We start from the raw sequence: 56,338 nt of genomic DNA, 5'->3' as shown, positions 1-56,338 counted from the left end.
ACGCGCCGCAGGCCCATCGGCGAGTGATAGCTTGCGCCACATTCCCGTTCTGCAGCAGGCGAAGCAAGACTCTATCCAGTATTAGCATAGATCTCCCATTGTTATCCCAGTCTTGCAGGCAGGTTGCCTACGTGTTACTCACCCGTCCGCCGCTAGGGTCCGAAAACCCTCGCTCGACTTGCATGTATTAGGCACGCCGCCAGCGTTCGTCCTGAGCCAGGATCAAACTCTCCATTAAAGTAGTTCTTGATCAAAGCTTCAAAACTTGCTTGGCTAGTGTTTCTATCAAACATTTTACTGTTCAGTTTTCAAAGAACACTTTTTCACCCTCAAGCGAGTTCGTTGTGTCTCTCGCTTACCTTTATAACTCTATCAGATCATCATCTTAAAGTCAATAGTTTTTCAAAACTTTTTTAAGAGATTTTTTATAGAGTTGATAACATCGCTTAAAGCGACGTTTTTTATAATACCAAACTTAAGACGTGTTATGCAAGCTTTTTTATTTTTTCCTAAATATTTTTCAACCCTAATTAAACGAACCTATAAAAACAGCATCGACTTTTCCTCTAGTATAAGCAATAACGTCATCCTGATTATCTATACCAAGAAAGCTCTTCTACTAATACGAGGTTCTCTAGCATAAGCTCTCGTGCAATACTAGCAACGATCCTCTAAACGTTTTCAATCACAATAAAGAAAAAAGAGGTGACAAAATCGTCACCTCTTCGCAGTTTAGGTATAACTGCTTACATCATACCCATTCCGCCCATGCCACCCATAGCGCCCATGTCTGGCATTGCTGGTTTATTTTCTTCTGGTTTATCTGCAACAACCGCTTCTGTAGTTAAGAACATAGCAGCAACTGAAGCAGCATTAGATAGAGCAGAGCGAGTTACTTTAGCCGCGTCTACAATACCCTCTTCAATCATATTTACCCATTGTTCAGTAGCAGCATTGAAGCCAATACCTATTTCTTCTTTTTTCAAACGCTCTACGATTACGGAACCTTCCAATCCAGCATTTGCTGCGATTTGGCGTACAGGCTCTTCCAAAGCACGAAGAACGATTTGTGCACCTAGACCTTCTTCTCCTTGAAGGTTTAGCTTCTCGATAGCATGCATAACAGAAATTAGTGTTGTACCACCACCTGCTACGATACCTTCTTCTACAGCCGCACGAGTAGAGTTCAGAGCATCTTCAATACGAAGTTTTTTCTCTTTCAACTCAGTTTCTGTAGCAGCACCAACTTTAACAACTGCAACACCACCAGCTAATTTAGCTAGACGCTCTTGCAATTTTTCACGATCAAATTCAGATGTAGTGTCTTCGATTTGTTGACGGATTTGAGCTACACGACCTTCGATAGCTGCTTTATCCCCAGAACCTTCAACGATTGTTGTGTGTTCTTTAGTAACAACAACTTTCGCAGCACGGCCCAATTGTTCGACTTTTGTTGCTTTAAGATCAAGGCCCAATTCTTCAGTGATTACTTCACCGCCAGTAAGAATAGCGATATCTTGCAGCATCGCTTTGCGACGATCACCAAATCCAGGAGCTTTAACCGCTACTGCTGTGAAAGTACCACGCAATTTATTAACTACCAAAGTAGCCAAAGCTTCGCCTTCAACATCTTCAGCAATGATAACTAAAGGTTTACCGCTTTGTACTACCTGCTCAAGTACCGGCAATACTTCTTGGATGTTTCCGATTTTTTTATCAGTGATTAAGATAAACGGATTGTTAAGAACAGCTTCCATTTTATCAGTATCAGTGATCATGTAAGGAGAAGCGTATCCACGGTCGAATTGCATACCTTCAACCACTTCAAGCTCTGTTGCGAAACCTTTGGATTCTTCAACAGTAATAACGCCGTCTTTTCCTACTTTTTCCATAGCTTCAGCAATCAAGCTACCTACTTCAGGATCATCAGCAGAAATAGAAGCAACTTGTGCAATTGCAGCTTTGCTTTCTACTGGTTTGGAAATAGAATGGATTTCTTCTACAGCAGCACGAACCGCTTTATCCATACCGCGACGAATTACCATTGGGTTAGCACCAGCAGTTACATTTTTTAGACCTTCACGAATCATGGAAGCAGCAAGTACAGTTGCAGTAGTTGTACCGTCACCAGCGATATCGTTGGTTTTAGTAGCAACTTCTTTAACCAATTGCGCACCCATGTTTTCGTATGCATCTTCTAGTTCGATTTCTTTTGCAATCGTTACACCATCATTTGTAATCAATGGAGAACCGAATTTTTTTTCCAGAACAACGTTACGACCTTTAGGTCCAAGTGTTACTTTAACTGCATTTGCAAGAGTTTCTACACCGCGCAACATAGAGCGACGTGCATCTTCGGAGAACTTGATTTGCTTTGCCATCTAATACTCAACCTCCAAATAGAAATATGTGTTTAGGGTAAATCAGTATGTGACGGTACCTTAGCCGATAACTGCCAAAATATCGGACTCACGAAGTACCAAATATTCTTTGTTGTCCAGCTTAACTTCTGTACCAGCATATTTAGAGAAGATTACTTTATCGCCTTCTTTTACTTCAAGGGCGATACGCTCACCGTTTTCAATGCGACCAGAACCCACTGCAACAATACGACCTTCTTGTGGTTTTTCCTTTGCAGTATCAGGCAAAACAATACCACTAGCAGTTGTTTCTTCTTTAGAAATTGGTTCAAGTACGACACGATCACCTAATGGCTTCAACACAAAAAACACCCTCCTCAAAGATAGTACATAATTTTTCTTAAACGGTTAGCACTCACCTTTAAGGAGTGCTAACACCCAATTCCTATAATAATAAATCACTGAATGCTTTGCAAGTATTTTCAAGTACATTTACAGACAAAAACTTCTCTCCCTGTAAGGTCTGGGACTAAGCATCCAGTCTCTTCATACATATATCTTCTGGAACTCTCTTATTCCACCTTCTTTTTCTTTTATACAAAACTCTATTTATTAGTTCTATACTTGACGATATGTACTTATAGATACAATAGAGACAGATTGCTAGACTGCGAGGAGGAATAGTACATGCCTAAAAAAAGCTGGTTTCTTGTTACAACTCTTGGACTTTCACTTTTTGTTTTGTTGCAAACAAGCACGCAAGCCTCATCTGAGATGAAAAGTCATATGAGGATGATCTTCTCTCCTCTTTTTACGAAAACAAGCACGTTACATCCATCAGACTCTGACAAAACCAAGGGTACTTCTGCTGATGTGATTGAAACAGTAAAAGAAACAACTAAAGCCGTTTTCCTGACAACGCTGACACCTGGGCACACCGCATCTGCTAAATCGCCCCTTCAGCAAAATCAACAAATAGTCACCCCTTCTATGAAGCAAGTTTTATCTACCGCGGAAAAAAGAGAGGCCTCAACGAAGCCCCTTTTTTCTGATCCTATTCTTTTTGGAGTCTCCTTGCATATGAGTTCTCAGCAGGTGGAAGCCACATTAGGTATCCCTGATCGTCGGGAACCTAGCTTATTTGGATATGAATGGTGGATTTATAACAAGCATCCTGATCGTTACGTACAGGTGGGCATTTTAAAAGGGAAGGTAGTAGATGTCTTTTCTAATAGTCCGAAAGCCGCATTAACCAATCAAATACGTATTGGCACTTCATACGATACGCTCAAAAAGAGCTATTCTTTACAGGAGCGCGTTACCTTTTCTTATGAGGATACATTTGTGGAAATAAAAAATGATGAAGCACAGCGACCATTACAGCTAGTAGGTGATATTCCTGTCTTATTTTACTTGGACAAGCATAATCAACAGAAGGTTACTGGCATCCGACTCATCGACAAGCTAGTTCTGCTTCAGGGTGGGTTCTACGAAACGAAGTGGACTTATACAGGGGAAGCACCCAATTTCACTCCTCCTACCCCTGATGCTAAAAGTCAGGAGGAGATTAATCGAGCGATGGAACGGCAGATATTAGATTTAACCAATGTCATTCGCTATCGCTATCAAATTCCACCATTACGTTGGAACGAAAAAGCAGCCATCACAGCCCGTAATCATAGCATCGATATGCAGCGCAATCAGTATTTTGATCATATTTCCGCAACAACAGGCTTATCTCCATTTGATCGACTGAAGAAAAATGGTCTGTCCTATCGAATGGCAGGAGAAAATATCGCCGCAGGATTTCCAGATGCTATAGAGGCCTCTCAAAGCTGGTTAAATAGCTTGGGGCATCGTAAAAACGTGCTTGAAAAGCAATTTGAAGAGCTAGGTGTAGGCGTCTTTTCTGACTATTTTACCGAAAACTTCGTTACGCTCTCTGCAACCAGATAAATTATTTCTTGATGAGTTCGCGTATCGTACTTACATCTCTGGTAAACTCCGCCAATATGGTTTCCTCACGCTGATTATGCAGGATAAGCCATGGTTTGCGTTTCCCATTCTTTGGCATCACCACAAAAACCCGCGAGATATGATCTTTCATCTTTTCTTTCGGGACAGATACTTTTATTGGAGGGTCCACAGGGATTTTTAAAATATAACAATGCTCCAACTGCGGGCTAATATCCTGGACTCTCCCGCTCACTGAGTGTAAAATCGTTTGAGCTTCCTGTTGAAAGAGAGTGCTATTTGAATAATGGGATACAACCTTTTGTTGGTCACTATCAAATAGCTCGACATTCTCTCCAGCTATCTGCGCTCCATCTGAATCGTTTCCTGTTGGGGTACCGCTAGTGGCCGTTGCTTGCTCACCCTTATGTAAGAATGGGAGAATTCCTGAGATTGCACCTGCCTTTATCATAGTGAAACCAGCCACCACCGCTGATACGGATAAAAAAATAGCAGATACTACAATCCACTTTCTTTTTTTCATCTATTTCACTCCTTTTCAAGCCCATTTCGTCCATATAGTATTTGCTCAACAAAAAGCCGCTATACCAAACAGAGCGAGTATTTCTGTAAAACAATAAGCTTCCATCCATACGCAAAAGCCCCCCTCCTGAAAAAGCTCAGAGGGGGGCACCTGCATTTTTAAGTACTAATCATCACTATTTAAAATTCCTAAAAGACGGAGCAACGACAAGAACAAATTGATAAAATCGAGGTAAAGCGAAATAACAGCCATTGGGACATCATCTTCTTCTACCCCATGTTTGAACTGAGATACATCGTATAGGATATAGCCGCTAAAAATCAAAATCCCTCCAGATGCTATCAATAGCTGCATTCCCGTTCCTAATGGAATAAACAGATTTAGCACCTGTAACAGGATCAAGCCAATAAGAGCCGCAAACAAAAAGCCGCCGATTGAACTGAAGTCGCGTTTGGACACATAAGCATAACCGGCCAATGAAATAAAGATAACGGTAGTGATGAGGAAAGCTGCGTTAACCAGCAAGGCCCCATTTTTCATTGCGTAGTATTGTAGAGTTGGCCCAAGCGTGATTCCACTGATGAACACAAAGGCAAATAAGAATCCATACCCGATTCGAACACCCTTTCTACGCATAAAAAAGGCGCCAAACAGCATTAGCAATTCAACAACAACCAGTGGCAGGATAAAGGCAGGGGGAACAAATGCTGTTCCTACCGCACTACCAATCGTAGACACCAGCAGTGAAATCGCAAACAATCTCAAAATTTTAGGAAAGTTACTCTCTTCCCGATACACTTGCTCCGAATAATTCTCGTTCAAGCTTCAAACACCTCCAATTTTTGGTTCCTACTTAAGAATCCTACCGATTCATGACAAGTTCTGCAACTATATTTACACAAAAAGAGCATAAATATAACCTTATGCTCTTTGAAATACTGCTATTTAATTTCAGAATCAGCCTGAACTTCCCCGATGCCGTATTCATGTTCCCACGCCTCATCCTCTTTCAACTGTCGACGATAAATGACTTTGGACAGAAACACACTAATCTCATACAAAACAAATAACGGAATCATTACGATAAAGTCACTCATGAAGTCAGGAGGTGTAATCACAATCGCAATAAAAGCCAAAATAAAATATGCATATCTTCTTATTTTAGACAGCCTTACCGGATTGATGATCCGCAGCCTTGTTAGTAAAATGACCAAGATCGGGAGTTCAAACAAAAATCCAAAAGGTACAATCATATTAAACATAAAAGAGAAATACTCCCCTAATCCCCACATGACTGGAGTACCCAACTGAACGTTAATGTTCGTCATAAACAGAACCACTAACGGGAACACAACATAATAGCCAAAAGCTAATCCAACCAGAAACAACAGACAAATAACGGGAATGAATGATAAGGTTAGCTTCGTTTCATGTGGCTTTAAACCTGGTTTAACAAACGCCCATAACTGTAACAAAAATACGGGTGTAGTTAATATCATCGAAACCAAGAAAGCAAACTGCATGTACACCTGCAGAGCATCGGAAGGCTTCAAGGAAACTAACGTATTCATAGAAAGATTAGCCATAGGCGTTTGCTGTAGATACATAACAACTGGCCCGGCGTAGTATAATCCCACTGCTAATCCGATAACAAAAACGAGTAGAACAATTAAAAGACGATTACGCAATTCGCCAATATGTTCCCATATAGTCATATCTCTTTGTTTACCCATCCAACCTGCCTACCTTCTTCTTACGCTTTTGGTTCGCTGGAAGAGGACGCTTCTTTACGCTCCTGTTCGATTTTTGCGCGAATTTCCTTTTCTAGACGCTCGCGTTCCAAACGCTCACGAATTTCACGCTCTAACTTTTCACGGTCAATTTTCTCGGAGGTCTCCACTGTATCCGCTGGTTTAGCAGTCGCTGCTACCAATTGCTGTTCGGCTGGTTTCTCTTTTTTATTCTCGTCAAAATCATCATTGGCAAGTCCACTTGTAGCTTTTTTGAACTCTCGCAAAGTACTGCCCATAGCTCTCCCTAACTCTGGTAGCTTTTTAGGTCCAAAAAAGATGATAGCTAAAATGATCAATATAACAAAACCTGAAGCTCCAATTCCACTACCCATAGTTAACATCTCCACTCATTAAATTATTAGCACTTACGTAAACCACCATAACCAAGTCGTGTCATATCACTTTCTTGGATGCGTTCTCCGTAAAGGATTCTAGGCAAAAAAACATCAAACGATGTAACAGGCTCATGCATCACCGCTCCAGGTAACCCTAGAATAGGGGTGTCTCCTTTATAGGCGATCATCAGCATAGAACCAGGCAACATCGGCGTACCATAACGTATAACATCAGAGCCTACACCAGCAATTGCCCCGGGTGTTTTATCATCTGGATCAACAGACATACCGCCTGTTACACAGATGAGATCAACTCCTTGTGACAGGAAATACTCTATCTCATGTTGTATCATCTCTTTATCATCTGGGGCAAAACGTTGCTCAACTACCTGAGAGCCTAACGCTTCTACCTTAGCTCTAATAGCAGGACCAAACTTATCTTGGATTCGTCCCTGATAAACCTCACTTCCTGTCGTGACCACTCCTACCCTGCGAGCAGGAATGGGCAACACATCCACGATCGGCCCTTCAAACTGTTTAGCCAAACGTTCTAACCCGAGAATGTTTTCTTCTTTCATAATCAAAGGGATAATGCGAGTGGCAGCCACAGACTGCCCCTCTGTTACCATTTGATTCGTTAGGATAGTGGAAAGGGCTATACCTTCTAATTCATTTAAAGCATGAACGGCCTGCTCATTGATTTTACAAAGCCCGTTTGTTTTTGCCTTCATTGAAACCTTACCTTCGTATGGCTCTGTTAAAATAAGATTTGTACCTGCAACAGCTTGGGCAATTCTTTGACCTGCTTCTTCTTCATGGATAAAGCCAGGAGGCATATCCATGATATAAACATGCTCTTTTCCTATAGAAAGCAGTGGCTCTATGTCTTCTGCTTTAATAACATGCCCTTTTTTAAACAGCCTACCCTTGAACTCCCCGGGTAAAATCTGCGTCATATCATGAGGCAAAATCATGCCCACCGCTTCGCGGACAGGCACGACTTTAAAGTTCGGCTTTTCTACCATCCGATTCCACCCCAGTCTTCACCGGCTTCTTCTGAGCCCTGCAAAATATGCAAAGCGTCCGGCAGCATGTCTGCAATAGCTATAAAGCAGACCTCGACTCCTTTAGGGTTTCCTGGTAAATTGAAAATCAAACTGTTGCCCCTTGTCCCTGCAACAGCACGTGTTAACATAGCGCGGCGAGATTGCTTTAAACCTGCACGACGCATCTCCTCCGCTAAGCCAGGTACTGGACGATCAATTACCCATGACGTCACTTCCGGTGTAACATCCCGCGGACTCAATCCTGTTCCACCTGTGGTAATGAGAATATCGCATTTTTCTCGATCCACCAATTCGATCATATGCTCCTTCAGTTCTTCCATATCATCCGGTAAACAACGATAAATAATGTTTTCCGTATGCAAGTGCTGTTTGACTAACCCGCGCACCAACTGAATTCGATCATCCTCTCTTTCCCCACCAGCGATTGAATCACTAGCCGTAATGATGCCTATTTTCCATCCTGACATGTTAAACCCTCCTCCAATACCATCACAATTATACAATACCATCTTTTTGGGAATGGTGTAATGTATGTCCAAATTGTTTCAAATTCAGATAATTCCCTCTTCGGTGACGATTTGATCCAAATGGATATCAAAAGGCTCTATTGGCACCTTTTCAATCACCTGCATAGCTAAGCAAAATCCAATTCGCCTAGGTTCATGCGGCAGACTTTGGAAAAATCGGTCATAATAACCGGCTCCATAGCCTAAGCGTCCTTTTTGCCGATCAAAGGCTACTCCTGGAACAATCACTACTTCAATCTCTGACAGCTTCAGCTCTGTTGAACGCGTGGGGTCTGGCTCCCAGATACCGTAAGCCCCCTTCTTCAAGCTACTTCTGCTCTCATATGTATAAGGTATTATTTTTTTATGCTCTCGATTTGTCAGGGGAAGAGCAATCTTTATGTCACGCTCTCTTGCCTCTTCTATAAAAGACCACGTATTGATTTCGCTTCCAAACGAACTAAAACACATAATCGTTTGAGCTTCTTTTACAGCTTTGATACTCCATAAATGCTGTGTAGCCCTATCGGATTTTTGCTCGCGATCCTCTTCACTCAACAAATCCCGCGCGCTAATCATCACCTGTCTCAAGCGTTTCTTCTCTAGCATGTGCATACTTTGCCCCCCTTATTTGCCCACCTATTGATCGGCTCCCCTTGTTCCCGACCTCTGCTTTAGGTACACTGTTAGGATAGAGATCTGAATATCATCTCGGGGTGAAAGCTATGATTTTATTACAAGCAGAGCACATAACGAAGTCATATGGTGTTGAAACCATTTTACAGGATATATCTTTACAAGTACAAACGTTAGAACGGATCGGTTTGGTTGGAGTAAATGGAGCCGGGAAATCTACGCTGATGAAAATTATAGCAGGCGAACTTAGCTATGATAGCGGAATGCTTCGTAAACCAAAGGATGTAACAATCGGTTACCTAGCCCAAAACAGCGGTCTGGAATCCAATAACTCCATCTGGGCAGAGATGCTTCTTGTTTTTGAGCATCTTCAATCAGAGGAAAAAGAGCTACGCAAGATGGAAGCTATGATGGGCGATCCCGCAGTCTTTGAGGACGAAAAAAAATATCAGCAGATTATGGAGACCTATTCACATCGCGTGGAAGCCTTTAAAGAAAAAGGCGGTTATAGCTATGAAGCTAGTATTCGCGGTGTACTTCACGGTCTTCGTTTTTCAGACATGGATTATGAAACACCTATTTATACGTTAAGCGGCGGTCAAAAAACACGTCTGGCATTAGCGAAGTTACTTCTTCAGTCACCTGATTTATTGCTGTTAGACGAGCCTACGAACTATTTGGATATCGAAACGTTATCCTGGCTAGAGGTCTATTTGCAAAATTACAAGGGTGCTATCCTAGTCGTTTCCCATGACCGTTACTTTTTAGATAAGCTAGTAAATATCGTCTATGAAATAGAACGTCATCAGGCGCAACGCTATGTAGGTAACTACAGCCGCTATTTGGATCAAAAGGCGATGCGTTTAGAGCAGGAGCTGCGCCGTTTTGAAAAGCAAGAGGAAGAAATCGCAAAATTAGAGGATTTTATTCAGCGCAATATCGCTAGAGCGTCTACTACCAAACGTGCGCAAAGCAGACGGAAAACACTTGAAAAAATCGATCGAATGGATAAACCGATTGCGAGTAACAAATCTGCCCATTTCTCCTTTGAAATTGCCAAAATGAGCGGAAATAACGTGCTTAAGGTTCGAAATCTTGCCATTGGCTACGAGGAGGTCACGCTTTCCTCTCAGTTGACCTTTGATTTAGAACGCGAAGAGCGTGTTGCACTAGTAGGACCAAACGGGATCGGAAAATCTACTTTACTTAAAACGATTGTGGGTCAGCTTACAGCTAAACAAGGACATATAGATCTGGGAAGTAATGTAACCATTGGCTACTATGATCAGGAACAACGCGAGTTAAATATGAGCAAAACTATTTTGGCAGAGCTATGGGATGATTATCCTCAGATGCAGGAGAAAGAGGTCCGCACCATTCTTGGAAACTTCTTGTTTAGTGGCGATGACGTGTTAAAGAGAATTGGCGACTTGTCCGGCGGCGAGCGCGCACGTGTCTCTTTGGCTAAATTAATGTTAAAGGAAGCCAATTTCTTGATTTTCGACGAGCCGACTAACCATCTGGATATCATCAGTAAAGAGGTATTAGAGAATGCCCTATATGACTATCCCGGCACGATTTTATTTGTATCCCACGACAGATATTTTCTAAACAAAATGGCTACTCGCGTTCTAGAGATGTCTCCAACTGGAGTAACAAGCTACCTTGGTAATTACGACTACTATCTGGATAAAAAACAAGAGCTTGTAGAACAAGCTCAGGAAAAGGTTGAACAGACAAATCCAAAAACCTCAGCAGCCAGACCAAGCACTCCAGAGAAAAGCAACTATGAGCTTGATAAAGAAGCGAAGCGTAAGGAGCGGCAACGCCAACGACGTTTAGAAGAAATTGAAAAAAGTATTCAGGATAACGAGGAAAAAATCGCTGCCTGGGAAGAAGAATTATGTCATCCTGATGTTTATTCTGATCATGTTGAGGCCCAGAAGCGTAATGATCTGATTAGCCAGGCTCGAACAACGATTGATCAATTGTATGCAGAATGGGAAGAGCTGTCGATGGACTAATACTTTCTAGCTATCTTATCTTCCTGTAGAGTTAAGAGTAGTGCAGGACTTACAAAAAAAATGATCGACGTGGCCGCTGACACAATACCTGAATCATTTAAAAAAAGGCCAGCCAACGACCCTGCCATGATCCCGCTAAAACCCATAACCAAGGCGGGATAGCTGGCATACAATCTACGCATATACTGCTGCGGATAAAAGCTGATGACACTGACAATAAACAGGGATAGAAAAAATACCTTACTCCATAAAGAAACACGGATCAGGCGAAGGTTCATTTCCAGCTTCCGCTGAATAATCTGACCCACTTCTATCCAGTTACCCGTTATAATGTCATGAGCAACTTTACCTACATGAGTCATTGGTTGCATCGAAAACAGATGAATAATAAGTAAACTCGCTATACCAACTAATAAGCTTCCTCCTATCAAGAGGGGGCTTATTTTGCGTAGACGGATTTGATAAAATCGAAGCAACGTAACCACATACGCGAGTCCAGTTGCCAAAAATCCCCCTGCATTCGTGCCATACTGAGGAGAAGCCAGATACCATAGAATGATACCCATACATACGATAAGCAGAATCAGTCCCACTAGAGACAGGTTCGTCTGTTCATCTTTTATTTGCTTTCTTTCCCGTTCTTGTTCCCATTGATAAAATGCAGCAAAAAAAAGCAGGCTTGCTCCAATTAATACCCCCTCATATTCGTTACCCATTCCATAAAAACGCGCCCCAATGACCGGGTCATACCCGAGGAAAGAACGCTTCATTAAGTGGGCGCCCGTAAATCCATCTACTAATAAGCCGATCGTCGTGCATACTCCTATCAGAAAAAAACCAGTTGATAGCGAGAGACGACATAACCAGTAAGCCATTACCCCAGCTACTATGCCTAACAGCGAAAGTGTAGCAAGAACAGGTAAAGAGATATCCACAAGAGGCTCAAGCAAAAGCAAAAACGGGACTAATAGCAATCCGGTAAGCAATAGCCTGACAAATTTACGAACACGCACTGAAACCGCCCTAGATTGATACTGATAGCGATACCATAATAAAAGCCCCGACAATAAGCCAGCCAACTGAAGGATGACGAAGCTATAAATAATACTTGGTCTGTTCGCATATATACGATGAATGCGGTCTATTTTTTGGAAAAAAGAGGAAATTATCCAGTCCGACTGATTGTCTTTCACCTGACTTACTTCAGTCGTGGAAATGAATGGGATTGGTTGATTCGTTGCAGGATGAATCACATGCCCAATTACATGTTCGGGTAAAGGCAGATGAATCCAATGGTAAACGGTTGGTAATAGATCCAATCCACTCACTAGTCCTGGCTGACGTGTGGTTATGGACGTTAACTCGCCTGTTTTTACTCCTGAATATGTCCACATGAGAAATGGCGTCAATATGCTCTTTTCTTTGATAGCAATTGGATTAGCATCTGCAGAGAGCAGCAGAAACATTTGTCCAGGTTGTAGTTTAGCTATAATCTGACCTGCTATCTTTGCTAAATCACCAATAATTTGATGGTACATCTGTTTAAAATGCGAGGGTGACATTTCAGGCATTTGTCTGTATAATCTTGCCAAATCTCCATATTGCCAAATGATTAGGCTTGAGCTTTTATCCTCTGCGATCTGTTGTAACACAACATCTTTCTTTGTACGCAGACCATAAGGATAACGTAAGTCCTTTTCTAGTAGCATATCGGGCGATACCATTCCCTTTCTGATCTCTCCAGTTGAAGTAACCCCCAATAACGAGGCATGTCGTTGCTTCTTTTCTCCGTAATCAGCATTTCCATAAAAAGCTACCGTACCATCCACACGTTCAATGCCGTCTCCCATTAATCCAATTCTGGCTGTATACGGCTTGTTTTCATTATCTCTTTGCAAACGAAAAATACCGGGATATAAGAGTGCACTTTTTTTGTTAATCATATGCGGATTCGTCAGGCGACTCATTCGTTGTTCTGCTGTTTCGTTATTGCTTGTAGATTCATTATGCTGGTATAACGTTTCGCTGGCTTCTGTATATTGAGCCTGTCCTCCGCTACCCATCAATAGATATCCATTCGCGGCCGTTCTTGGTCCCGCAGTTCGCATCGTTAATGCTGCATAGCCCGCCTTATGCATATGACCAGCAAAAGGCTGACGGTACCGTAGCTCTTGAAGATCATTGAAAGAAAACATATCCACAGCGAGTATAATTACCTGTCGATTCTTTATAGAAATAAATGGTGTGGTTAGTAGCGGAGATGTTTTATGCGAAGAGGTGGCAAATGCCGCTTTTGGAAAGCTGATCTCAAGAATTACAACCAATATAAGCATCCACCGAAGCAACTTTATTTTCATAAAGGTATTCCTCCTGTTAATAACAAGAAGCTGAATGATTATGTCGAATATTGTTAAATACATTTTTTCAACAGATTTATCCACAGTTAAAATAGCCTTTTCAACAGAAAAAAAACCATAAATAAGAGATTTATAGACTAACCATCATCGTTATCCACATTATCCACAAAGATATTAACAGATTTATTACATTTGTTAAGAAATGATTGTTGATATTGTTCATAAGTTCATTTGAAACCCATCGACAATCCTTAGTAGCTTTCCCATCTCTCCTAGACAAATTCCTTTTATGGGGATAATTAGAACAAAAAAACCCTTTTTAGCTTTTTACTAAAAAGGGTTGGTCAATTCTAATCCAGGAACACCATTTAAATCAAGATCGGCAAATTTTCCCTGTTGGTATGAGACAAATCCAGCCGCCGCGATCATAGCAGCATTATCTGTGCAAAGAATAAGTGGCGGGATAGTTAGAGCCAGTCCTTCCTTTGCGCAACGCTCACTTAATGCTGAACGTAGTCCTTTATTTGCTGCTACACCGCCAGCTAATAATATTTGTTTAGCCTGATACTCTCTTGCGGCTCGAATCGTCTTTTCTACTAAAACCTCAACTACTGAAGTCTGGAAGCTTGCTGCCAGATTGGCCGCAGGAATTTCTTCTCCTCGCTGTTTTGCATTGTGAAGCGTGTTTAATACAGCCGATTTCAAGCCGCTGAAGCTAAAATCATACGAATCCTTCTCTAGCCAAGCTCGTGGCAGGCTAATGCTTGCTTCCCCTTCATGAGCTAGCCGATCAATATGCGGTCCGCCTGGGTAAGGCAATTCCAATGAACGGGCAACCTTGTCATAAGCCTCTCCGGCCGCATCATCACGGGTTTCGCCTAAAATCTCAAAATGCCCATGCTCTTTCATATAGATTAACTCTGTATGTCCGCCAGAAACAACTAAACTGATCAGCGGGAATTGCATTTCCTCCACCAAGCGGTTTGCATAAATATGCCCCGCAATATGATGAACCCCTATGAGAGGAATTCCTTTTGCAAAGGAAATAGCTTTCGCAGCTGCTACGCCGACTAGAAGCGCCCCAACTAATCCCGGGCCATACGTCACTGCGATAGCAGAAATATCGTCCCAGCTTTTATTAGCTAGCTCTAGTGCCTCTTCTATCGTCACCGTAATATTTTCCACGTGTCTGCGAGAAGCAACTTCAGGTACTACCCCCCCGAAGCGTTTGTGTATATCAGCTTGAGAAGCAATCACGTTGGATAAAATGGTGGTGCCATTCTCAATAACGGCTGCCGATGTCTCATCACAGCTCGTTTCAATGCCTAAAATACAGACTGGTCGATTCGATTGTAATTGTTGTTCATAACGTTGTTGTACCCGCTTCATATAGCGAGATTGTCGATTACTCTTCACGTAAATTCACCCACATAATAATGGCATCTTCGTTATTATCGGAATAATATCGTTTTCGTCTTCCATGTTCTTCAAAGCCTAATTTTGTGTATAAGTTCCGAGCTATTTCATTAGACGGGCGCACTTCCAAGGTCATTCTTTCGCCGCCCAATACCATCGCAAGGGCCATCATCTGTTTCATGAGCTGCAATCCTACCCTTTGACCACGTACATCGGGATGAATACAAATATTGGTGATATGAGCCTCATCAATAATGAGCCACATTCCACAATACCCTACAACCTGTCCGTCTAGTACAGCTACTATATATTTTGCATTCGGATTAATGGTTAATTCATTAATAAAGGCTTCTAATGGCCAAGGAGTCGGAAAACAAATACGCTCTAGCTCAGCAATTCTTTCCACATCATCTAATGTCATGTAACGAAATTCTAACTGCTTTGATAGTGTCTCACTCATGTAATATCCCTACTTTTCCTGTTTCGCTATCCATTTGGCTTCCGCTTCTGCCAATTGTAGATACTCAGGTACTAAGTCATGCGCAGGAATGCCTTTTCCTTCCTTCAACTGTTGAAGCCCCGTCCATGCCAAGTGTGCTGCTCTTGGATGATTGAAGGCAGGGGTTGCAAACATCGCCTTTTCTCCCAGCACATCGCTAATGACGTCACGATGTTTATCCAAATCTTCTCCTAAAAATAGCAAGGGCTCACCAGATGTTTCTTGTTGGAGCAGATCCAACCAATCTGTAAGCAATATAATTCGTTCAGGAAGCAAAGCGTCTAGCGTCTGACAATCCTTGCTTCGATACAGGCCTGTGTATACTTGACCTCGCCTTGCATCAAAGAGCGGGACAATTCCTCCTGTAAAAGAAAGAGCGTTCATTCCTACCGCTTCTAGACTAGAGATCCCAATCACAGGAATCCCAAGAGACCAAGCCATGCTTTTCGCCGTAGCTACCCCAATCCGAACTCCTGTGTAAGAACCAGGTCCCTTTGCTACAGCAATTCCTGTCAATTCTGCCGGGTCAATATTTAGTTCATCTAGCAGCGTGGATATCCCGTCCATTACTGTGACGGAATGATTTTTATTTAAATTACTTGTCCATTCTCCCCGTACTCGTGAATCATCGACCACAGCGACGCTAAGCACGAGATTGGAGGTATCAATTGCCAGCACGCACATGTTGATCAATCTCCTTACCTACCTGTTCACTTCGTTTTCCTACTACCTCAAGTCGGCATAGGCGAACATTCTCTCCTTGTTGAAGCAAATGAATCGTCATTCGATCCTCCGGTACATGATCCGGGATTAAAGAGGCCCATTCTACAACACAAACACCTTCACCATAAAAATACTCATCAAGCCCTAAATCATCCACCTGATCAGCGACCCGGTATACATCCATATGATAAAGCGGCAAACGTCCAGCATACTCTTTAATAATCGTAAAGGTTGGACTATTGACCACACGTTTCACCCCGAGTCCCCGTGCCAATCCTTGTGTAAACGTGGTTTTACCAGCCCCCAAATCCCCTTCCAACGCCAAGAAATCCCCTGGCATCAAAAGCTGAGCTAGTTTTTCTGCGAATTCCTGGGTCGCTTGCTGACTAGTAAATTCAAATTCATATGTCATTGCCTTGCCATTCCTCCATTCTTTTTATTATAGCCCTGTCGAAAATGGCATGTAAAGGCGGGTTCCTACCCCTGTGACAAGGGCTCGATACGTAATTTACCTCGACACCTGCCACACACATAGCGAGCTAGGTTAATCTTTTTCTTTCTTTTATACGAAAATCCACAGTCCGTGCAGATTAGTTGATAGCGATATGGCAGCACGATTTTTTGTCTGCTAAGTCTGGAGCAGTATCTTGCTCCACCTACCTGCTGTAATAATTGAATAAAATCCTGATCACGATGTCGATAGCCCTTTCCCTCCAGATGAAGGTGATAATGGCATAGTTCATGCTTAATGATACCAATCAGTTCTTCCTTACCATGTTCTTGAAGATGAAGGGGATTAAACTCAAGATCATGCGAACGCAATAAATATCTACCGCCAGTCGTGCGCAAACGTGAGTTAAAACGAGCATTATGACGAAACGGTTTGGCAAAATCACGCACCGATATCTCTTCCACTAGTTTTTGCAATTCCTTATCGTTCACACACGTCTCCCCCTAAGTCTTTTCCGACTGTACTTACTATAACAAAATCTCTTGAATTCTGCTTGAAGGATACGCTACACTTGTGCATGAACGCAAGTCAATTTAACAGATGGAGGCTTTCATGCGCTACCTACTTTTGCAAAAGAAGAGCGAGCTTATTTTTGTAAAAATGCCGTCATCACATATGTATCAGCTTTTAGCCCTGCTTAAACGGCTACAAAAAGAACATAACAAATTAACCGTAGTCACTAGACCCGAATTACCGTATATGCTATGCGAATGTAGTGATCTTGAACTTCTTTCACAAGAACTCAAGATTGTAGATGGTCTTTCCTATCTGAATGAATTAGAGTCCAGCTTTTCCTGTTTGAATGAAACAGAGTACCCACTCCGTTCCTTATTAACCGAAATTCACGCTCTGCAAGCACAATTAGAAGGTTTAGCAGAAGACGAATAGAATGTTATCTTGTACCCAGATATAGAGTTAGATAATGACTTACTCAGACAGGTACCTCCACCTTTCTTCCTGCATACAATGCCAGTAAGAAAGCGCAGGAGGTATTTTTTATGCCACAATGGATGCGTAAACAGCTACAACGCGCCTTCTTTGGGAAGGATGTACGACAAATTCGATTGCTAAACAGCTGTTGGTTTCTATATTTAGAAAAGCAAAGTAGCCGTCCTGAGGAATAGGACGGCTTTTTGTCCGCTTACAGACATTAACTAGTTGAAAAACCTTCTCTTTTACAAAATATTGATTGGCACTATTCTTCTGGAGAAATCATGGTCATACCAACCCGCTGACGTTTCTCATCAATATCCATTACCCAGACATCAACGATATCTCCAACTGCTACAACATCAAGAGGATGTTTTACGAATCCCTTTTTCAACTGAGAAATATGGATAAGCCCGTCATTTTTTAGCCCGATATCAACAAATGCACCAAAATCAACCACATTGCGAATCGTACCCTGCATCTTCATTCCCTTGCTCAGGTCTGTTATTTTCAAAACATCTTTACTTAACAACGGCTTAGGTAGCTCATCACGCGGATCACGTCCTGGGCGTAAAAGGCTATCTACAATATCTTTTAGTGTTGGTTCACCAATCTCAAGCTCTGCTGCCATTTGCGGCAATGAAATATTCATGACCTGCTTCTTACAAGCCTCACTGCCAATTTCCTCAGGCTGGATTTGTAAATGTGTTAACAGCTTGTACGTAACCTCATATGACTCTGGATGAATAGGAGTACGATCAAGAGAGTTCTCTCCGTCCATAACACGCAAGAAGCCGATGCATTGCTCATAGGTTTTAGCACCCAACCGAGGTACCTTTTTTAATTGGGATCGGTTTGAAAATTTCCCATTCTCTTCACGAAGTTTAACAATATTTGATGCTACTTGCTTGTTTACTCCGGATACATATTGAAGCAAAGAAGCAGAAGCTGTATTCACATCCACTCCGACGTGATTAACTGCTGACGAAACCACAAATTCAAGACTTTCCGCTAAACGAGTTTGCGATACATCATGCTGATACTGTCCAACACCCACTGATTTTGGATCGATTTTTACCAATTCAGCCAGCGGATCTTGTAAACGGCGAGCGATAGAAATAGCACTTCTTTCTGCTACATCCAAATCAGGAAATTCTTCCTTCGCTAACGCTGACGCCGAATACACAGAAGCTCCTGCTTCATTCACAATGATATAGGAGACATCACGCTTTACTTCTTTTAATACATCAGCGATAAACTGCTCAGTCTCCCTTGAAGCTGTACCATTCCCGATTGCAACTACATCTACCTGATATTCATCAATAATTTTTTTCACGGTTTCACTGGCTTCTTTGACTTTGCTTACTGGTGGCGTTGGATAAATCACATTTATGTAAAGCTTTTTACCGGTATCATCCACCACGGCAAGCTTACAGCCAGTACGAAAGGCAGGGTCAACACCCAATACCACTTTTCCTTTAAACGGAGGCTGAAGCAGCAAATTGCGTAAATTCTCAGCAAAGATGTGAATCGCTCTCTCCTCAGCTACCTCTGTCAATTCATTCCTTACCTCACGTTCAATAGAAGGAGCAATTAAACGCTTGTAGCTATCCTCGATTGTTTGCTTGATTACATCCTCAACGACTGTCTTCTGAGTTAGTATTTTTCTTTGTAGAAATGCAATTATATCCTCCCCAGGCGTTTCTAAAGAAACCTTAAGAATCCCTTCCTTTTCACCACGATTTATGGCCAAAACGCGATGAGGAACGACTTTTTTGACCGGCTCGGAGTAACTATAATACATTTCATAAACATTTTTTCCGTCTTCTTCTTTTTCCTTTTGCTCCGTGAGCAGGATAGCTTTCATGAACGTTTTTTCACGAATCCATTTCCGATACTCTGCGTCATCGGAGATTTGCTCAGCAATAATATCCATTGCCCCCTGCAAAGCATCTTCTGCTGTTTCAACACCTTTTTCAGTGTCTATATAACGACTAGCTTCTGAGGAAGGATCACCTGTCTGCGGTAAGGACAGTATATAAGCGGCAAGAGGCTCTAATCCTCTTTCTTTGGCAATCGTAGCACGTGTACGGCGTTTTTGCTTATAAGGACGATAAAGATCCTCCACCTCCTGAAGCTTGGTGGCCTTGTGAATTGCGATTGATAATTCTTCTGTGAGCTTTCCTTGCTCCTCAATTAAACGAAGAACCTCTTCTTTTCTGACAACTAAATTTCGTAAGTAACGTACACGTTCTTCAATAGTCCGTATTTGTGTCTCGTCTAATTGACCAGTCATTTCTTTCCGATAGCGAGAAATAAATGGAACGGTATTTCCTTCATCAAGCAAGGTTATTGTTTGTACGACCTGCTGAACACCTACACCTAGTTCTCGTGAAAGGGTGGCAGCCATTTGTTTAACATCCATGTACCTATCCTCCCAAGGTTTACAGAAGTTCTCAATCTTTTTACACCTAACTAGTATGATAGCCCCCTGAGGTTTCGTTTACAAGTTTACCTAGGCTGGGACAGGGTTTTCCCTAGGGTTTTCCAAGGGTCTACGTTGTAATAAGGAGGCAGCCAACTCTGAAATCTACTCTTGATGAAAAAAGGACCCTTCGCCTTTAATCGCGAAAGATCCTTTTTTCATCCGTTATTAAAAATCTATTAATCCGAGGCTGATCTGAAGTGATTCATTCACTCTTTCCATCATCTCATCGTCTAGATGAGTGATTTTATCAGTCAACCTTTGCTTATCAATGGTTCTTATTTGTTCCAATAAGATGACAGAGTCACGATCAAACCCATATGTTTTTGCATCGATTTCCACATGCGTAGGCAGCTTTGCCTTTTGAATCTGAGCAGTGATCGCAGCGACGATAACCGTCGGACTAAATCGATTTCCAATATCGTTTTGTATAACTAATACCGGTCTAACTCCACCTTGCTCGGAGCCAACCACAGGGGAAAGGTCCGCGAAAAATACATCGCCACGTTTAACATTCACTTACTACACCCCGCTAACTAAGCGGTCTAAGGTAAGATCGGCTTCCTCTTCTGCTTCAAAAGCCTCCGATGCCATATTGAGATTGATTTTAGCCATTTCCAAATAGCCACGTTGCATTGTTTCTCGTATAAAGCGTTTTTTTCGTTCCTTGAGGTAGAGACTCATCGCTTGACGAATCAATTCACTTCGGTTTGATCTCTCTTTTTGCACGACGCCGTCTACCTCTTGCAATAAATGTTGCGGCAAACTGATCATGATACGTTTTGTATTGCTTTTAGACAAGACAAATCCACCTCCAGCCATGACCGTAACCTCTGTTCTCGAACGCTTTCCGTTCTCTTCTGATCTTATCAGTACCATTATGTCGAACCATATGCAAAAATATACCTTTTTGATGCTTTTCACCGATGCATGATGCCCACCTTAAAAGGTATTCGATCTTTTCCGCTAAATTCCTGCCATTTTTCGATATTCTTCCAAGAATTTATTGGCAATTCCATGACAGATACCGACAATTTTCCCATTTCGTAAGTAAACGCGAGGAATGCGATAATTGAGCATACATGTTACTTCATAATTGATTGTTCCCAAACACTCGGCTATCTCATCGAGCGTAATTTCTTCATTCCCTTGTTTTCCGTACAAAACTACTTCGTCTCCCACCTGGGCATCTCCTGAGTGAATATGAAGAATGGTTTGGTCCATACACACTCTGCCTACAATAGGCACTCGTTTGCCATGACATAAGGCGACACCTCGGTTAGACAATAAACGGGGAAAGCCATCTCCATATCCGATTGGTACAGTAGCTATCTGTTCTTGATCGGTGGTTGTATACGTGGCTCCATAGCTGATTGTGGAATGCGGGGGCATATTTTTCACATGGGAAATTCGGGTTTTTAAGCTGAGGGCTGGCTTTAGATCAAGTACATGCTGTTGTTTTATGAAGTCGGAAGGATACAATCCGTATAAGCCTATGCCCAATCGGATCAAATCATAACTCCATTCTGGAAAAACAATAGCTGCAGCCGTATTATTGCAATGAATGAGAGGAAGCTTATAGCCCGCTTTCTCAACAGCTTTCAGACGTTCCTGAAATAAGGCATGCTGTCCTTTTACATGTGTAGTGTCTTCCTCATCCGCGCAAGCAAAGTGCGTGAATATTCCAACCCAACGCATGGAATCATTTGTAGTTATCGTATGGATAAGCTCCAGTAATTCTTTTTCATCACTTACCCCGATGCGTCCCATACCTGTATCAACTTTGACATGAATCTCCAACTTTTTAGAACTGCCTACCAAAAGACGGGCAGCCTCTTGCAACCACTGAAGATGATAAACGGTCAATTGAATATTCTCTTCTACAGCGGTTTGCATAGCATCTACGGGGGTATAACCTAAAACAAGGATCGGTGCTGTAATACCTGCTCGTCGCAGCACAAGCGCCTCATCTAAAGCAGCTACCGCCAGTCTGGTAGCTCCATGCGCAAGTGCTTCTCTGGCCGTATATTCTGAACCATGACCATATCCATCCGCTTTAACTACTGCCATAATTTCTGAGTGGGCAGGGATATGTTGGCGCAGGGCAGAGACATTAGCCGCAATCGCATCCAGATCAACTTCTATCCATGTATCGCGGGCATATGGCTTCATGAATTATCGCCTCTTATTCTTTCTGTTAATAACATGTAGTCTCTCGTTTAAATGAGCTAGAAATTTATGAGATATCATGAGGGGCATACGTTTTCCGTTAATACGATACATATGTCTCCCTTCAATAATCGGCTCTACTTGCGTCAGTGGATACGCTGTTTCCTGTCCACGAATATTGATAATGAGATGAGATTTCGTCACAGTGTAAGCTGGTCGAAGTCTCCACTTATAAAAAAACGGAGCCAAGCCCACCAGTGCTACAGCACTTGCTATGGCGATTACTTTAAATACTGTGCTATCCCGATCACCAAAAAAATTCGACAGCAAAATCATGATTATCACAAAAAGTACCGTTTCCATAATTCGCATTTTAGCATCCTTACGTAAGAATAAATCTGAATAGGTCGCTTTTTCATGATAAAGTACCTCACCATATTCATGTTTCATCTAAGTTGAATCACCCCTTATACATAACTCGTTACGTATCTTACCGTTTTTTTAGGGAGCCTGTCAATGAAGCAACATGAACTGTCAGAAAAATTTGTCTACATTTGCCGATTAAATATCGCTTGGGTGAGCAAGTAATATCTCTAGATCGTATATACTTTTCTTTTCTCATGATACATAGAAAAAGAGACGAAGACACCCTTCGCCTCTTGTAGCTGCGATGCTTTATTTACCGCCTACACCATAAGTAGATTGTGCTACTTTTAGCATTTCATCTTCAGGCAAGTCTCCAGAGAGTGTGAATTCGACACCATCCAGCTCCCATTTAAGAATGCGTTTTTCTTCAGCAGTCTGATACAAAACACCAATGGTGAAACCAAGATCTACAGGCATTCCTTGTTCATAAGAAACGGTAGCAGCCGTTGGACGGCTTTCCATTAAGGAGTAGTTGTACTCTCCTTTATACTGTAACAATACGCTCTTCTCATTATTATGAGTCACCGGTTCAATGTTGTTTAGTTTAATTCCTGCTGGTACATAAGTTGGCTGTATAACCCCAAATTGGCTGGTAGGCTTCTTCACACCTGTTTCCGTTTGACCCATAGTAGGAACAGAAGGGAGGGCACTAGTCATGTTTTTATCTTTATCGAACGCATCCTTCGGAAATTCAGGGTTAAAGTTGAACTCAGTGAAATTAATTTCTACCAGCTTATTCATATTGTTGTCCATAATCTCGGCTCTCGTTGGTCTCAAATCATTGCTCATCCAAATTTTTTGCTTGCTAAAGGAACGATTGCCACTGTAATTCGCTTTTACTTCAAAGACATACTCCTTATCATCCATTTTCAATTTACGATCAGCATCATTTACAATACTGTTAACCAACGTTTCATATAAGTAGAGAGGTCCATTGTTTTCTGGCCATCCACTTTGAAAACGGAAGCTTTTTTTCAGATGTGGAGTTAACACAAAAACACCTTCATCATTACGTAAAATAATTTGTGTAATGTTGCGCTGTTTAGATGTGAGGGCTACACGATAATTATTTTGTTTAGAATACCAGACCTCCACATCATATTCTTGTGGTGTGGTACCGGTTTGCAGAGTTAACACTGCATTGGTCTTGTAACCGGTAATTTTGTCCATCTTCCCTCCTAATTCATTCACTACATCCTCTGGTGTCTTTGTCCCGAAGCATCCCGTCACGAGCAACGAGAGCACCAATAGCATGACCAAACTTAAAGCTCTCCGTTTCATTACCTCAACTCCCCTTGTCTAGTTTCGACAATGAAGGGCTTGACTGTCTATTTCCTAGGAAATTTGTCAGATAGCTATCCAGCTCCAGTCAACATATCCTACAAGCCGACTGAATCTTGTACATTCCGCAAATATTCCTTCGCTAACAGAACTTTAGTAAAGTCTGTAGAGCTAACAGTTTCCCCTCCTGCTCTATGCGTTATATATCTATGAGCCTTCTCGTCCCAATATGCAGACAAGTTAGAGTTTGTCTTGGATAGCCTGCAAAAAACTTTCTTTCTTTACATATAAGTCCTCTGAACATGAAAAAGACCCTCACCTCAAGGGTGAAGGTCTTTCGCGAAACCTATTATTTAGTAGCGTTGTTTTGTTGAGCAGCGCGAGCAGCAGAAGCTCTATTCTGCTTTTGCACTTGAGCTACGTTCGTTTCGCTTGCGAACTCAGTCGCTGTATTTTGTGCAGCAGCACGAGCAGCAGAAGCTTGATTTTGTCTTTGTACTTGAGCTGCGTTTGTTTCGCTTGCGAACTCAGTTGCTGTATTTTGTGCAGCAGCACGAGCAGCAGAAGCTTGATTTTGTCTTTGTACTTGAGCTGCATTTGTTTCGCTTGCGAACTCAGTTACTGTATTTTGTTGTGCAGCAGCACGAGCAGCATTGTTCAAACCTTGTTGTTTGTTTCTCATGGATATCTCACCTCCCTTGATGACACATATAATTTATGCGTAATCAAGAAAGCGTATCCACACCTTATTTTAACAGGTATATCTCAAAGTGAAATTTTAAACGATCATTTAAATCGAGTATTTTACCCGGAATATCTTCGTCATTTCCGTATGAATAACAAAAAAGGAGCCTTAACTAGCACTCCTTTTCGTATGATGGTCTTCCCTATCTAACTGCTTAAGGTAACACGCTGTTGCTTTTCAACAAGTGGCTTAACATCAGGCAAATGCTCAAGAATGAGCTTCATAACTGGAGCAGCCTCATTGTTTAGGGAGTAAAATACCCAGGCCCCACGGCGTTCTTCCTTTACCAATCCTTGTCCTTTGAGTTTCGCTAAATGTTGGGAAACGGATGGCTGAGAAGCTTGTAAAATTTCTACCAAATCACGTACACATAGAGATTGAACTTGTAACAAAGCCATAATGGTTAATCTCGTCTTGTCACCGAGTAGTTTGAATAAGTCAGCAAGCACCATCATCTGAATCATATCTGTGGTCTCCATATTCTTCCCACCTTTGTATAAACTTTCTTCACCAAGTATACTATATGGATAGTGAAAATTGGAATCCAAGGTTTTGATTTCTCTGAGTAATAACACGATTTTTACAGTTATACTTGAATTTTTTGAAAAAAAAAGAACGGCTTTAGCCGCTCTTCAAAATAAAGGGGGTATAGCTGTATCTCATAATCAGCCAAAACGGCCGGAGATATAGTCCTTCAGGCGTTGATCTTTTGGATTCTCAAACACCTCAGTGGTTTGGTTCATTTCAATGCATTCACCTTGTAAAAAGAAAGCTGTTTTATCAGAAATACGAGCAGCTTGTTGCATGTTATGCGTTACCATCACCAACGTATAGCTTTCCTTTAATTGTATCAACAGCTCCTCTATTTTAGCTGTAGCAATAGGGTCTAGGGCAGATGTCGGTTCATCTAACAAGATAATCTCTGGTTCTACGGCTAGAGCCCGTGCAATACATAAGCGTTGCTGCTGTCCACCTGATAAACCATGAGCGGGTTTATGCAAACTATCCTTTACCTCTTCCCACAAGGCTGCCTGCCGCAAGCTAGCCTCCACCAATTCCTCTAGTTGCTTCTTATCTCGAATCCCATGTAATTTCGGACCATATACAATGTTTTCATAAATGCTTTTTGGAAAAGGAGTAGGCTTTTGAAACACCATTCCGACTTGCTTACGTAATTGCTCCACATCCCAATTGGCATCATATATATTTTTACCTGCAATCTGAATGCTTCCTGTGATTTTCACATGCGGAATCATATCATTCATGCGGTTAATTGTCCGTAAAAAGGTTGATTTCCCACAGCCGGAAGGACCGATTAAAGCGGTAATTGATTTTGGTTCAATCTCCATTTCAATATGCTTTAAAGCATGTGTTAATCCGTAATAGACATGCAGGTCTTGCACCTTAATCATGCTCAAGAACTTCGCTCCTCTCCTTGCTTCTATTCACAGATTACATGACAGACATGAAGCCTGTATGAGATTTATGTAAATTTTTTTTAAAGGTGTACAAGTAACAGCGGGCTTTCCTTTTGGGTCAAAGCCAGCATGAATAATCTAATTTTGAAAAGGAAATCATGAGACTACTTATTTATAAAGAAAGGAGTGAGTAGAGGCATGGATAAATTAGTATTGCTTCTTGTTATTATCGGGGCTATCAACTGGGGACTAGTTGGCTTATTCCAACTTGATCTGGTTGCCACCTTGTTTGGGGGTATGAACTCTACTTTAAGTCGTATTATTTACACGATTATTGGTATTGCCGGAATTTATGCTATCAAGTTTTTTGGGAGCGACCGTCAACGTACCTAGAAATCAGCTTATGTGTGCAAGCCGACTTATATAAAAACGAAAAACGGTGCGTCATGCTAGACACACCGTTTTTTTGTTTCTACCTTTATTCTGTTCAGGTTCGATCTGTTAGGGTGCAGAACGAGTTAATGGTTCATCAATGCTAACATGCCCCATGAGGGATTCTGTCTTCTTCCCATCTACTAAAACAACGATTTTCATAACCTCTGGGAACTGAAACATGGTTTGTTTCAATGCATCAATAGCAAAGGCTTCACCACTAGAGCCCAAATTATATTGGTTTGTCCCCTTAGCATCAATGGTTAACGTACCGTTTTCAAACGTAATGGAGTGGTAACCAAAATCTTTCCACAGCGCATTATGTTCTGGCTTGGATGGTTTCCCCAGCAATTCCATTGCCTTTGCATACTTGTCCTTGTCAGATGCAGGGGCTGTAATCTGCTGTTTCTCTTCTATTAGCTTGGTTAGATCATTGTCTGCATAGTAAAGGGTAAGAGTTAGCTGTTGTGTTTCCTTCACAGGTTGTTCTGTCTTGGCATCTTTGGCTGGTTCCACTGGCGCAGAATTGTTATTGCATGCAGCCACCAGTAAAGCTAGAAGGGCACACATGATAAGAGCTATTCGTTTCATTTCACACCTTCCTTTCCTTTATTAGTAGGTTTGATAATACTCAAAGATCGCATCTGCTAATGATTTTGCTACTTTATCTTGAAATTGCGGGGACATTAATTGAGTATTTTCGATTTGATTCGTGAGAAACCCTGTTTCTGTCAATACAGCAGGCATTTTCGTGTTCTTTACAACATAAAAATTGTTTTGTTTCACTTTCCGATCAGGGAATTGAGTGGCCGCCAACAGATGCTTATGAACCACACGCGCTAAATCCAAGCTATTCTGATTGTAATAATATGTTTCGGTTCCGCGCGTTTCCGGTTTAAAGGAGTTAGCATGTACGGAGATAAATACATCAGCATCTATCTCATTGGCTATATCTGTACGCTCCTTTAGCGTCAGATACGTATCTGTACTACGAGTTGCGATGACTTGAAATTCTTTATGCTGTTTTAGGTACTCAACTAAACGATTAGCTACAGATAAAGTAAAATCCTTTTCATAGTTGCCGACCGTTCCTTTGGCTCCTACATCATGACCACCATGCCCCGCATCTACAACAATGAGATACCCCGTTTTTTGCGGTTTAGCTTGTAATTGCAGCTTTACACCATCATTTGTCGACACTAGCTGATATTTACTTGAGCGATTCAATTCCACTACAACTCTGACCGTTTTAGGATTATCCTGATATTGGCTGTATCGAATCGATCGGATAAGCGGTTGAGTTTGTTGGCTGACTGCGCTAATGGATGCGTCATTGGAATCTCCATCACTTTGCTCCAATTTTTCAGGACTATCCATATTAGAGGAGTAATAATCGAAGGAACCGCTCTCTTTCCTTTGATCAATCACTATCTCTTTGCTTTCCTCGTCACGCATTTTATTGGATAGTTCCATTTCTGGGAAATCCATGACAATCCGATAGGGATTTTGTAAGACTGACACAGTTGGCAATACCTTATATCTGGTTTGAATCTGAACACTGTCATCCTGTGGCTCAATATCTGTCAATCTGTTCATGCGAGTAATAACCACTTCATTGCGCTTTTCGTCCCATTCAGCTACATCTGTTCCGATACTGTCTTTTATATCTTGTAAGGATATAACGGTCGTCGAATCAATTACTTTCTTCAAGCTGGCCTTGGCAGTCAGCTCGTCTTGGGAAACTCCCAATCTGTCTGCAATCGTCTTCACTGGCAATAAAACCTTATCCTCCCAGTGATATACTTTCTCAGTAGCCGGTAAAGATTGTCCATTAATTTGCGTCTGAACAGGTTGGTTGACAATTACGGTCCGGCTGTCATTATCCCATCCTACCGTCGCTCCTAATGCTTCCCCTACAAATCGCAGAGGTAGTAGCATCCGATTATTAATGAGCTCGGGCGTGGCCTCCAAGGTCTGTGCTTTCCCATTTATGTAGGCTTTCTTGCTGCTTAACTGCAAAATTACCTCTCGATTATCTTTCGTAATCTTAGCCTTTCGCTCCTGTTGGTTCCAATCAATTTTTGCTCCCAAGCCCTCTGCAATAACGCGAACAGGGACAAGGGTGCGTCCGTTGGAGATGAGCGGAGGAACTTCCGCATTAACGTTCCTGCCCTCGATCCGTAATTGTATATTGCCCTGTGTCGATTGTCCTGCTGCATCTATTGCTTGAGGCGTCATCCAAATAAAACTACTCAAGGCAACCAAGCCTAAAACAAACTTTTTCAAAATTTCTCCTCCCCTATCTTGCTGTTCATTACTTTAGACGTTACTTGATGAGAAAAGTTTTTAGGCTTTTGGTACTAAAAATCCTCACCCTCGCTTCAAGTGACGATAATTTATAATAGCAAAACAATTGAGCTAGTGGTTCATTATTAGTCGTTTAACAGTAAAAAAACTGCCCCCAGGCCTTTAACTTGAGGGGGCAGCTTTTCACCGTAATTCTTTTTTACAAAATTTACTTTTCTCTTTTTGATTTTTACAAACCATTTTCGTTACCGGTTTTTTGGCTCATGTTTAACTGGAATAGGTAAGTTGTTTGTTTGTAGGTTGCCTAATAGCTGTTGGATTACATTGGCTACGGCAGGATTAGAAAGTATCTGCATAGTATCCTTCACCTTAGATTTCGATAATTTAGGCATCACTTTGCTAATTTCCGGCATTATGGAAGTTAGCTGGGGGAGCAACGGCAGCACTTGCTCCAAATTAATTCCGAGACTTGGTTTTGGTGGTTCTTGCACAATGACAGGCTCTGGCGGCTTCCTTCTCCTAGGAAAAAGACTAAGACTAAGCCGTTTACGTTCTGGCTCGACGGGTCGTAACCTTCCCAACATCATTTTTATTTCCTGAATTTCTCGTCGGAGATGGGCCATTTCTTGTTGAACATGTGCATGTTGGTTTTGCTGAAGTGTGGATAGCATCCTTAGTTGATTGCTTTGGGTTGAGGTTCGACGTTTTAGTGGTGTCTTCTTTGAAATGACAACCCTCTCCTTTACTTCAGCCCTTTTTTGATTCTGTCTATATCACTTTGGTCTAGGCCTTTTTTCTTTAATTGATCCAGCATGCTGCCAATGTCTTTTTTCTGCATAAGTTTCTTTACTTGCTCAGTATAATTGTCCAAGTCTCTTTTTGATAAATCTTTCCCTGATTTACTTGCTAAATCCTTGATAACCTCACGAATTCCTGATTCCGTTTTTAATTTATTCTTGTCAACTGTCGCCGCCAATTTCAAAATCTTTCCCCAGTCCATAATCATCCTCCCCTGATATCATCGTTCTCTTTACTCTATGAAATAGATGGTAAACTCGCTTGGTCATTTGTCCTATCAAAACGAAAAAAACAGAATTCCCTCTGGAACTCTGCTTTTTTCTGTTGCCATTTATTTTGTTTTTAACGTTTATTCAAAAGAAGACCACTTGAAATCTACATTACCCATAGCATCTACAACAGCACCTTTGAGGTTGTCATTTTGCAGCCAAACATTGGAGTCAAAGTAGATCGGAATAACTGGCATTTCATCAATAATAATTTTCTCTGCGTCTGCCAAATACCCTTTGCGCACCTCTGGGTTTGTTTCAGCATCAGCTTTATTTAACAGTTCTTTGTATTTTGCATTTTCCCATTTGGTATCGTTGTTGCCACCAGTTTTATCTTTATAGATCTGCAAGAAGCTAATTGGATCATTGTAGTCGGCATTCCAGCCATTGCGACCTACTTGGTAGTTACCTCTGTGCAGGTCATCAATAAATACTTTCCATTCTTTGTTAGTCAGCTTCACGTCAATATCAAAAGCTTTTTTCCATTGATCTTGAATCGCTTCCGCAATCTTCTTATGCTTTTCCGCAGTATTAAAGGAAATTTCAATTGGTGGAAGCTTCGTTAAGCCTTCTTCCTTCATACCTTCAGCAAGAAGCTTTTTCGCTGTATCTACATCGCCATCTTTAAAGAAGCCCTCTTTTGTTAAAGCCATAGTTGGAGGCAGCAGATTAGTAGCAGGGGTTTGGCCAGATTGAGTAATGTTATCTGTGATTGTTTTGCGATCAATTGCATATGCAAATGCTTTACGGATTTTTGCATTATTAAACGGTGCCTTCTCCGTATTAAATTTGTACCAATAGATGCCTGCTTTTGGCTGAACATGCAATTTGCCGGACCCCATGTTAGGGGCAATTGCATCAATTGGCAGCATACCATTAGGCTGACCAGCCCAATCAAGGTCTCCATTTTCAAACATGGACAGCTCTGTATTTTCATCATCAATCATTTGATAGACGATTTTTTCCAATTTCACGTTATCTTTATCCCAGTAATTATCATTTTTCACAAGAACGATTTCGTTTTTGTGCTTCCAGGATTCCATTTTAAACGGTCCGTTACCAACATGCGTACTTGCCTCTCCTGCCCATTTTTCGCTAGATGTTACAACTTTTTCATTTACAGGATAAAGCGTGTAGAATGCTGTTAGCTCTAGGAAGAACGGAGTTGGATTGTTCAAGGTGACTTCAAGTGTGTGTTCATCAAGCGCTTTTACACCAACATCCTCAGCCTTGGCTTGCCCTTTGTTATAAGCTTCTGCATTTTTCAAATAATACAATTGATAGGCATAAGAAGCCGCTGTTTTCGGATTAAGTACACGTTTCCATGCATATTCGAAATCTTTTGCCGTTAATTTTTCACCGTTAGACCATAGTGAATCACGTAAGGTAAATGTATAAGTTTTGCCATCTTCAGAAATTTTATAATCTTTCGCTACAGATTTTGTTATGTTCCCGTCTTTACCTGAGCGCATCAAGCCATCAAAAGTCGCTCTCAAAATGGCAGAGGAAGCATTGTCATCCGCAAGACCAGGGTCCGCAGTAGGTGGTTCAGAATGCAGATTCACACGTAGAACTTGCTCATGAGTACCACTAGCCGCTCCTGTTTTATTCTCAGAGGCTGCATTGCCACCACAGCCAGCCAATGCTGTACTAAGAACTAAAATGGAGCTTACAGTTGCAAAAATGCTTTTATTCATGTGTATTATGCCCCCTAAAAAAAGATATATAGAATTAAATATACCTTGTTTTTTTCGGTAACAAACACTTTTATAACGAAAATTAATTTTAATTTATGTTACGAAATTTACATTTATATGTTCAAAAAAATAAAGAGGAGCATCATTTGCCCCTCTTTTATCTACCTGATTTCTAGTAATCTTATTGTTCTAAATCTGCCCATTTCCAGTCAATGTTACCCATAGCATCGAAGCTTACACCCTTCAGCTTAGGATTTTGCACCCAGGAATCGGTGTAGAAGTATACTGGGATAACTGGCAGTTCGTCCATGAAGATTTCCTCTGCTTTTTGTAATAATGCATCACGCTTCGCTTTGTCTAGCTCTTTTTGAGACTCGTTCACAAGTCGTTTGTATTCAGCATTTTCCCAGTTGGTATCGTTGTTTCCACCCTTTTTATCACGGAACAACTCAATATAGTTAATTGGATCGTTAAAGTCAGCGTTCCAGCCCATACGTCCAATTTGGTAGTTACCTTGGTGAAGTTTATCCAAGTATACCTTCCACTCGGAATTCTCTATCTTCACATCAACGCCCAGACCTTTTTTCCATTGGTCTTGAACAGCTTCTGCAATTTTTTTATGGTTTTCAGAGGTGTTGATTGAAATAGTAACTGGAGGCAGCTTATCCCAACCCATTTCTTTCATACCTTCTGCTAAGAGCTTTTTAGCTTCGTCTACATTATTATCTTTAAAGTAGCCCTCTTTTTTAAATGCCATAGTAGGTGGCAGCATTCCCATTGCTGGAATTTGTCCGGACTGTGTTACGTTCTTAACGATCGCATCACGATTTACAGCATAGGCAAATGCTTTACGAATTTTAGCGTTATTAAATGGAGCCTTCTCCGTGTTCATTTTATACCAATAAATGGATGCCTTTGGCTTTGTAATCAATGTATTATTTTGTTGCAGAGCAGGAATTGAATCCAACGGAATATTGCTTAAAGGGTTACCTGCCCAATCCAACTCACCGTTATCATACATGGAAAGCTCGGTATTTTCATCCTCTACCATAGAGAATTCAAGCTTGTCGATTTTTACAACATCGGCATCCCAGTAGTGTTCATTTTTCTCAAGAGTCATTTTGCTCTTATGTTCCCAGTTCGTCATTTTAAATGGTCCGTTACCAACGATTGTCTTAGCTTCTTTAGCCCAATCCTTGTTGGATTCAACCAGCTTTTTATTTACAGGATAATACGTATAGAAGCTAGTAAGCTCTAGGAAGAATGGTGTTGGGTTTTCCAATTCTACTTCCAAGGTCTTATCATTAGTCGCTTTAACACCTATATCCTCTTTTTTACCTTTTCCTGTGTGAAATGCTTCCCCACCTTTTATGTAATACAGCTGGTAAGCATAGTTGGATGCTGTCGCAGGATCTAATGCACGCTTCCAAGCGAATTCAAAATCGTGCGCTGTTAGCGGCTCGCCGTTGCTCCATTTAGCATCTCTTAAATGGAAAGTATATTTCTTTCCGTCAGGTGAAACATCAATTTTTTCAGCTACGGATGGCTGTGGTTTTCCTTCGCTATCGGTACGAGTCAAACCATCAAAAATTGCACGAACCACTGCGCCAGAAGTAGAGTCCTCTGCAATGCCTGGGTCTGCTGTTGGCGGTTCAGTGTGCATGTTCAAACGCAATACCTTCTTCTCACCTTTTGAAGCTTCTTGTTTCGACGCATCAGTAGCTGCCGGTGCTGATGTACTTGTGTTACCTCCACATCCTGCTAAAGCTGCGCCCAAAACCAAAACGGAACTCATTAGTACAAAGATATTCTTTTTCATCTTTTTGCGTCCCCCTTTTTTCTTTCTCATATGCTTTACTATACTCTTTTTCAGAATAATATAATATAATTTCCTTTTACATTTAATTATTTTTTATTAATTATCAAGATAAATAAATAAAAATAAAGTGTATTTTTGGTAATATAGAACTAAAAATGAATTTAATGGAATTTTATGGTTCTAATTCACTAAATATAATCTAGTTTTGCAATTCGATAATTCTGTCAAAATTGCAAAATCGATTCCGGTTAGGTTGCCAAAATATTTTGCTCTACTTCTAGTTTTATCCTTTCCTCCTGTAAATATCCTTGTGAACCGTTTTCGTTTTTTTACGAACTTTGGGACCACCAACATGAGACATCCTGAATGACATTAATGAAAAAGGCAGTCTTTTATACAGTTTCAAACAAATGACTGAAAATTGTAAATTTATGTTGAAATGCGCCTAACGAAACGATACAATCTACGTTAGATAATTCTGACAATTATTTGTTTTATTCCTGTTTATGATTACCCGATGGATTATGGATCTTTGTTACGCTACTCTTATCGTCGTTTTATACCTATAAGGAGATGTATTGCATGGAACAAAAACCTATCTTAAAAGAAATCCACCCTATTATCGAAATTGGCTCCGACACTCTCCAATTTGGACAAGTATCTGGCTTCCTCAATCATATTCCCGATGAAACAGGGTCTATAAAAACATTAATTCAGCTACTTGATGGCACCCGCACTACTAAGCAGATACACCAGGCGCTAGTCAGCAAGCATCCAGAGGTCACATTTGAGGAGTTAACAGAGGCGATTACTGCTCTTAACTCTCTGGGTTATCTTGAAGATCAGACCTGGGAAGAAACAACTTCTCTCTCAACGGCTCAAATGGATCGGTATCGGGCAAATCTTCGCTTCTTTTCGATTTATTCGGATATAGACAATCCTCCTAGTAAGATTCAAGAAGATTTACTGCAAAAGAAAGTAACCATTCTTGGATCAGGGGCCTTTGGCTCTACTCTCTTGTCTAGCTTTGCTGGTCTGGGTGTTGCAAATGTCCGAATTGCAGATTTTGACCGTGTGGAGCTGAGTAATTTAAATCGCCAATTATTATTTAAAGAAAGTGATATCGGCCGGTTAAAAATCGAAGTAGCGGAGGAATTTGTTACAGAACGGAATTCAAGCATGTCAGTAGAAACCATTAGGAAGAAAATCTCCTCTGCCGGCGATGTTAAGGAGCTTATAGCAGGCAGTGATCTTGTTATTTTAGCTGCTGATACCCCCTTTTTTTTCATTCAGAGATGGGTAAATACAGCTTGCGTTGAATTAGAAATCCCCTATATTGCAGGTGGAGTCAATTTAACAGAAGGAACCTTTTATCATATTTACCCCAAAAAAACGCCTTGCTTGGATTGCTTCCATCTGCATCACTATGATCAAAACCCAGATCAATACGAACAGGAGCTTAGATATTTGGTGGATTCAGGCTACCATCTTCCTACAGCTACTATTGCTCCGAATTTATCCATTATTACAGGGATTATCGCTTCTGAAGCATGCAAAATTCTCACAGGTACAAGTCAAGCTCGATCTCAGGGAAAATTCGTGTCGATCAACTTCTTAACTTATGAAACAAAAACCATTTCCGAAATGGAAAGAAAAGAGCTAGATTGCCCGACCTGCGGTGAAGGAAATCGCACACTTTCTATCTTCTCGTTGGAGCAACCAGCCGAAGAAGTGCTTAGCTAACGGAGGAACGAATCAATGGAATTAACAAATAACAGTAAGCTGCGTATGCATCCCTTAAAAAAACGTCAGGTCGATGAAGAAGAAACCATAATTGGTCGACCCGATAAAAGCGAATATATCATGCTGCCTACCTTCGCAGTCGAAATCATTGAGATGCTAGATCAGGGACAAACCATCATTCAGGTAGCTGAAGAAATGGAAAAACGCTTTGGTGAGCCTGTTGATGTTCGTGATTTTGCACTCGATCTGATTAACGAATATCAATTTGTATATACAGTAGACGGAGTAGTCGTAAATGAAAAAGAGATACGCGTCGATCATTTACCATGGATATCCGAACACGTTGGGAAAGTATTATTTAATAAATTTACCTTCTCTTTCTCTATTGCCTGCTTTTTATCTGCTGTTACTCTTCTCTTTGTTCATCATGAATATTTTCCTGTGTTTACCGATATTTTTAGCTCGCCATCCTTGACTGCTTCTCTGTTGCTAGCAGTTCTTGTTAACTATCTGTTTTTGTTCATACACGAGACAGCCCACTTAACTGCCGTGCGTTCTCTTGGGGTAGGAAGCCGAATCGGTTTTAGCCATCGCCTATTCTTTCCTGTGGCGGAAACAAATATGTCAGACATCGTGCTAGTGGAACCCAATAAGCGTTATACAGCCTATCTGGCGGGGATGGCTGGAGATGCCCTCTTTTTTAGTATGGGTGTCTGGCTTCTGTACGCTAATGATGCAGGAGTCATCTTGCTATCTGATTTTCTACTCTCCTTTATTAAATTAATGAACTTGAATTTCTTAATGGCTCTGGGCTTTCAATTCATGTTCTTTATGCGAACGGATATTTATTATGTCTTTACTACCTTTTTTGGCTGTAATAATTTATTTGATAATACTCAGCTATTCCTACGTAAATTTTACCGAAAATGGACGCCTGACGAACAAGAGACATGGGACGCTGTAGATATGCGAGAAAAAAAGGTGATCCGCTGGTACTCTATTTTCTTTTTGCTGGGCTTTTGTTTTGCGCTCTACTTCTTCTTTAATTTCTTTTTGCTCCAGTCAATCGAGATTATTCGCCGAATTACGACTGATTTCTTACAATACCCCATCCTCTCCTGGCAATTCGTGGATGGTATTCTCTTACTTTTTTTAACGTTGCTCCCATTCGGTATTGTCATCTGGTCATGGAATCGGCAAAGAAAAATAACCCGCAATGTAACCCGTCAGGTATCGTAACTCTCCTTGTAAAACAAAAGTAGGCGCCTCTACTACGAGGCAGCCTACTTGCTTAAAACTAGATGTAGTTGTCGAATTGCTACTACAGTTATTGCTGGTTCCGTCTAATAAGCACAAAAAGATGACCTAGAAAAAATCCCGGGTCATCTTTTTTTATATCCTCTATGCTCATTTCGACGAAAAAACTGCCGATTTTATTCGACAGTTTTTTCAACATTGTTATTTAAGCTGTCCTACAAACATTACAGCACCATTATATTTCTTATCAATGAAGTCTTTCACTTCAGGGGAAGTCATCGCTTTAGCAAGCTTCTTAATTACTTCACTATCTTTATTGTCTTGACGAGTCGCCAATACATTTACATTTGGGTTATCTTTACCCTCTTCGATATAAATAGAGTTCTCTGTTGGTTTTAATCCAGCTTCCATCGCAAAGTTAGAGTTAATCACGGCTGCATCAATACCCGGATCGTCAATTGCACGTGGCAGCATCGCTGGTTCTAGCTCTTTTAATTCTATTTTTTTCTCCACGATGTCAGCTACAGTTCCATTGGTAGCCACTCCATCCTTTAATTTTAACAGACCCGCTTTTTCAAGAAGGACAAGAATACGGCCTTGCTCTGCAGAAGCATTCGTAATTGCTACTACTGCGCCCTGCGGAAGAGCTGCTACATCCTTGTAAGCTTTGGTTTTATTAGAGTAAATTCCCATCGGCTCAATGTGAATGCCTGCTGCATACGTAAGGTCTAACCCTTTTTCTTTATTCGTTTTCTCTAACCAAGGAATGTGCTGGAAATAGTTGGCATCTAATTCCTTCTCAGCAAGCTGGGTGTTAGGCATGACAAAGTCTTGGAACAGGACAACATCAAGATTAATATTTTCCTTTTGTAGCATCGGTTTAACCACTTCATTTAAAATTTCTGCATGAGGAACAGCCGTTGCTCCCACCTTTAGTGTGACCGGTTGTCCTTCCTGTGGTGCAGCTGTGCTATTATCGGTTTTATTACCAGCACCGCACGCCGCCAAGCTTAAAGCTAATACCCCAATTGCTAGTGTAGAAAAAATTTTTTTCATCCTTTTACCCCCCTATTTTCATGCATTATAATCAACGATGATCCAGCTTCCGCGCAATCGCGTCACCAATCATCTGAATGATTTGGACAAGAATAATTAGCAAGACAGTCGTAACCAGCATGATATCTGGCTTAAACCCATTAAAGCCATAGTTAAATGCCATCGCTCCTAGGCCACCCGCACCTACGACACCTGCCATCGCTGTATATCCTACCAGGCTAACAGCAGTAACCGTAATGCCTGAGACAATACCCGGCAGCGACTCTGGAATCAAGATTTTATAGATAATTTGCCAGTTGCTAGCACCCATGGATTGCGCCGCTTCAATCACACCTCGATTTACTTCACGAATGGAGGTTTCCACCAGGCGAGCAATAAACGGTGCTGATCCAACAACAAGACTTAGAATCGCCGCGTTAGGTCCGATTGAAGTCTGTATGAGTGCGCGCGTGACCGGGATAAGAATAATAATTAATACAATATAAGGAATCGATCGAAAGATATTCACAATAAAACTAAGTAATTGATATAAAGCTGGCATCGGCTTTAGATGTCCTTTGCTTGTCACAACGAGTAAAATGCCTAATGGTATACCAATAAGTGCCGCAAATAGTAATGAAAACAAGACCATATAACCTGTTTCCCAAATGGCCTTCTGAATTAAATCCCAGAATTTCACGACGTTCGGTAAATAAGTTAACAAGAAATCATTCATTAGCGATTACCTCCTTCTGCACCTCGAATGACATCAACAATAATGCCACTCTTCTTTAGGTAGGCAATAGCATTTGATTCTGCATCAATATCACCTGGAATCTGAATGTACAGAGTACCGAAGGCAACATCTTTTAAACGCTTAATCTGTCCCTGTAAAATATTTGCCTGCACTCCAACCTCACTGACTAACTGACTAATCATAGATTGACTAGCTGAACCGCCCAAGAAGGTTAGACGCAGGACTGCACCCGGTCCCAAGCTATCCAAAAATTCAGCAGATAGCTGATCATTACCAGATACTTGGCTCAGGAATTCTTTGGTTGTAGTAGTTTTAGGATGGGAGAAGACTTCTACGACATCACCCGCTTCAATGATTCGCCCGCTTTCCATTACAGCTACCTTATCACAAATTTTTTCGATCACATGCATCTCATGCGTGATTAAAATAATGGTTAACCCTAGTTTGCGATTAATATCTTGTAATAATTCCAAGATAGAATCGGTTGTTTTCGGGTCCAAAGCTGATGTTGCTTCATCACACAGCAGCACATCAGGCTGATTGGCCAATGCACGAGCAATACCTACACGTTGCTTTTGACCGCCGGATAATTGAGATGGATACATATCTGCTTTATCTGACAACCCTACCAATTCTAATAATTCTTTTACCTTTGCTTGATGCTGTGACTTTGGCACGCCCGCAATCTCCAAGGGCAATGCTACATTGTCTGCTATTGTACGCGACCACAGCAGGTTAAAGTGCTGAAAAACCATACCGATCTTGCGTCTTGCCTTACGTAATTCTCTTGGCGTTAAATTATGGAGATGTGTGTCACCCACAGTAACCTCACCACTAGTTGGCGATTCTAGTAGGTTAATCATACGGACTAGCGTTGATTTTCCAGCTCCACTGTATCCAATGATGCCATAAATATCTCCCTGCTGGATTGTCAAATCGACACCATTTAGGGCTGTAAAGGTTCCAAAACGACTTTTAAAAACCTTTACAATGTTTGTTAGTTTAATCATGAGAGTAGAATCGCCCCCTGTTTCACCCGCGGCTCTAACCGAACGGGCAATAAATTACGCAAATCATTTCGGAATCTTCGAAATTTTAAGACATATATCAATTCCTACACAATCACTAGGAATTGGCTAAATCAACTATAAGAATAAAGAATTAGGCAGCCTGTGTCAATGGAAAAATAATAGAGATGGTTCATGATAAACCATCTCTATCAAAATAAATTGCGCTTCTAAGAAGCATGCTTTACAGAGGAATCTTGATTGGTGTTAGAGGAATCTTTCTGTTTTCCTTCTTCATCCTCTGCTGCGTCACTTTTATTTAGCTGCTCGTCCACATATTTGATGACGTCTTTTTCAGATGGAATTAGCACAGCACCTTTGCCAGGAACATGGGCTTCTTGGAACTTATGCAGCGGTGGCAATTGATGACCACCTTCTCCTGCCTGTTTAAGCGACATCCCCAATGAGCCTAGTTTAATCATATCAAGTGTGGCAAGATTGGTTTGGATATAAGGCTGTACACTATCCAAAATCTTAGGAATTTGAAAAATAGTAGTGGTAGATTTTAATTCGGTAGCCACTGCGCTTAATAGCTTACGCTGTCTCTCTGTACGTGTATAGTCAGAGGTGGCATCATGTCGGAAGCGAGCATATTGCAATGCTTTCTCACCATCTAAGCGTTGCAATCCCTTTTTTAAATTAATATCGTACTTTCCTTTATCTGTCGGGTCATGATAGCGCATGTTCTTTTCTACGTCTATCTCAACACCCCCAACAGCATCAATCAAGCTCTTGAAACCTTCAAAATCAGTGATTACATAGTAATGGACTGGTTGTCCTACAAAATCACTGACTGTTTCCATGGCAAGCTCTGGGCCGCCATACGCTAAAGCTTCATTTACACGCGTCTTGCCATGTCCCGGTATACGTACCAGCGTGTCACGCATAATAGAGAAAAGATCATACGTTTTCTTTTTTGGATCAATGCTCACTAGCATCATGCTATCAGAGCGTGGCAGTTCATTTGGACGCATCTCACGTTTGTCTACACCCATTAATAAAATGTTAACGCGCTCGGTTCCCGTCCATACAGGTGGAGCCTCTGGCTTTGTAGCAGTCGGATTCGATGTTGGCGGAAAGATTGTTGTGTCTTGAATACCTGACAAAAAACCAAAGATTTTATATGCAAAAAAAGCCGCCGTAATCAAAATAAGAAATATACATAATAATAGAATACGCTTAGTTCGAATGCTCAAACTGGATTTCACCATCCTTGTCAGTCCGTGTCAAAATTTGTTGGCTTGTTTCATCCTACTAGTATACTCGAAACGGCTGTTTTGCGAATCATTTTTCTTTTCCACTTTTGGAGAATAGAAGAAAAAGGAGCTACCTGATGGTCAGCTCCTTCTTTGCATTTTCTCTTCATGATATGGGTTATTCACGCGTGATTCTTGTTCTTTCGGAACTTTAACCTTGTATACCTTTACCCAAGCGTGATTTTCATGAATCAAATGTTTTTGACTATGATACTCGATGCCTTGCTCCTCCAAATGCTTGCACCATTGGACAAATTCCGTCTTATCAGTAGTTCGAAGTAGGGTTACCCATAATCGCTCCTCAAATAGATAAGCGATGAGCGAACAGGCGAGAGTCATCACAAGAAAAAACGTTTCCATAGCACCCCCTCCTGTTGCTACTGTATGCATGCCGAGGAGAGTGCGCTTCTATTAGTTGGCTTTATAAGCTTCTTTGGGCTGCGAGGAACGAAGAACTCCGCCCATTCCAGCAACAAAAGTAGGAATTCCTGCTGCAACAAAGATTAAAGCCCAATCTCGTAAGGAGAGGGAGGTGGTTTTAAAGATTGGCTGCATGACATCCCAGTAAATAACCACTAGCACCAAAGCCATTGACGAAAGCACTGCCCAGACCAAGAACTTGTTGCTAAATGGATTGCGGTGAAAAACGGAATGCTCGCTGCGGCAATCAAATACGTGAATGAGTTGTGCTAGTACTAAAGTAGCAAACGCCACTGTTTGAGCATGAGTAAGATCATTCGGATTTTCATGATACGCAATGATAAAAGCTCCTAGGGTCATCGTTCCAATTAAAAAACCCCGGCTAATAATCTTCCAGCCTAATCCACGGGCAAAAATATTTTCATGTTTTTTACGCGGTTTATGTCGCATTGTGTCTCCCTCAGACGGATCAACCCCTAATGCCATAGCCGGTAGTCCGTCCGTCACTAAATTCACCCATAGGATTTGGATAGGAAGTAAGGGTAAGGGTAGTCCCATCAGCATAGCGAAAAACATAACTAAAATCTCTCCAACATTGGATGCAAGTAGGTAGCGAATAAACTTTCGAATATTATCATAGATGTTTCGGCCTTCTTCAACAGCAGAAACAATCGTAGCAAAATTATCGTCACGCAATACCAGGGATGCTGCTTCCTTCGTGACATCTGTTCCCGTAATTCCCATTGCAATCCCTATATCAGAAGCCTTGATGGCAGGTGCATCATTTACACCATCACCTGTCATTGCTACAATATGACCACAGCTTTGCAACGCTTTGACAATACGTAGCTTGTGCTCTGGAGACACACGTGCATAAACATATACCTTTTCAACCGTTTGCATCAATTCTTCCTCAGTCATTTCATCAATGGTGGCCCCTTCCAGCACATGGCTGTTACCTCCCTGCAACAGACCAATTTGACGTCCTATCGCTTCTGCGGTAATTTTATGATCCCCGGTAATCATTACTGTTTTAATGCCTGCTTGACGACATAGCTGGATAGCAGACTTTACCTCCTGACGTGGAGGATCAATCATGCCAACCATCCCTACAAATGTAAGATTCGTTTCCAAGTGAGATGAGTTTTCGCCTGATTTATAGTTTTGGAGTGATTTGTAAGCAAAGCCTAGGACTCGCAGAGCTCTACTTGCCATCTCTTCTGTTTGCTTAGCAACTGCTATACGATGAGCATTTGTAAGAGGTATAATTTCTCCCTGCCAATAGATGTGAGAGGAGTTCTTTAACAGAGCCTCAACAGCTCCCTTTGTTAGTAGCTCTGTTTTTCCATCTGGAGATTGTTCTACTACAGACATCATTTTACGCTCAGAATCAAATGGTAATTCATCAATGCGAATGGTGGGGTCGCCTTGTTTTTTCCCCTCCTTTAATGCCTTGTAGGCTAAGGTAAGCAGGGCTCCCTCAGTAGGATCTCCAATCACATTCCATGTGGAAATATTTTTAGACAAAATGAACTTGGTCCTCTCCTTTTGCTGAGCATTTACTAATTTTGCATTATTGCATCTCTCAGCAATTTGACAAATCTGAGATAGACCTTGATCAATTGTGGCCTTGATAGATTTTCCTTGCCATGTAATTTCCCCATTGGGCTCATAGCCATTCCCCGTTACATCAAAGCTTTTTCCGCTATGCCACAGGTGAGTCACTGTCATTTTATTTTCAGTAAGAGTCCCTGTTTTGTCAGAGCAAATGACTGACGCACAACCAAGCGTTTCGACCGAGGGGAGCTTGCGAACAATGGCATTTCTTTTAATCATTCTTTGCACGCCTAGAGCAAGAGCTACTGTAACGATTGCAGGCAATCCTTCCGGTATAGCCGCTACAGCAAGACTAACCCCTGAGAGAAACATTGTCATCAATTCTTGTCCATGCCAAACCCCTGCTACAATGACAAAGATCGTAAGCAGCAATGCAATCCAGACGAGTGTTTTCCCCAACTGTTCCAATTTTATCTGTAAAGGAGTTTCTAGCTTGTCAGCTTGATTGATCAAATGCGCAATTTTTCCAATCTCGGTAGACATGCCTATTTCAGTAACAATTCCCTTTCCAGTTCCTCCGGCTACCATCGTTCCCATAAAAGCTACATTCTTCTGGTCGCCGAGTGGTACAGCTCCTGTTGATTCAATCACATTCGCAGTTTTCATTACTGCTATCGATTCTCCCGTAAGCGTAGATTCCTCTATCTCTAACCGATTGGCATTAATCAGTCTCATATCAGCAGGAACACGATCACCTGCTTCAAGAAGGATAAGATCGCCTGGAACTAATAGGGTAGCAGGGATCATGTCCAAGTTTCCGCCGCGAATGACACGGGCCATAGGGGCTGCCATATCTTTTAAAGCGTTGAGTGACCTTTCTGCTTTAGCTTCCTGAATAAAGCCTAACACGCCATTTAAAAAAATGATGGCAATGATGGCGATAGCGTCTAGGTACTCTCCTAAGAAAAAGGAGAGGATGGTGGCAACCACTAGCACTCCCACCATAAAATCTTTAAACTGATTCATAAACACAACATAAAGTGGGATTTTCTCGGCCTCAGCAAGCTGGTTTTTACCATATTTTTGTCTACGAGTAGCCGCTTCCTCCTGTGTTAAACCGTTTTGAACGTCACTGCCTATCATCCTGGGTATTTCCAATAGAGGGACTTGGTACCACGGTTTATTCGGCTTCAATACAATCTCCTCCAATGCTCTTCATCAACTTATTCTCATATCTATGCAGACAAGCAGACTAGTATGAAAAAAGCTTGAAATGAAAAACATCTGGTGCGCGAAGCAGTTTTGTCGCCTCAATCCCTAGGATAGCTAATCGTCCATGTAATCGAAAAAGCTTCGGTTTCTTCTCTTAAAACGAAAGATACCGAAGCCCTCCGTTCGTTCCCTCACCATTTGAAAAGACCTATTCCTATTAAAAGGATTGCCGGGAGAAATGATAGCCGCCGAAACCATCCAACCGATGAAAAATGCCGTCCAACCTTGATCCCCGCCCACAATAAGATCATGCTAGTTAAAGCCACCCAGACCGAGGTCAAGAGAGGTGCAAACCCCAATAGGGTTAAACTAATTCCAGAACCAAATGCATCAAGGGACAACGCCAGACCTAGCATGACCGCTTCTGTTCCTACGATATGCCCCGAATGATCTGTATCCGCTCTGGCAGGATCGCGTAAAATGTGTATCATTAAACCAAACATTCTTATTGTCCAGCGAAATTCCCGATATGTTGCCTTCTCCTTTACGGGTAGGATATCTGACTGCTTCTGTTTGCCAACCATCATTTTCCAAAAGGTTAAACCACCTATCAGAATAAGCACGGTTGCTCCAATTTTAGAACTAAGTTCTGAAGTTACCCAATATTGAAGCCATTGTCCTATTGTCATAGAAGCAAAGATGACGGTAAAGGAACACAGACCAATTACCATAAACGAAAGAAACGGCATTTTCATTTTACGTAAGCCATATGACATCCCAACGCCAAAACCATCCAAGCTGATTGCTAAACAAATCAGCAATAACGACACTAGCCCCATATCTATATCCACCTCTTCTTTCATCCCATCATATGAAAGATAGCGGGGGGCCGGTTACTTTAGTGCCTAAAGTATTTTTACCCTTGTCTATGCACCACTGCTCGCTTTCTAGGCCATTGTGTCTTATTATCTTGCATCCCCTGTACAACCAGGATGTTCAGAAAAAAAACGCCCATTCCTATTATGGAATGGACGTTCTAATTCCCTGCTATCTATTTGCAATGTTGATCAAAAGCATCAGTTAGGAGCTGCGCAATGGATTCAAGCTCATTGCCTTCAATTTGGTGGCGTTCAACCATCGCTACCAGCTTACCATCCTTCAATAGTGCGTAGGATGGAGAAGAAGGTGGGTATCCTTCAAAATACTCGCGTGCTTTCGCAGTTGCTTCTTTATCTTGGCCAGCAAAAACTGTGTAGAAATGGTCTGGCTTAGCTTCATGGCGAGTCGAATAGATAGCTGCGGGACGAGCCAATCCTGCTGCACAGCCGCATACAGAGTTAACCACTACCAATGCAGTTCCTTTTAGGTTCGAGAAGGTTGCTTCTACTTCTTCTGCTGTGCGAAGTTCTTCAAACCCAGCATGTGTTAACTCATCTCGCATTGGTTGTATAACTTGGCTCATATATGCTTCATAAGACATCATAATCGTTCAACTCTCCTTTACATACATTTCTTCTATTATACCTGTTCTCGTATCAATCGAGTACAGCGGATCTACATTTATTACACTTCCATTACAATGGTAAGAATCATCGGGTTGCGTCCCGTTTTTTCAAAGATGAACGGCTTTAATACCTGGTTAATCTGAGATTTCAATTCAGACCACTCTCTCACTTTGCGATCTAATGCTTCCAATAGCTTCTGTTTGACTAAAGCAGTAGCTTCCTGGATCAGCGATTCGGAACCCCTCACATAGACAAAACCGCGACTTACGATATCTGGACCAGTCAGAAGCTTAAATTGTTTCATATCGATGCTAACGACAACAACCATTAATCCATCCTCGGCAAGATGCTTACGATCGCGCAATACGATATTACCAACATCACCAATACCGCTGCCATCAATAAGCACGATACCTGCTGTAACCTTGCTTGTCACACGCGCTGATTCTCTGGTGCAAGAAACTACATCGCCATTATCAATAATAAAGATGTTATCAGACTCTACACCCACCTGTTCAGCTAATCTACCGTGCTGTTTTAACATCCGATACTCTCCATGGATTGGAATAAAGTATGTAGGACGCAAAAAGCTCAGCATAAGACGCAATTCTTCACTACTACCATGACCAGAAGCATGAATATCAAACGCTGTGTTTTGTACTACGTTAGCTCCAGCACGGTATAGCTTATCAATAATGCGACTTACATTAACTGTATTTCCTGGAATCGGCGATGCAGAGATAATTACTGTATCGTCTGGATAGATCTGAACGGAACGGTGTGAACCAGACGCAATACGCGTTAGCGCTGCCATCGGTTCTCCCTGACTACCAGTACAAATAATTAATACCTTGTTATCAGAGTAATTATCAATGTTTTTAATGTCAATTTGACATCCTTCAGGCATTTGGATATAGCCTAGCTCCTGGCCAATCATGAAGGCTTTTTCCATGCTTCGACCGATAACAGCAATCTTCCTGTCATCCGCCACTGCGGCATCTACAACCTGTTGCAAACGGTGCACATTAGAAGCAAAGGTTGCCAGGATGATACGACCTCGCGCTTTGCTAACGACATCCATAATGCTATCGCCAACCGTACGCTCTGACATTGTAAAGCCTGGGCGTTCACTGTTGGTGCTATCAGACATCAAAGCTAGTACACCATTTTTTCCGATGCGGGCAATTTTTCCAAACTCTGTAGGACGTCCTACCGGTGTCAGGTCAAATTTAAAATCCCCTGTATGAACCACTGTTCCTTCTGGAGTTTCAATCGCAATGCCAAACGAATCAGGAATACTATGATTAGTACGGAAGAAAGAAACAGAGAGATTTTCAAATGGCAATATCGTATCTTCAAACACAGGTACCATCTTTACGTCATTTTGCATACGGTGCTCTTCAAGCTTAGCCTTTACTAAACCAAGTGTCAGGCGTCCGCCATAAATCGTTGTCTGGATTTGTTTTAACACATAGGGAATAGCACCAATATGGTCTTCATGTCCATGAGTAAGTACCATAGCCTTGATCTTATGCTGGTTTTCAATTAGGTAGGAAACATCTGGTATCACCAAATCTATCCCAAACATTTCAGTCTCAGGAAACTTTACGCCACAGTCGATGATGATAATCTCATCCTCGTACTCTACGCAATACATATTTTTACCAATTTCCCCCAGACCACCTAAACCAAAAATTTTAACCTCACTCAAAAAAATACCTCCTACAAATACGATGTGGGCCGTTCTATGCACTCTGCCTTTATAGTAACATAATTTTCATATGGATAGTTGTATTCTCCCAAGGCTTTCACACTTTCACTTTTCTTCCACTAAAAAATTAGTATACTCATTTCGACTATAAAACAGACTAAAAAAAGCAAGAATCCGCGAAAACAGGTCTTTACCATGCCTAAACGCATGAAAGATTGATTTGCACTCATACAAGTAGTCTATATCGTTATGTTTTCCCGTTATATAAAAAAACCAGCAATGACTTAAAGCCATGCTGGTTTTTACTGTTGTGTCACCTTATTCTTACCCAAAACGGCCGCTCAGATAATCTTCTGTCTCTGCTCTCTTAGGGTTATTGAATAATTTGTCAGTGGAGGCTTTCTCCACTAGCTCTCCCATGAGAAAGAAAGCCGTCTCATCTGCTACTCGTACAGCCTGGTGCATATTATGAGTCACAATGACAATCGTATAATCGTGTTTCAATTGGATGATGAGCTCTTCAATCTTCGAGGTAGAAATTGGGTCCAACGCTGAACAAGGTTCATCTAAAAGCAGGATTCCCGGCTTCATTGCGATTGCACGTGCTAAGCACAGCCGTTGCTGTTGACCCCCTGACAGAGCTAGAGCGGAATCATTCAGCCGATCCTTCACTTCGTCCCATAAGGCAGCCTTTCGTAAACTTTCTTCCACTATATCGTTTAATTCAGCTTTATTAGCAGTCCCGTGATAGCGCGGTGCAAATGCAATGTTTTCATAGATGGATTTTTGAAAGGGATTAGCACGTTGAAACAGCATTCCGACCGATTGACGCAATCCCTCTTTTTTTACAGAAGGCTCATAGATATTCGCTCCATCTAGCAAAAGTCTCCCTGTCACACGACAGCCTCTAATCTCTTCGTTCATGCGATTAATCGTGCGTAGAAAGCTAGATTTCCCACAGCCGGACGGACCGATTAAGGCTGTTACGGTATTGCGTTCCATTTGGATATGAATATTTTTTACAGCATGCTTATCGCCATAAAAAACGGACAAGCTCTCCGCTTCAATAATAGCTTTTGTTTGGGCCATTGTTATTGGCATGATTGATTCCCCTTTTCCTTAGGCGGCAATTTTGGTCAAACGCTTGTGCAACCAACGACCAAACCAACGTGCCCCACCATTAAACAGAAGAACTGCGATCACCAGAATAGCCGCCGCTCCATCCGCAATTTCTCGGGCATCTGCAACGAGACCCTCCGCATTAATTTTCCAGATGTGTACAGCTAGTGACTCTGCTGGACGAAATACATTCCATGGGGAAGATGGGCTACTTAGATCCAAATTATGAAATTGAATATCAGGAGAGGTCATACCCGCTGTAAACAGTAGTGCTGCCGCTTCTCCAAATACACGACCTGAAGCAAGTACAAATCCCGTAACCAAGCCGGGCAACGCAGCAGGTAATAGAACCGAAACAATTGTTTTCCATTTTGTTACACCTAATGCATAGCTAGCTTCCTTCTGATCATGCGGGACAGAACGCAGGGCATCCTCTGTAATCCGAACGATTAACGGCAGATTAAATACAGTCAGAGCCAACGCCCCAGAGATCAATGAATATCCCCAGCCTGTCATGCTTACAAACAGTAACAGCCCAAACAGACCTACAACGATGGACGGTAGCGAAGACAGCACCTCAATAGACATGCGAATCATATGCACCCACTTGCGGTCTGGCGCATATTCAGCCAAATAAATTCCTGCGCCAAGCCCAATAGGAACAGCGAAGCACATCGTTAAAACCAATAAATACAGCGAGTTAAATAGCTGAGGACCAATTCCTCCACCTGCGTTTAGCATGTCAGGCGGGGAAGTGATAAAATCCCAATTTAGTTTTGCTGCCCCCTTGCTGATCACAAAACCCAAAAGACCGATCAACATAGCAATTAAGAGAACAGCAATTCCAGTAAGTAAAAGGGTGGCGAGTTTATCCTTTTGCTTGTTAGTCATTATTTGGCCCCCTTCTTTCTACCGATTAAGCGAACCACTAGGATAAATAATAGGGACATAGCCAACAAAACCAAACACATGGACCAAAGCGCATTATGATAAGGAGTACCTGGGATCGTATTTCCCATATTTAATGTGATGCCACTTGTCAGTGTAATCGACGGATCGAATAAACCTCCAGGCAGCTTCAGCGTATTTCCAATAACCATTTGGACAGCTAGCGCCTCACCGAAGGCCCGAGCCATACCAAGAACAACACCTGTCAGGCAGCCAGACCGTGCCGTATATAGCACAACATGGCGAATTGTTTGCCAGCGAGTGGCACCTAATGCAAGCGAGGCATTGCGTAATTCCTGTGGCACAGTTGCGATTGCATCAGCGGCAACGCTGGTCACAGTCGGCAGGATCATAACTGCTAGGACAATTCCCCCTGCAAGTAAACTAAATCCTAAAATATCAAATTGACTGCGAAGAAACGGAACAAGCAAGGTAAGACCTACATAGCCGTATACCACCGATGGAATGCCAACTAACAGCTCCATGACTGGCTTCAATACTTTTTGGCCAAATCTTGGCGCAATCTCTGTCATATACACAGCCGCTCCAATGCCTAGCGGGGCTGCAATTAATGTTGCAATCAGAGTTACCCCAAAGGAACCTAGTATAAAAGCTACTGCCCCAAATTGGCCGGGCTCTGCTTCTGGGTCCCATTTTGTACCGGTAAAAAATTGCGACACGCTAACCCCGTCCACCATAAAGGTAGCGAGGCCGCGTGAAGCAATAAAATAGAGGATGGAGAGCGTTAGAAGGCCTAACAATCCCGCACAGACAGCTGTAATTAGCTTCCCTGCTTTTTCTTCCCATGCATGTTTTTTATTGATATGGAACCGATCGGAAAGTTTTTTGGCAGTAGCGGAGTTTCTCATTTGCCCCGCTCTTACTGTTGTTCCCTGCTGTAACAGTGTTGTTCTTTGTTCAGCGCTCACTAAACGCTCCCCCTTTATTTCGTTCACCTTTTTTTGAGCTACACGTTTCTCTATTTTTGTGTAATCTCACCCTTAGCTGTTCTTTCCACCTTCATGGCGGATGCTGGGATATATTTCAGCTCTTGTACGATTCCTGTTTGTACTTCGTCACTTGTCATGAAATCTAAGAATTCTTTCTGCGCGCCTGTTGGCTCACCTTTTGTATACATGTGCTGATAAGCCCACACTTTATATTTATTTGTTACGATGTTTTCTGTCGTAGCTTCTACACCATCTAGTTTTACTGCTTTTACCGTATCATTGAGATAGGAAGTGCCAAGGTAACCGATTGCTCCCGGAGTTTCTGCGATAATTTTGCGAACCGTGCCGGAAGAATCCTCCGTGATTCCTTCAGCCTCCTCTGCACCATCCAGAGCGTATTGCACGAATGTAGCACGAGTACCAGAGTTCTTCGGACGGTTGACCAATGTAATCTTTTGGTCTGCTCCGCCCACTTCCTTCCAGTTGGTTACTTTACCTGTGAAAATATCAATTAATTGTTGCTTTGTTAGATTATCTACACCTGCCTTAGGATGAATCACGGCTGCCATACCTACTACAGCAATTTTGTGATCTACTAATTGGTCAGCAGGAATGCCTTTCTTTTCTTCTGCAAAAATATCAGAGTTACCGATAGTAGCTGCACCATTGGCCACCTGGCTTAAGCCTGTGCCACTACCTCCACCTTGCACTTGAATTTGCACTTGCTGATTTTTTTCCATAAATTTCTTAGCTGCCTGCTCTACTAACGGCTGCATGGCTGTGGAACCTACAGCTGTAATCGAACCGCTGCTGGCTGTATTTGTATCTGTTTTCGTTTCGGTTGTAGCTGGTGCTGGTGTAGCCGGTGCTGTCGCATTAGAAGTGCCTCCTGCTCCACAGCCAGTTAACAATAACCCTACAGATAGCATACCTGCCATAAAAATGGATGAAATCTTTTTCAAAGGAAATCCCCCTCGTCACCTTCAAATCATTTGATTTCTTATACACTCTCATCCTACATCCCGAGCTTAAAGCTAGAATGAACGTAACGTAAAAGGAGTGTTAAGGATTGTTAAGGTTTCATGTAGGAGGGTTTAAAGAAGCGGATTTTTGGGTAAGAAAAAAGCTGCCATTCCTTTTGGCAGCCTTCTCAATTGTTTATCTAGTTATTTTCAAGAAATTGAAATAGTAGACCTACCTCAACCGTTACAAAGCCTCTTACTCTTTGACTAGTTTTTTCATTTCACGCAAAATCTTTTCTTTGTCCATATCATCCGCCATACCGTATATCTGACGAATATTTTGATTTTTATCTAAAAGGAATGTCTTCATAGTATGTACATAGAGGCCATCCTTTTGCTTCTCTGCACCAATCCAAAAATCATTTAATATTGGCTTCATAATATCATCTGGACCACGTAGGAATTGCCAGCCGCTAGGATCCGCTTGAACTGCTTTCGCATATTTCTGCAAGGCTTCAGGAGTATCGTTTTCATAATCAAAAGTGACAGAAATGAATTCTATGTCTTTTCCATACATCCCAGCTTCTTTTAATTCATTCTGTAAATCCACCATATGCTGTGTGGTTAGCGGACATACATCGGGACAACGCAAAAAAATGAATGAGATGAGACGGACTTTACCATTGGAATCGGAAAGCTTGACATTCTGCCCATCCATCCGCTCCAGTGTAAAATCTTGAACTTTCTTAATAATTGGCATATCAGCCGTTGAAAAATAGCTTTTGTACAAAACACTGCCTACAGCAATCAGAATAATAATGACTCCAAAGATGGGCAACCACTTTCGATAGAGGCTCCCTGCTGTTACATCCTCCATTTTTATCCCCCTACTCTTTTATCTCGTAGTTGTATAGAAACGTGTGTACTTTGCCTTGATCATCTTTCCACTCCAGCATGCTCTGCCATTCACCAGGCATCATAATATGCGGGCCGGATTCTTGCCAGTTTGCTTCCTTTTGCTTCTTTAGCTCCTTTTCACTTTTACCATGGGTATCCATGTTAGGCATTTCAAAATGCAGCACAGCTCCTTGCCCTGCTGTTGCCTGTGCTTTGTCATTGGTAATCGTGACTGTATACGTATTAACTCCAGCTATTCCCGGCTTTATTTCCAGCTTCGCCTGATAACCATCTTGGGTGGCTTGCAATTCGATGGTCCCTTCCTTCTTATCGCTGCCACCACAACCGGTTACGACGAGTAACAGAAACATTGCTCCTAGCCAGCCCAACCAATTTATCTGTTGTTTCGGCATGTTACTCCCCCACTTTATTTTAGCGAGCAATCTCTCCTGGCCAAGCGAGCATGCCGCCCTCCATATTGACTGCTTCAATTCCATTATGCTTTAAAAACTCGCAAGCATGGTAGCTTCTTGCTCCACTGCGGCATACCATGATGATTTCTTTGGAAGTATCAAATCGGTCCAGAGATGCTGGAACATCATTTAAGGGAATTAGGATCGCTTCTTCAATGTGACCAGCCACCCACTCTTCTGGCTCTCGCACATCAATAATTTGAATAGCAGCCTTCTCCATTAATTTCGTCAACACCTCTTCAGGTGTAACTTCCCTTACGAAATTATTCATTAATAATATCCTCCTCATTTTACGATAATTCAAATATATCATATGTCTCCTACAGAAAAAAAAGAGAAGCAGCCCCAAACTGCTGGAGTACTTCTCTTGTCAAAATTTGTTAACAAATTACTAGTTTTTCTTATCACCTTTGACGTATTTAGCATCAAATAAGAAGAGCCTCATCAACAAAATGAGCGAAGGAACTAATAAACATAGCCCGGCTATGAACCCAATGACTAGCGCCCTCCCCATCTCTGGACTGTTAATGCTATCGTTAATTGTGATGTAGGGATACAACAAGTAAGGTAAATGCGCTTTGCCATATCCAAAGAAAGCAAAGAAAAACTGGAGCATGACCGCAATAAACGCCCACCCATACGCGCGTCGTTTATACAATAAAAAGAAGGCTATCAGAAACGAAACAAAAGAAACAACGAAAAACCATCCGTTTTCCACCATTTTGGCATAATGCTCTGGATTATGAATTTGAATGGTCCAAAACACAAGCAAGCTGGCAATAATAGTTGGAAGGGACCAAATCATTGCATAGGAGTGTAACAGCTTGGTCGCGCCCTTGTCTCCTGCTTTATTAGCGTAAAAGGTCAAAAAGGTTGCGCTAATAAATAATACGCTGACTAAAGCAAGAAATATAACCGCATAGGTGTAAGGAGTCGCCAGCATTTTGCCCATTAATAGATGAATTTTCCTGCCCTCTTCTACAATAAATCCACCCTCCGATGCTACTAGAACGGTAGATAAAGCAGCAGGAAGCAACAGACCCGTAATTCCATAAATTCCATAATAAACGGTACTGTCCCTAGCCCCGTAATGCGCAAAAGCATAGAAAGAACCGCGTAAAGACAACAGCACTAAAGCTAAACTGCCGGGAATTAGCAACGCTGTGCCATAATAGTAAGCCGTGTCCGGGAAGAAACCGACAATCCCTACAATAAAGAAGATCAGAAACACATTTGTAACTTCCCAGACAGGGGACAGATAGCGCTGAATAATTCCGTTTACGATGTGGTCCTTCTTGCGGCGTCTAGAATAGTAAGCAAAGAATCCCGCTCCAAAGTCAATGGAAGCAACGATTAGATAACCATACAGGAAAATCCACAGAATGGTTATCCCAAGCAATGCAAGCGTCATGTATTTCTACCTCCCCGTCTTATTTTTCCAGTTCCAATTCGACTGGTTTATCTTTAAACATCCGTTTAAGAACAAGGGCGCACACCGTTCCCAGAAAGGCGTACAGCAGGCAGAAAAGAATCAGCATTTCTCCAACATTATTTGCCGTTGTCGCTGCATGCATCGTTCGTAAATAACCATTTAATATCCAAGGTTGTCTGCCAATCTCCGCAAACATCCAGCCAAATTCAATTGCTAAAAATCCAAGTGGAGCCCCAAGAGCAGAAGCCCACAGAATCCATTTAGGAGGCACCCGCTTCCGTACCTTGACAATCAAGAAGTAAAGCACTGGAATCAATGCCATATATCCGCCTATAGCTGCCATGCTGTCAAACAAATAATGAATAAACAGCGGAGGCCATTCATCGCGAGGAATGTCATTTAACCCTACTACTACGCCATTTGGAGAGTTAGTTGCTAAAATGCTAAGAGCATAAGGCACCTTAATCGCATATTTAACCTCTTGCTTTTCTTTATCCAAAATACCACCAAAAACAAATTCGGCCTTGTCAGTGGTTTCAAAATGCCACTCCGCTGCTGCTAGCTTCGCAGGCTGATACTCCGCTAAGAACTTACCAGCAATATCTCCCCACATAGCCGTTCCCATTGAAAAGATAAACGCAAGCGTCAGCGACAGGTTAAGTGCCTTTTTGTGATAGGAATGTGTTTTCCCCTTCAAAATGCTTAGGGCAGCGATCGCAGCCATCACATACGCACTAGTGGCATACGCAGCAAAGACCATATGCCCCACTTTTGAAGGAGTAGCCGGATTAAACATCGCTACCATCGGTTGAATATCACGTAAAACTCCATCTACGAGGGTAAAGCCCTGCGGCGTATTCATAAAAGCATTCACTGTCATAATAAAGAAAGCAGAACCAGTGGAACCAATTATCACTGGAATAGAGATCAGCCAATGAAGATAAGGATTTTTAAATCGGTCCCATGTATAAATATAAATGCCTAAGAAAATTGCTTCAAAGAAGAACATAAACGTTTCTAAAAACAGCGGTAACGCTATTACTTCTCCCGCCAATTTCATAAATGACGGCCACAAGAGACTTAATTGAAGACCGATACAGGTTCCTGTCACGACCCCCACTGCTACTGTCACAGTAAAACCTCGTGTCCAACGCCGCGCCATTAATAGATAAGCTTTGTCTTTTTTTCGAATCCCAATAAACTCGGCAATAGAGATAACCAAAGGAATACCGACACCCATTGAAGCAAAAATAATATGAAACCCCAATGTCACGGATGTTAGTATTCGAGCCAGCATAGTGCTATCCAGTTCCAATCATACTCCCCCCTCATACCATAAATCGTTCTCTTTCAGTGTGAATTTTATCACACATATTCAACTTATATATTAAAAACTATCGTTATGTTGTGAACAATGCAGGGCGAATTTTTGTCGAATTTGTAGCTAGTATTTATTTGTGAATAAACTATGTCTAGCACTAGCGTTCTTTTCAATAAATCAATAAATAATGCTTGATTTCCGCCGATTGGCTCATATCTGATTTATAAAAAAAAAACGGGTCATGCAGGAGGTTTTTTAACAAGTAAACATCTATTGTGTCAGGGCAGGGACTAGCCCTTCTTAGTATAGCTACCTCTAGCTACGAATATGTTTCAAGAAAACAAAAATCCAGCCTTACGTCGAAGGCTGGATTGTGTCATATTCTTTTACACTTCTAAAGGCTTAGCTACTCGATAAAAGGGAAATAGCGATAAGGAAACGTATCCCTTAATGTCTGTAATAGGGATTTGACCAATGCTAGGATCACGGCTATCCATACTTTCACCCAATGTTCGATTATCTCCTAATACAAACATGTGATCCTGAAGAATTGTTAGGGGAGCCATATCCTCTGATACACCTTGCGTATATAGTTCTGGGAGTGGACTATCATTTACATAGACGACTCCTTTTTCAATTTTCACCGTATCACCAGGCAAGCCAATGATTCTTTTGATGATTTCATATCCCTTCGCTTCCTCGTGAATAACTACTACATCACCTAAGGCTGGCTTTGTAAAATGAGTAGGGATTTTATTTAACAGTACAATACTTCCATCCTGCATGGTAGGGTCCATCGAATGACCAACCACCCTTGTCAGACCAATACTATTTATCATAAGAAAGTAAACGACTGCCAATATCAGGAAAAAACGTAGCCAACTAAGAAGCTCAGATTGGATTGACTTTTTAGGTTGGTTAGGTGCGGCATCATTTTCTTTTGTTTTTAGTTTTATCGTTTCCATCCTTAACACCTTTTTCTTATAGAGTTGTGGTTTCCTCATTATGAATAGATCATGGTGTCGGGAGTAATTCCTTGTCTGTGTTTGCTGGGTCTGGAATATCTGCTGGGCGCTCCTGGCTCTCTATTGGATCAGGTCCCTCTACAGATGGGATTGGCTTCTCGGCTGTTGCAGATACTTGGGGCATTTCCTGATACTGTTCAGATGCTGGTTCCGGCTGTTGCGGCTCGCTTGGGTTTGGTGCTGGCTCCGGC

The 56,338-nt window shown here is 41.7% G+C and carries 56 protein-coding genes, 1 rRNA gene and 1 pseudogene; 7 read left to right on the top strand and 51 right to left on the bottom strand.

The window, feature by feature from the left end:
* The 3 genes from AYJ08_RS24140 to groES all read right to left on the bottom strand — a co-directional run.
* Positions 1-238 (bottom strand): 16S ribosomal RNA (locus tag AYJ08_RS24140); the annotation flags it as partial.
* Positions 239-746: 508 nt separating this feature from the next.
* Entirely contained in the window at positions 747-2,381 is a 1,635-nt protein-coding gene (gene groL / locus AYJ08_RS20245) for a chaperonin GroEL (protein ID WP_064019201.1), read from the bottom strand.
* A gap of 60 nt (positions 2,382-2,441) precedes the next feature.
* Positions 2,442-2,723, bottom strand: a complete 282-nt coding sequence (gene groES / locus AYJ08_RS20240; RefSeq protein ID WP_003333513.1) for a co-chaperone GroES — start codon at positions 2,721-2,723, stop codon at positions 2,442-2,444.
* A gap of 324 nt (positions 2,724-3,047) precedes the next feature.
* On the opposite strand from groES, the gene AYJ08_RS20235 reads away from it, so the two are divergent.
* Positions 3,048-4,316: a CAP domain-containing protein gene (locus tag AYJ08_RS20235; RefSeq protein WP_064019200.1), complete on the top strand. Its 1,269-nt coding sequence runs from the start codon at positions 3,048-3,050 to the stop codon at positions 4,314-4,316.
* 1 nt (position 4,317) lies between these two features.
* Here AYJ08_RS20235 and AYJ08_RS20230 read toward each other — a convergent pair whose 3' ends face one another.
* From AYJ08_RS20230 to AYJ08_RS20200, 7 genes are all read right to left on the bottom strand, one after another.
* The gene (locus AYJ08_RS20230) at positions 4,318-4,857 is read right to left on the bottom strand and encodes a hypothetical protein (RefSeq protein ID WP_064019199.1); all 540 of its coding nucleotides are present in this window, start codon (positions 4,855-4,857) and stop codon (positions 4,318-4,320) included.
* A 165-nt stretch (positions 4,858-5,022) separates the two neighbouring features.
* Positions 5,023-5,679 (bottom strand): Bax inhibitor-1/YccA family protein, encoded by a 657-nt coding sequence (locus AYJ08_RS20225; protein ID WP_064019198.1) that lies wholly within the window; start codon positions 5,677-5,679, stop codon positions 5,023-5,025.
* A 119-nt stretch (positions 5,680-5,798) separates the two neighbouring features.
* Positions 5,799-6,590, bottom strand: coding sequence for a twin-arginine translocase subunit TatC (gene tatC, locus AYJ08_RS20220; protein ID WP_064019197.1), 792 nt, complete (start codon positions 6,588-6,590; stop codon positions 5,799-5,801).
* A gap of 20 nt (positions 6,591-6,610) precedes the next feature.
* Entirely contained in the window at positions 6,611-6,991 is a 381-nt protein-coding gene (locus AYJ08_RS20215) for a twin-arginine translocase TatA/TatE family subunit (protein WP_082891041.1), read from the bottom strand.
* Positions 6,992-7,008: 17 nt separating this feature from the next.
* Positions 7,009-8,010, bottom strand: a complete 1,002-nt coding sequence (locus AYJ08_RS20210) for a molybdopterin-binding protein (RefSeq protein ID WP_064019195.1) — start codon at positions 8,008-8,010, stop codon at positions 7,009-7,011.
* Entirely contained in the window at positions 8,004-8,519 is a 516-nt protein-coding gene (locus AYJ08_RS20205) for a MogA/MoaB family molybdenum cofactor biosynthesis protein (protein ID WP_018673793.1), read from the bottom strand. The genes AYJ08_RS20210 and AYJ08_RS20205 overlap by 7 nt, the downstream gene beginning before the upstream one ends.
* Before the next feature lie 84 nt (positions 8,520-8,603).
* Positions 8,604-9,173, bottom strand: coding sequence for a 5-formyltetrahydrofolate cyclo-ligase (locus AYJ08_RS20200; RefSeq protein ID WP_064019194.1), 570 nt, complete (start codon positions 9,171-9,173; stop codon positions 8,604-8,606).
* Between the two features lie 110 nt (positions 9,174-9,283).
* Between AYJ08_RS20200 and AYJ08_RS20195 the strand changes: the two genes are divergently transcribed.
* The gene (locus AYJ08_RS20195; protein ID WP_064019193.1) at positions 9,284-11,218 is read left to right on the top strand and encodes an ABC-F family ATP-binding cassette domain-containing protein; all 1,935 of its coding nucleotides are present in this window, start codon (positions 9,284-9,286) and stop codon (positions 11,216-11,218) included.
* Here AYJ08_RS20195 and AYJ08_RS20190 read toward each other — a convergent pair.
* The 6 genes from AYJ08_RS20190 to AYJ08_RS20165 form a co-directional block, all read right to left on the bottom strand.
* Positions 11,215-13,575: a hypothetical protein gene (locus tag AYJ08_RS20190; RefSeq protein ID WP_064019192.1), complete on the bottom strand. Its 2,361-nt coding sequence runs from the start codon at positions 13,573-13,575 to the stop codon at positions 11,215-11,217. The two genes, AYJ08_RS20195 and AYJ08_RS20190, sit on opposite strands and share 4 nt — an antisense overlap.
* 330 nt (positions 13,576-13,905) lie before the next feature.
* Positions 13,906-14,964 (bottom strand): tRNA (adenosine(37)-N6)-threonylcarbamoyltransferase complex transferase subunit TsaD, encoded by a 1,059-nt coding sequence (tsaD, locus tag AYJ08_RS20185; RefSeq protein ID WP_064019205.1) that lies wholly within the window; start codon positions 14,962-14,964, stop codon positions 13,906-13,908.
* A gap of 16 nt (positions 14,965-14,980) precedes the next feature.
* Positions 14,981-15,451, bottom strand: coding sequence for a ribosomal protein S18-alanine N-acetyltransferase (gene rimI, locus AYJ08_RS20180; protein ID WP_064019191.1), 471 nt, complete (start codon positions 15,449-15,451; stop codon positions 14,981-14,983).
* A gap of 9 nt (positions 15,452-15,460) precedes the next feature.
* On the bottom strand, positions 15,461-16,174 hold the full coding sequence (gene tsaB / locus AYJ08_RS20175; protein WP_022586371.1) for a tRNA (adenosine(37)-N6)-threonylcarbamoyltransferase complex dimerization subunit type 1 TsaB: 714 nt from the start codon (positions 16,172-16,174) through the stop codon (positions 15,461-15,463).
* Positions 16,155-16,625, bottom strand: coding sequence for a tRNA (adenosine(37)-N6)-threonylcarbamoyltransferase complex ATPase subunit type 1 TsaE (gene tsaE, locus AYJ08_RS20170; RefSeq protein WP_064019190.1), 471 nt, complete (start codon positions 16,623-16,625; stop codon positions 16,155-16,157). The genes tsaB and tsaE overlap by 20 nt, the downstream gene beginning before the upstream one ends.
* A gap of 65 nt (positions 16,626-16,690) precedes the next feature.
* Positions 16,691-17,155: a SprT family protein gene (locus tag AYJ08_RS20165; protein ID WP_031411752.1), complete on the bottom strand. Its 465-nt coding sequence runs from the start codon at positions 17,153-17,155 to the stop codon at positions 16,691-16,693.
* A gap of 121 nt (positions 17,156-17,276) precedes the next feature.
* Here AYJ08_RS20165 and AYJ08_RS20160 point away from each other — a divergent pair, with 121 nt between their 5' ends.
* Positions 17,277-17,612: a hypothetical protein gene (locus tag AYJ08_RS20160; RefSeq protein ID WP_064019189.1), complete on the top strand. Its 336-nt coding sequence runs from the start codon at positions 17,277-17,279 to the stop codon at positions 17,610-17,612.
* A 110-nt stretch (positions 17,613-17,722) separates the two neighbouring features.
* Positions 17,723-17,848 carry a cortex morphogenetic protein CmpA gene (cmpA, locus tag AYJ08_RS23165; RefSeq protein WP_003333532.1) on the top strand — a complete coding sequence of 42 codons (126 nt, stop codon included), beginning with the start codon at positions 17,723-17,725 and terminating at the stop codon, positions 17,846-17,848.
* Between the two features lie 71 nt (positions 17,849-17,919).
* On the opposite strand, the gene AYJ08_RS20155 is transcribed toward cmpA, so the two are convergent.
* The 9 genes from AYJ08_RS20155 to pstB (AYJ08_RS20115) form a co-directional block, all read right to left on the bottom strand.
* Positions 17,920-20,079: a Tex family protein gene (locus AYJ08_RS20155; RefSeq protein WP_064019188.1), complete on the bottom strand. Its 2,160-nt coding sequence runs from the start codon at positions 20,077-20,079 to the stop codon at positions 17,920-17,922.
* Positions 20,080-20,307: 228 nt separating this feature from the next.
* The gene (locus AYJ08_RS20150; protein WP_003333534.1) at positions 20,308-20,658 is read right to left on the bottom strand and encodes a type II toxin-antitoxin system PemK/MazF family toxin; all 351 of its coding nucleotides are present in this window, start codon (positions 20,656-20,658) and stop codon (positions 20,308-20,310) included.
* A gap of 3 nt (positions 20,659-20,661) precedes the next feature.
* The gene (locus AYJ08_RS20145; RefSeq protein ID WP_003333535.1) at positions 20,662-20,961 is read right to left on the bottom strand and encodes a CopG family ribbon-helix-helix protein; all 300 of its coding nucleotides are present in this window, start codon (positions 20,959-20,961) and stop codon (positions 20,662-20,664) included.
* Positions 20,962-21,105: 144 nt separating this feature from the next.
* The gene (gene alr, locus AYJ08_RS20140; protein ID WP_031411758.1) at positions 21,106-22,311 is read right to left on the bottom strand and encodes an alanine racemase; all 1,206 of its coding nucleotides are present in this window, start codon (positions 22,309-22,311) and stop codon (positions 21,106-21,108) included.
* A 3-nt stretch (positions 22,312-22,314) separates the two neighbouring features.
* Complete coding sequence (locus tag AYJ08_RS20135; protein WP_003333537.1) at positions 22,315-22,758, bottom strand: hypothetical protein; 444 nt, start codon at positions 22,756-22,758, stop codon at positions 22,315-22,317.
* A 225-nt stretch (positions 22,759-22,983) separates the two neighbouring features.
* Complete coding sequence (locus tag AYJ08_RS20130) at positions 22,984-24,015, bottom strand: DUF4367 domain-containing protein (RefSeq protein WP_064019187.1); 1,032 nt, start codon at positions 24,013-24,015, stop codon at positions 22,984-22,986.
* A gap of 349 nt (positions 24,016-24,364) precedes the next feature.
* Positions 24,365-24,697 (bottom strand): gamma-type small acid-soluble spore protein, encoded by a 333-nt coding sequence (locus AYJ08_RS20125; RefSeq protein WP_064019186.1) that lies wholly within the window; start codon positions 24,695-24,697, stop codon positions 24,365-24,367.
* A 209-nt stretch (positions 24,698-24,906) separates the two neighbouring features.
* Positions 24,907-25,239 (bottom strand): ArsR/SmtB family transcription factor, encoded by a 333-nt coding sequence (locus AYJ08_RS20120; RefSeq protein WP_031411763.1) that lies wholly within the window; start codon positions 25,237-25,239, stop codon positions 24,907-24,909.
* A 186-nt stretch (positions 25,240-25,425) separates the two neighbouring features.
* Complete coding sequence (gene pstB, locus AYJ08_RS20115) at positions 25,426-26,178, bottom strand: phosphate ABC transporter ATP-binding protein PstB (protein WP_031411764.1); 753 nt, start codon at positions 26,176-26,178, stop codon at positions 25,426-25,428.
* A gap of 198 nt (positions 26,179-26,376) precedes the next feature.
* On the opposite strand from pstB (AYJ08_RS20115), the gene AYJ08_RS20110 reads away from it, so the two are divergent.
* Positions 26,377-26,571: a DUF378 domain-containing protein gene (locus AYJ08_RS20110; RefSeq protein WP_031411766.1), complete on the top strand. Its 195-nt coding sequence runs from the start codon at positions 26,377-26,379 to the stop codon at positions 26,569-26,571.
* A gap of 108 nt (positions 26,572-26,679) precedes the next feature.
* Here the strand turns inward: AYJ08_RS20110 and AYJ08_RS20105 are convergent, their stop codons facing one another.
* The 6 genes from AYJ08_RS20105 to AYJ08_RS20080 form a co-directional block, all read right to left on the bottom strand.
* Positions 26,680-27,201 carry a GerMN domain-containing protein gene (locus AYJ08_RS20105; protein ID WP_064019185.1) on the bottom strand — a complete coding sequence of 174 codons (522 nt, stop codon included), beginning with the start codon at positions 27,199-27,201 and terminating at the stop codon, positions 26,680-26,682.
* A 21-nt stretch (positions 27,202-27,222) separates the two neighbouring features.
* Positions 27,223-28,896 (bottom strand): N-acetylmuramoyl-L-alanine amidase family protein, encoded by a 1,674-nt coding sequence (locus AYJ08_RS20100; protein WP_082891039.1) that lies wholly within the window; start codon positions 28,894-28,896, stop codon positions 27,223-27,225.
* Between the two features lie 266 nt (positions 28,897-29,162).
* Positions 29,163-29,504 (bottom strand): hypothetical protein, encoded by a 342-nt coding sequence (locus AYJ08_RS20095; protein WP_231929191.1) that lies wholly within the window; start codon positions 29,502-29,504, stop codon positions 29,163-29,165.
* Positions 29,505-29,659: 155 nt separating this feature from the next.
* Positions 29,660-29,917 carry a stage VI sporulation protein F gene (locus AYJ08_RS20090; RefSeq protein ID WP_064019182.1) on the bottom strand — a complete coding sequence of 86 codons (258 nt, stop codon included), beginning with the start codon at positions 29,915-29,917 and terminating at the stop codon, positions 29,660-29,662.
* Positions 29,918-30,064: 147 nt separating this feature from the next.
* A complete protein-coding gene (locus AYJ08_RS20085) occupies positions 30,065-31,681 on the bottom strand; it encodes a peptide ABC transporter substrate-binding protein (RefSeq protein ID WP_064019181.1) in 1,617 nt (538 codons plus the stop codon).
* Positions 31,682-31,862: 181 nt separating this feature from the next.
* A complete protein-coding gene (locus tag AYJ08_RS20080) occupies positions 31,863-33,500 on the bottom strand; it encodes a peptide ABC transporter substrate-binding protein (protein ID WP_031411773.1) in 1,638 nt (545 codons plus the stop codon).
* Between the two features lie 582 nt (positions 33,501-34,082).
* On the opposite strand from AYJ08_RS20080, the gene AYJ08_RS20075 reads away from it, so the two are divergent.
* Positions 34,083-35,243, top strand: a complete 1,161-nt coding sequence (locus AYJ08_RS20075; RefSeq protein ID WP_064019180.1) for a HesA/MoeB/ThiF family protein — start codon at positions 34,083-34,085, stop codon at positions 35,241-35,243.
* Positions 35,244-35,258: 15 nt separating this feature from the next.
* The gene (locus AYJ08_RS20070; protein WP_064019179.1) at positions 35,259-36,482 is read left to right on the top strand and encodes a PqqD family protein; all 1,224 of its coding nucleotides are present in this window, start codon (positions 35,259-35,261) and stop codon (positions 36,480-36,482) included.
* 219 nt (positions 36,483-36,701) lie between these two features.
* Here the strand turns inward: AYJ08_RS20070 and AYJ08_RS20065 are convergent, their stop codons facing one another.
* The 20 genes and pseudogenes from AYJ08_RS20065 to AYJ08_RS24135 all read right to left on the bottom strand — a co-directional run.
* The gene (locus AYJ08_RS20065) at positions 36,702-37,556 is read right to left on the bottom strand and encodes a MetQ/NlpA family ABC transporter substrate-binding protein (RefSeq protein WP_064019178.1); all 855 of its coding nucleotides are present in this window, start codon (positions 37,554-37,556) and stop codon (positions 36,702-36,704) included.
* 31 nt (positions 37,557-37,587) lie between these two features.
* Complete coding sequence (locus tag AYJ08_RS20060; protein WP_064019177.1) at positions 37,588-38,271, bottom strand: methionine ABC transporter permease; 684 nt, start codon at positions 38,269-38,271, stop codon at positions 37,588-37,590.
* Positions 38,271-39,302, bottom strand: a complete 1,032-nt coding sequence (locus AYJ08_RS20055; RefSeq protein ID WP_064019176.1) for a methionine ABC transporter ATP-binding protein — start codon at positions 39,300-39,302, stop codon at positions 38,271-38,273. The genes AYJ08_RS20060 and AYJ08_RS20055 overlap by 1 nt, the downstream gene beginning before the upstream one ends.
* A gap of 227 nt (positions 39,303-39,529) precedes the next feature.
* Positions 39,530-40,570, bottom strand: coding sequence for an LCP family protein (locus AYJ08_RS20050; protein ID WP_157452901.1), 1,041 nt, complete (start codon positions 40,568-40,570; stop codon positions 39,530-39,532).
* A gap of 126 nt (positions 40,571-40,696) precedes the next feature.
* The gene (locus AYJ08_RS20045) at positions 40,697-40,975 is read right to left on the bottom strand and encodes a hypothetical protein (RefSeq protein ID WP_064019174.1); all 279 of its coding nucleotides are present in this window, start codon (positions 40,973-40,975) and stop codon (positions 40,697-40,699) included.
* 51 nt (positions 40,976-41,026) lie between these two features.
* Positions 41,027-43,792: a calcium-translocating P-type ATPase, SERCA-type gene (locus AYJ08_RS20040; RefSeq protein WP_369799695.1), complete on the bottom strand. Its 2,766-nt coding sequence runs from the start codon at positions 43,790-43,792 to the stop codon at positions 41,027-41,029.
* A 203-nt stretch (positions 43,793-43,995) separates the two neighbouring features.
* Positions 43,996-44,643 carry a sporulation membrane protein YtaF gene (gene ytaF / locus AYJ08_RS20035; protein WP_064019173.1) on the bottom strand — a complete coding sequence of 216 codons (648 nt, stop codon included), beginning with the start codon at positions 44,641-44,643 and terminating at the stop codon, positions 43,996-43,998.
* A gap of 212 nt (positions 44,644-44,855) precedes the next feature.
* Entirely contained in the window at positions 44,856-45,287 is a 432-nt protein-coding gene (locus AYJ08_RS20030) for a BrxA/BrxB family bacilliredoxin (RefSeq protein ID WP_031411784.1), read from the bottom strand.
* An 80-nt stretch (positions 45,288-45,367) separates the two neighbouring features.
* The gene (gene rnjA / locus AYJ08_RS20025) at positions 45,368-47,020 is read right to left on the bottom strand and encodes a ribonuclease J1 (RefSeq protein ID WP_064019172.1); all 1,653 of its coding nucleotides are present in this window, start codon (positions 47,018-47,020) and stop codon (positions 45,368-45,370) included.
* A gap of 324 nt (positions 47,021-47,344) precedes the next feature.
* Positions 47,345-48,121 carry a phosphate ABC transporter ATP-binding protein PstB gene (pstB, locus tag AYJ08_RS20020; RefSeq protein ID WP_064019171.1) on the bottom strand — a complete coding sequence of 259 codons (777 nt, stop codon included), beginning with the start codon at positions 48,119-48,121 and terminating at the stop codon, positions 47,345-47,347.
* Between the two features lie 18 nt (positions 48,122-48,139).
* The gene (gene pstA, locus AYJ08_RS20015; RefSeq protein ID WP_064019170.1) at positions 48,140-49,030 is read right to left on the bottom strand and encodes a phosphate ABC transporter permease PstA; all 891 of its coding nucleotides are present in this window, start codon (positions 49,028-49,030) and stop codon (positions 48,140-48,142) included.
* The gene (pstC, locus tag AYJ08_RS20010; protein ID WP_082891037.1) at positions 49,030-50,016 is read right to left on the bottom strand and encodes a phosphate ABC transporter permease subunit PstC; all 987 of its coding nucleotides are present in this window, start codon (positions 50,014-50,016) and stop codon (positions 49,030-49,032) included. The genes pstA and pstC overlap by 1 nt, the downstream gene beginning before the upstream one ends.
* Positions 50,017-50,066: 50 nt before the next feature.
* On the bottom strand, positions 50,067-50,999 hold the full coding sequence (locus AYJ08_RS20005; RefSeq protein WP_064019169.1) for a phosphate ABC transporter substrate-binding protein: 933 nt from the start codon (positions 50,997-50,999) through the stop codon (positions 50,067-50,069).
* Between the two features lie 256 nt (positions 51,000-51,255).
* The gene (locus tag AYJ08_RS20000; protein WP_022586352.1) at positions 51,256-51,876 is read right to left on the bottom strand and encodes an SCO family protein; all 621 of its coding nucleotides are present in this window, start codon (positions 51,874-51,876) and stop codon (positions 51,256-51,258) included.
* A 10-nt stretch (positions 51,877-51,886) separates the two neighbouring features.
* Entirely contained in the window at positions 51,887-52,309 is a 423-nt protein-coding gene (locus tag AYJ08_RS19995) for a hypothetical protein (RefSeq protein ID WP_064019168.1), read from the bottom strand.
* Between the two features lie 19 nt (positions 52,310-52,328).
* Positions 52,329-52,640, bottom strand: coding sequence for a rhodanese-like domain-containing protein (locus AYJ08_RS19990; RefSeq protein WP_064019167.1), 312 nt, complete (start codon positions 52,638-52,640; stop codon positions 52,329-52,331).
* A 120-nt stretch (positions 52,641-52,760) separates the two neighbouring features.
* Positions 52,761-53,780, bottom strand: a complete 1,020-nt coding sequence (locus AYJ08_RS19985; RefSeq protein WP_064019166.1) for a cytochrome d ubiquinol oxidase subunit II — start codon at positions 53,778-53,780, stop codon at positions 52,761-52,763.
* A 19-nt stretch (positions 53,781-53,799) separates the two neighbouring features.
* Positions 53,800-55,116 (bottom strand): cytochrome ubiquinol oxidase subunit I, encoded by a 1,317-nt coding sequence (locus tag AYJ08_RS19980; RefSeq protein WP_082891036.1) that lies wholly within the window; start codon positions 55,114-55,116, stop codon positions 53,800-53,802.
* Positions 55,117-55,508: 392 nt separating this feature from the next.
* Entirely contained in the window at positions 55,509-56,087 is a 579-nt protein-coding gene (lepB, locus tag AYJ08_RS19975; protein ID WP_064019165.1) for a signal peptidase I, read from the bottom strand.
* Between the two features lie 49 nt (positions 56,088-56,136).
* A pseudogene (locus AYJ08_RS24135) lies at positions 56,137-56,338 on the bottom strand (hypothetical protein); the annotation flags it as partial.

It is taken from the genome of Brevibacillus sp. SKDU10 (genome assembly GCF_001645205.1).
In the GTDB taxonomy this organism is placed as follows: Bacteria; Bacillota; Bacilli; order Brevibacillales; family Brevibacillaceae; genus Brevibacillus_B; species Brevibacillus_B halotolerans.
The sequence above is the reverse complement of the archived record's forward strand: the minus strand, read 5'-3'. Positions and strand labels throughout refer to the sequence as shown.

Bases quoted from the DNA above. Each gene is read 5' to 3' on its own strand.
- AYJ08_RS20210 (WP_064019195.1), bottom strand. From the start codon at position 8,010: ATGGTAGAAAAGCCGAACTTTAAAGTCGTGCCTGTCCGCGAAGCGGTG.
- AYJ08_RS20200 (WP_064019194.1), bottom strand. From the start codon at position 9,173: ATGCACATGCTAGAGAAGAAACGCTTGAGACAGGTGATGATTAGCGCG.
- lepB (WP_064019165.1), bottom strand. From the start codon at position 56,087: ATGGAAACGATAAAACTAAAAACAAAAGAAAATGATGCCGCACCTAAC.
- AYJ08_RS20095 (WP_231929191.1), bottom strand. From the start codon at position 29,504: ATGATGTTGGGAAGGTTACGACCCGTCGAGCCAGAACGTAAACGGCTT.
- AYJ08_RS20030 (WP_031411784.1), bottom strand. From the start codon at position 45,287: ATGATGTCTTATGAAGCATATATGAGCCAAGTTATACAACCAATGCGA.
- AYJ08_RS20070 (WP_064019179.1), top strand. From the start codon at position 35,259: ATGGAATTAACAAATAACAGTAAGCTGCGTATGCATCCCTTAAAAAAA.
- AYJ08_RS20130 (WP_064019187.1), bottom strand. From the start codon at position 24,015: ATGAAACGGAGAGCTTTAAGTTTGGTCATGCTATTGGTGCTCTCGTTG.
- AYJ08_RS20045 (WP_064019174.1), bottom strand. From the start codon at position 40,975: ATGGAAACGTTTTTTCTTGTGATGACTCTCGCCTGTTCGCTCATCGCT.
- AYJ08_RS20230 (WP_064019199.1), bottom strand. From the start codon at position 4,857: ATGAAAAAAAGAAAGTGGATTGTAGTATCTGCTATTTTTTTATCCGTA.
- AYJ08_RS20080 (WP_031411773.1), bottom strand. From the start codon at position 33,500: ATGAAAAAGAATATCTTTGTACTAATGAGTTCCGTTTTGGTTTTGGGC.
- pstA (WP_064019170.1), bottom strand. From the start codon at position 49,030: ATGACTAACAAGCAAAAGGATAAACTCGCCACCCTTTTACTTACTGGA.
- tatC (WP_064019197.1), bottom strand. From the start codon at position 6,590: ATGGGTAAACAAAGAGATATGACTATATGGGAACATATTGGCGAATTG.
- AYJ08_RS20090 (WP_064019182.1), bottom strand. From the start codon at position 29,917: ATGGACTGGGGAAAGATTTTGAAATTGGCGGCGACAGTTGACAAGAAT.
- AYJ08_RS20105 (WP_064019185.1), bottom strand. From the start codon at position 27,201: ATGAAACGAATAGCTCTTATCATGTGTGCCCTTCTAGCTTTACTGGTG.
- cmpA (WP_003333532.1), top strand. From the start codon at position 17,723: ATGCCACAATGGATGCGTAAACAGCTACAACGCGCCTTCTTTGGGAAG.
- AYJ08_RS20205 (WP_018673793.1), bottom strand. From the start codon at position 8,519: ATGTCAGGATGGAAAATAGGCATCATTACGGCTAGTGATTCAATCGCT.
- AYJ08_RS20060 (WP_064019177.1), bottom strand. From the start codon at position 38,271: ATGAATGATTTCTTGTTAACTTATTTACCGAACGTCGTGAAATTCTGG.
- AYJ08_RS20190 (WP_064019192.1), bottom strand. From the start codon at position 13,575: ATGAAAATAAAGTTGCTTCGGTGGATGCTTATATTGGTTGTAATTCTT.
- AYJ08_RS20000 (WP_022586352.1), bottom strand. From the start codon at position 51,876: ATGGAGGATGTAACAGCAGGGAGCCTCTATCGAAAGTGGTTGCCCATC.
- tsaB (WP_022586371.1), bottom strand. From the start codon at position 16,174: ATGTGCGTGCTGGCAATTGATACCTCCAATCTCGTGCTTAGCGTCGCT.
- ytaF (WP_064019173.1), bottom strand. From the start codon at position 44,643: ATGGGGCTAGTGTCGTTATTGCTGATTTGTTTAGCAATCAGCTTGGAT.
- AYJ08_RS20055 (WP_064019176.1), bottom strand. From the start codon at position 39,302: ATGATTAAACTAACAAACATTGTAAAGGTTTTTAAAAGTCGTTTTGGA.
- AYJ08_RS20215 (WP_082891041.1), bottom strand. From the start codon at position 6,991: ATGTTAACTATGGGTAGTGGAATTGGAGCTTCAGGTTTTGTTATATTG.
- AYJ08_RS20235 (WP_064019200.1), top strand. From the start codon at position 3,048: ATGCCTAAAAAAAGCTGGTTTCTTGTTACAACTCTTGGACTTTCACTT.
- AYJ08_RS19985 (WP_064019166.1), bottom strand. From the start codon at position 53,780: ATGACGCTTGCATTGCTTGGGATAACCATTCTGTGGATTTTCCTGTAT.
- pstB (WP_064019171.1), bottom strand. From the start codon at position 48,121: ATGCCAATAACAATGGCCCAAACAAAAGCTATTATTGAAGCGGAGAGC.
- AYJ08_RS20160 (WP_064019189.1), top strand. From the start codon at position 17,277: ATGCGCTACCTACTTTTGCAAAAGAAGAGCGAGCTTATTTTTGTAAAA.
- alr (WP_031411758.1), bottom strand. From the start codon at position 22,311: ATGAAGCCATATGCCCGCGATACATGGATAGAAGTTGATCTGGATGCG.
- AYJ08_RS20085 (WP_064019181.1), bottom strand. From the start codon at position 31,681: ATGAATAAAAGCATTTTTGCAACTGTAAGCTCCATTTTAGTTCTTAGT.
- AYJ08_RS19990 (WP_064019167.1), bottom strand. From the start codon at position 52,640: ATGAATAATTTCGTAAGGGAAGTTACACCTGAAGAGGTGTTGACGAAA.
- AYJ08_RS20065 (WP_064019178.1), bottom strand. From the start codon at position 37,556: ATGAAAAAAATTTTTTCTACACTAGCAATTGGGGTATTAGCTTTAAGC.
- AYJ08_RS20145 (WP_003333535.1), bottom strand. From the start codon at position 20,961: ATGGCTGGAGGTGGATTTGTCTTGTCTAAAAGCAATACAAAACGTATC.
- AYJ08_RS20135 (WP_003333537.1), bottom strand. From the start codon at position 22,758: ATGAAACATGAATATGGTGAGGTACTTTATCATGAAAAAGCGACCTAT.
- AYJ08_RS20075 (WP_064019180.1), top strand. From the start codon at position 34,083: ATGGAACAAAAACCTATCTTAAAAGAAATCCACCCTATTATCGAAATT.
- rimI (WP_064019191.1), bottom strand. From the start codon at position 15,451: ATGAGTGAGACACTATCAAAGCAGTTAGAATTTCGTTACATGACATTA.
- AYJ08_RS20120 (WP_031411763.1), bottom strand. From the start codon at position 25,239: ATGGAGACCACAGATATGATTCAGATGATGGTGCTTGCTGACTTATTC.
- AYJ08_RS20195 (WP_064019193.1), top strand. From the start codon at position 9,284: ATGATTTTATTACAAGCAGAGCACATAACGAAGTCATATGGTGTTGAA.
- AYJ08_RS20155 (WP_064019188.1), bottom strand. From the start codon at position 20,079: ATGGATGTTAAACAAATGGCTGCCACCCTTTCACGAGAACTAGGTGTA.
- tsaE (WP_064019190.1), bottom strand. From the start codon at position 16,625: ATGACATATGAATTTGAATTTACTAGTCAGCAAGCGACCCAGGAATTC.
- AYJ08_RS19995 (WP_064019168.1), bottom strand. From the start codon at position 52,309: ATGCCGAAACAACAGATAAATTGGTTGGGCTGGCTAGGAGCAATGTTT.
- AYJ08_RS20110 (WP_031411766.1), top strand. From the start codon at position 26,377: ATGGATAAATTAGTATTGCTTCTTGTTATTATCGGGGCTATCAACTGG.
- AYJ08_RS20125 (WP_064019186.1), bottom strand. From the start codon at position 24,697: ATGAGAAACAAACAACAAGGTTTGAACAATGCTGCTCGTGCTGCTGCA.
- groL (WP_064019201.1), bottom strand. From the start codon at position 2,381: ATGGCAAAGCAAATCAAGTTCTCCGAAGATGCACGTCGCTCTATGTTG.
- AYJ08_RS20050 (WP_157452901.1), bottom strand. From the start codon at position 40,570: ATGGTGAAATCCAGTTTGAGCATTCGAACTAAGCGTATTCTATTATTA.
- tsaD (WP_064019205.1), bottom strand. From the start codon at position 14,964: ATGAAGCGGGTACAACAACGTTATGAACAACAATTACAATCGAATCGA.